The following is a 56,391-nucleotide window of genomic DNA, read 5'->3' on the forward strand; positions in this document are numbered from 1 at the left end:
CCAGCTTTCCGCGCTCTACTACGTTGATCCGCGCCGTTTTGCGACCGACGATACCGATGTCGACCTGACGGCGGGGCTTGCGGCCCGCATCGTCGAAGAAAACATGTCGGTATCCTCGCCCGAAGCGGTCACGCCGCAGACCCAGGAATTCGCCGACGACATCATTCCGGTGCGCGAGGATACGCCGATCGGGACGGCACTCGCCAATGCCGGCTACCTCAAAGTGGATGCCGACGACATTACGGCGAAGATCGAGCCGCTGTTCGGTTCGTCCGATCTTTCCGCCGGCGACGTTCTGCGCATCGGAATCCTGCAAAAGGGCGAGCACGCGAAGATCATCCGTGCCAGCATCTATCGCGGGACCAAGCATGTCCTGACTGTTGCCGAGAACGATCGTGGCGATTTCGTCGCCGGCAGCGAGCCGCAGATGCTCGACGCAATCGCCACTGCATTCGACAACGACGCGCCTGCAGTCGCCGCCGGCCGGGACCTGCCGAGCGTCTACGACGGCGTATATCGTGCGGCCCTTTCCTATGGCATGACCAGGGAGATGGTGGCGCAGATCATCAAACTGCTAGCCAGCAACGTCGATTTCCAGGCGCAGCTGAAGCCGACGGATTCGCTCGAAGCCTTTTTCTCCGTTGCCGACGAAAACGGCCAGGCAAGCGCCGATTCCGAACTGCTCTACGTCAACGCCAAATTCGGCGACACCGTCACCCGCTTCTATCGTTTCGAAGAGCCGGACGATCACTCGATCGATTACTTCGACGAAAACGGCAAGAGCATCCGCCAGTTCCTGCTGCGTAATCCCGTCCCGACCGGTATCTTCAAATCCGGCTTCGGCATGCGCCGACACCCGATCCTCGGATTTGCGCGCATGCATACCGGCGCCGATTGGGCTGCACCTCGCGGCACCCCGATCATCGCTGCCGGCAACGGCGTCGTCGAAAAGGCCGGCTGGGATTCCGGCGGCTTCGGCAACCAGACATTGATCCGCCACGCCAACGGCTATGTCTCCTCCTACAACCACCAAAGCGCCATAGCCAAAGGTATCGTACCGGGCGCGAAGGTGGTGCAGGGCCAGGTCATCGGCTTCATCGGTTCGACTGGCCTCGCAACCGGGCCGCACCTGCATTACGAGCTGATCGTCAACGGCACCAAGGTTGACCCCTTGCGCGTCCGCCTGCCCGGCGGCAAGTCCTTGGACGGCGAAGCACTCGCCAAATTCGAGGACGAGCGCAAGCGTATCGACGCGCTCTTGACCGACGAGAAATCGAAGCAGGTCGCAAGCAAGGATTGAAGTCCCGGCACGGATTTTCTAGATGACGTCGTGCCCCAGCAGAGCGATCAGCTCGGCAACGGCATGGTTTGCGGCCTTGCCAGCGGTATCGATGAGGATCTGTCGTCCGCCCCAATCGTCATAGGTCCGGTTGACCACCTCGTTCCATGATGGCTTTACGAGGCCTTCGACATCCGTCATGCGCGTTTCGACGCGCCGGCGATGCTCGGCCTTGTCGGAGCAGACGATCTCCACCTCGATTGCGCGCGAGCCGGCTCGCCTGGCGACCTGCAACCAGGCATCGCGTGTTATGCGGATGGGATTGACCGAATCCGCGATCACCGTTCTTCCCAGACAGAGATTGTCCTCAGCGACCCCATAGGCAACCATATAGCCCGCGGGACCTACGTCGGCCTTCAACATGTCCGATTGTCGCAATGACTGCTCGATCGTGTCCACCCGAACATGCACAGCCTGCAGTCGCTTCGCCAGCGAGAGCGCGATCGTGGTTTTTCCGCTGCCCGGTAAACCGCCGAAGATAACAAGCATGGTCTCCGTCTCCGAACATCCTCCAAAGTCCATGGCAACATCACAGACGAGGATTGCCGTGGCAAGGCGGCTGCCAATAGGTCAGAAAAACGAAATGGCGGCCCGAAAGCCGCCATCTCATGGATCGATGCGTTGGTACGGTCGCTTATGCCGCTGCGCTGACCGGCTGACGCGGACGGAACAGCAGCCGGTCGGAGCCGCTGGTGACCTTGACCACCGATCCATCCGGCACCTGACCGGAAAGAATCTGTTCCGCGAGCGGGTCCTGAACATATTTCTGGATCACCCGCTTCAGCGGCCTTGCGCCGTAGACCGGATCGTACCCCTTGTTGGCGAGCCAGTTGCGGGCATCCTCATCGAGCTCGAGTGTGATCTTGCGTTCGGACAACAGCTTCAACAGCCGCTCCAGCTGGATATCGACGATGGCACCCATCTCATCACGCTTCAGGCGATGGAACAGGATGATCTCATCGACACGGTTCAGGAATTCCGGCCGGAAATGCGCCCGCACCACATCCATCACCTGCTCGCGCACCAGATCGCTGTCATCCCCTTCCTTCAATTGGGTCAGGTATTCGGCGCCGAGGTTCGAGGTCATGATGATCATGGTATTGCGGAAATCGACCGTGCGGCCCTGGCCGTCCGTCAAGCGCCCGTCATCCAGAACCTGGAGCAGGACGTTGAAGACGTCGGGATGCGCCTTCTCGATCTCATCGAACAATACGACCTGGTAGGGCCGGCGGCGGACGGATTCGGTCAGCGTGCCACCTTCCTCGTAGCCGACATAGCCGGGAGGAGCGCCGATCAGCCGGGCAACGGAGTGCTTCTCCATGTATTCCGACATGTCCATGCGCACCATCGCCGTCTCGTCGTCGAAGAGGAAACGGGCAAGCGCCTTGGTGAGCTCCGTCTTGCCGACGCCGGTCGGGCCGAGGAAAATGAACGAGCCGATCGGGCGGTTCGGATCCTGCAGGCCCGCGCGCGAGCGGCGAACCGCACGCGACACCGCCTGAACGGCGTCGCCCTGACCAACCACCCACTTCGCCAGTTCGTCTTCCATCCGGAGCAGCTTGTCGCGTTCGCCTTCCAGCATCTTGTCCACGGGAATCCCGGTCCAGCGGGAAACGACATGGGCGATGTTGTCCGCGGTGACGACTTCCTGCACCATGGAATCACGACCGCCGTCCTGCCCCTCGGCAGCCTGGAGATCCTTCTCCAGGTTCGGGATCACGCCATAGGCAAGTTCGCCGGCGCGCTGGAATTCACCTTTGCGCTGAGCGATCGCCAACTCGTTGCGGGCTTCGTCGAGCTTTTTCTTCAGATCGGCAGCAAGGCCCAGCTTCTGCTTTTCGGCCTGCCAGCGTGCGGTCAGCGCATCGGCTTCCTCTTCCAGTGCGGTAAGGTCGGTTTCCAACCGCTTCAGCCGGTCGGCCGAGGACTGGTCGGTTTCCTTCTTCAGCGCCTCGCGCTCGATCTTGAGCTGGATGATGCGGCGGTCGAGTTCGTCGAGCTCTTCCGGCTTGGAGTCCACCTGCATGCGCAGCCGCGCTGCGGCTTCGTCCATCAGATCGATAGCCTTGTCCGGCAGGAAGCGGTCCGTGATGTAGCGGTTCGACAAGGTCGCTGCAGCCACCAGGGCGGCATCGGCGATGCGGACCTTATGATGCTGCTCGTATTTTTCCTTCAGGCCACGCAGAATCGAGATCGTATCCTCGACCGTCGGCTCGTCGACCATGACCGGCTGGAAACGGCGGGCAAGCGCCGGATCCTTCTCGACATGCTTACGGTACTCGTCGAGCGTGGTCGCGCCGACGCAATGCAGCTCGCCGCGGGCAAGCGCGGGCTTCAAGAGGTTCGAGGCATCCATCGCGCCATCGGCCTTGCCGGCGCCGACCAAGGTATGCATCTCGTCGATGAACAGGATGATCTCGCCATTTTCCGACTGCACTTCGTTGAGCACGGCCTTCAGCCGCTCTTCGAACTCACCGCGGAATTTCGCGCCGGCAATCAAGGCGCCCATGTCGAGTGCCATGAGCTTCTTGTCCTTCAGCGATTCCGGCACGTCGCCATTAACGATACGCAGCGCCAGACCTTCGACGATCGCCGTCTTGCCGACGCCGGGCTCGCCGATCAGAACTGGATTGTTCTTTGTACGGCGGGACAGGACCTGGATGGTGCGGCGGATTTCATCGTCGCGGCCGATCACCGGATCGAGCTTGCCTTCACGAGCCTCGGCGGTGAGGTCGCGGGCATATTTCTTCAAGGAGTCGAAGCCCTGTTCCGCATTGGCGGAGTCAGCAGTACGGCCCTTGCGAATGTCGTTGATGACTTGATTGAGCCCACCGGGCGTCACGCCGGCTTTCTTCAGCGTGGCTGAAGTTGATGCCGAAGGCTCGATCGCCAGCGCCAGCAACAGGCGCTCGACAGTGACGAAACTGTCGCCGGCCTTCTTGGCGGCCTCTTCGGCCGTCGTAAACACCTTGGCGAGCGGCTGTGCAAGATAGACCTGGCCATCGCCGCCGGACACTTTCGGCAATTTGGCAAATGCGGCGTCATTGGCAAGACGCGCGGCCTTGGCATCACCGCCGGCGCGCTCGATCAGCGACGCCGCCATGCCCTGGTCGTCGTCCAGAAGCACCTTCAGTACATGCTCGGGAGTGAATTGCTGGTTTCCCTGCGCCAGCGCATAGGTTTGCGCGGATTGCAAAAAACCACGCACCCGCTCGGAGTATTTTTCAATATTCATAATTAGACCTCCATGAATCGCCCTGCCCTTAATGGCACAGGCCGATGACTGAGATTGAGCCCCCTGAAAGGCAGACCCTGCCCGCCGCTTATTGAGATTTGCGGCGAAGCAACTGCGAAGAATATGGGAGGATCACTCAGGAGTTTAAAGGGTGGCAAAAGTGAAAAAAACAGAACGTCTTGCGGAAAAATACGCCTCATCCGAAGGCCCATGAGGATAACAATATCAACGGAGGCGACATGTCATTTGCGAATGACGGCCCGGATTCCTTTGCCCGCGTTGGGCTCATCGGCGAAACGGGCAACCACGTGCAAATGAACGTGAAACACATGCTGTCCGCCAACGGCGCCAACATTCCAGCCTAGAGTAAAGCCGTCGGGGCTGGAGGATGCCAAATAGGCTTTCGCCAATGTCGGCATTTCGCCCAGATCAATCCATTCGTCGGGGTGAATATCAAAAGGACTTTCCGCATGCCGACGCAGGATGATCATCAACGCATGCGGCATCTCCGGATCGACGCTGCCAAGCATATAGAAGGAACGGTTGCCACCCAAGGGTTCATCGCCAAGCAACGCGTTTCCGAGACAAAAACGACAATCGGCTTCATCATTTTCAAGCATCGAACGATCCCGCTCGTCATACCCCGAAGGTATGGCTTCCTCTTTGCAAACTGATGATGGCAAGCTCCTGCTATGCATCGAGACTAACTGGCAAATAAAAACGGGAACGGCAGCGCGTTCAGCGCTGCCGTTCCCGTATCATTGTCGCCTGCCCTGGGAAGGAGAAAGCGAATTATTCCGATGCGACGTCTGCCAAAGCCGGCGCTTCGCCCGATGGAGCTTCGCCCTTGCCTTCGCCATCGGCGTTGCGGCGCGGCTGACGACGCGGGCGGTTGCCGGCATTGCGGCGGCGCGGCTGGCGCTCGGTCGCAGCTGCAGGTGTCTCTTCTTCGATCGCCACCTCGGCCGGGATACCCTCGATCACCGGCTGCGGGCCGGTGCCATCGATAACTTCCGGCTCGGGAGCTGGGGCTGCGACAACGGCAGGAGCAGGCTGCTGACGCGCCTGAGGCGGAGCCATCTGCGGCTGGTCGTCCATCTCGCTCGCATCGATATCATCCATGTCGCGGTCGGCATTGTCGCGATCATTGTAGTTATGATGCTCGTCGCGCTGATAGCGTTCCTGCATCTGCGCCTGAGCGCTGGCAATGATCCGATTGTAGTGTTCAGCGTGCTGAAGATAGTTTTCCGCCATCACGCGGTCGCCGGAGCTTTGTGCATCACGGGCGAGAGCCGAATATTTCTCGGCAATATGCTGTGCGGTTCCGCGGATTTTCACATCGGGACCGGAGCTGTCGTAAGTCCTGGTCAGCGGGTTAGAGCCCTTGCGGTTGAAATTGTTATTGTTATTTCCGCCGCCGCCGCCGTTGTTGTTACCACGCCCCCGACCGCGCTTGTTCTGCTGTCCTGGCCTCATAGATCCTTCACCTGAATTCTCTTAGTTGGGATGAAATTATGCGCGGCACCTGCCGCCTTGGCCAGATAGCTCCAAGCCAGGGCTTGCGTGCCGCAAGCAAACCGCGCCTTAAGCGCCTGTCTGCCGCTCGACTACGTCAGATTAACTGATCACGCATTGGGTTATCTTCAACCTTTGACACTCTTACCAGAGCGGATCCCCGAGGCTGTCCAAGAGAGGCGAATCCTTTCGCCTATTCCCAGCCGCCCAACGCGTGAGCGCAACCTATATCGCTTCCTCAGGAAATCCAAGCCTTTTCTTTGCGATGACAACGGGTTCCATGAACCTGCAGCAAATTGTCGCGTCAATCATGATGTTTAAACACGAGAGCCCGGTCGTTATGACCGTAGTCTCGAACTGCCTCGATAAGGAAAAATCCTGCTCCTTCAAAAACCGAAGTCACCGTTTTGCGCTGATTGTAACCGATCTCCACCCCGACAATTCCATTTCGGTGTAGAAATCGCGCCGCATCCTTTGCGATTGCCCTGTATGCATCCAGCCCATCAAGGCCGCCGTCGAGAGCTGCCGGAGGATCGAAATTCTTTACTTCTGGAGCGAGAGTGGAAATGACACTGGACTCAATATAGGGCGGATTTGAGACAATCACGTGAAATAGGCCGTGGATGGCTTCAAACCAACTTCCCTGCACGATATCGAACCGTGCCGCCAAGCCATTGCGCGCCGCATTTGCCCGCGCCGTTTCCAAAGCTTCGCTGGAAATATCCGAACCGATGCCCGTCGCTTGCGGGCATTCATGGAGTAACGCGAGACATATGGCCCCGGTTCCCGTTCCGATGTCGAGTATATGGATATTCTCAAACTCTAATGCAAGACGTCGCGCATGCGGAAGTACGGTATCGACCAAGATTTCGGTATCGGGCCGCGGCTCCAGCGTAGCCGGCGAGAGCGTCAACTGTAGGCCGTAGAACTCCCGCTCGCCCAGGATACGGTGCACCGGCTCGTGATTGAGCCGTCGTGCGATCGCCGCCCGCGCCATTTCCACGCGGTCCGGCGACACGATATCGGAGCCGCGTGTCACCAGCTCCGTCGAAGAAAGATCGAGCAGACCACCGACGAGAATGCGCGCCTCGGCAGCAGGATCGTCGAGATCGGCCTCGATAAAGCGGGCACGCACCTCCCGAAAAAGTTCGGTGACGGTTGGCCCCTCCCCGCTGGTCATGCCTGTTCGCCAAGCTGTGCGAGCTGGCTCGCCTGATAATCCGCCAAAAGTGCATCGACCACTTCGTCGATGTCGCCTTCCATCATCCGGTCGAGCTTATAGAGCGTCAGGTTGATGCGATGGTCGGTGATCCGGCCCTGCGGGAAATTGTAGGTGCGGATGCGCTCCGAGCGGTCGCCGGAGCCGACCTGGCTCTTGCGGTCGGCGGACCGTTCGCTATCGGCGCGCTGGCGCTCCATGTCGAAGAGGCGCGACCGCAACACCTGCATCGCCTTGGCGCGGTTTTGATGCTGCGACTTTTCCGAGCTCGTCACCACGATCCCCGAGGGAAGATGGGTAATGCGCACCGCAGAGTCCGTTGTGTTGACGTGCTGACCGCCGGCGCCGGAAGAGCGCATGGTATCGATACGGATATCCTCGGGACGAATTTCGATATCGATTTCCTCGGCTTCCGGCAGCACGGCGACGGTCGCCGCCGAGGTGTGGATGCGCCCGCCCGCCTCGGTTTCCGGCACGCGCTGCACGCGATGCACACCAGATTCGAATTTCAGCCGCGAGAACACGCCCTTGCCGCTGATTGTCGCGATGATTTCCTTGTAGCCTCCGGCTTCACCTTCGCTGGCCGACAGGATTTCGACCTTCCAGCCGTTATTCGCCGCGAAGCGTTCATACATGCGAAAGAGATCGCCCGCGAAAAGCGCAGCTTCGGAACCGCCGGTGCCGGCGCGAATTTCCAGGATCGCGCTCTTTTCGTCGGCCGCGTCCTTCGGCAGCAGCAGGATCTGGATGTCTTTTTCCAGGACCTCGATCCGCTCCTTGACCTCCGGCAGTTCCATCTCGGCAAGATCGCGCATCTCGCGGTCGACCAACTTGTCGGTGAGCATGGTCTCAAGGTCCGAAGCCTCGGCGATCGCCTTCTCGTAGTCGCGGATCTTGGTGACGACCGGCTGCAATTCGGAATATTCGGAAGCAAGCTTCACATAGACATCCGCCGACGGGCCGGCCGACATACGCGCTTCGATCTCGCCGAAACGGCGCTCCAGTTCGCGCATTTTTTCAATGGGAAGATTCGCCACCCCACACTCCGATTCTTCTTATTCGTTCTGTTCTACAATGGAATATTGTGGCTCTCTGCGAAGCGGACAAGGATGTCACGCATCGAGGCTTTCGGATGCGTGTCATTGAGCGCCTCTTCCATGACCTCCGACAATGCCTTGAGGTCGAGACCCAACAGCATCGCCTTGACCGGGCCGATGGATGCCGGCGACATCGACACCGAGCGGAAACCGACACCCAATAGCGCCATGGCCGAAATCGTCTTGCCGGCAAGTTCGCCGCAAAGCGTCACCGGCGTCTTGTTGCGCTCACCGGCGCGCACGATGTCTCGCAGGATGCGCAGGAACGGGCGCCCGAGCGGATCGAAACGGTCCGAGACGCGGGCATTGCCGCGATCCACCGCCATCGAGAACTGGAAGAGGTCGTTGGAGCCGACCGAGACGAAGTCGACCGCCGCCATCAGCTCGTCCAATTGCCACAGCAGTGCCGGCACCTCCAGCATGGCGCCGAACTGAAACTTGCGTGGCAGGCTATGGCCGAAGCGCGACAGATGCTGCACTTCCTTCTGCACGAGTTCGCGGACCGCTTCGATCTCGGAGACCTCCGTGACCATGGGTACCATCATCTTCAATTCACCATCCGCCGCTGCCTTCAGCATGGCACGCAATTGCGTACGCAGCAGACCCGGCCGATCGAGCGACAGGCGAATGGCGCGCCAACCGAGCGCCGGGTTCTCTTCCTCATGGGCGCGGAAATAGGGCACGACCTTGTCGCCGCCGATATCGAGCGTCCTGAAAGTGACGACGCGGCCGCCCGCCTGCTTCATGACATTGCGGTAGAACGCCTCCTGCTCCTCCGCCTTCGGCATGGTCGACGCGATCATGAATTGCAGCTCGGTGCGAAACAGGCCGATGCCTTCGGCGCCGGATTCGGCCAGCTGCGGCAGATCGACCAACAGGCCGGCATTCATCAACAGAGAAATCCGCTGTCCGTCCTTGGTGACCGGTTCGACCGAACGCAGAGCCCGGAACTGCTCCTGCCGGCGGGCGCGGAAGCGCACCTTTTCTTCATAGGAACGCTGGTGATCGGCCATTGGCCGTAGGTGCACATGACCACCATCGCCGTCGATGATCACGGCATCGCCGTTTTCGGCCAGTGCCACAACCCCTACTGCCTGGCCGACAACGGGAATACCCATGGCGCGGGCGACGATGACGACGTGGCTGGTGACGGCGCCTTCTTCCAGCACCAGGCCGCGAATATTGGCGCGGGGGTAGTCGAGCAATTCGGCCGCGCCCATGGCGCGCGCAATGATGATCGCATCGTTCGGAAAACCTTCGGCGGTCGTGCGACCGGAAAAGCCGATCAACTGCCTGAGCAGCCGGTTCGCCAGATCCTCGAAATCATGCATGCGCTCGCGCAGATATGGATCGGTCAGGCGCATCATCCGCGCCTTGGTATCGCTCTGTACCTTCTCGACCGCGGCTTCCGCAGTCAGGCCGTTGCGGACAGCCTCTTCGAGCTTGCGCACCCAGCCCTGGTCGTGGGCGAACATGCGATAGGTTTCCAGGACCTCGCGATGCTCGCCTTCCATGGAGACGTCGCGGCGCGACAGCATGTCGTCGATAGAGATGCGCAGAGAACCGAGTGCATCCGCCAGCCGGCGAATTTCCTTCTCGGTATCCTCGTTCAGGAGATTGGTGACGACGATGCGCGGCTCGTGCAGCACCACATAACCGAGCCCGATGCCCTCGTTATAGCTGTCGCCGTCGATGGTGACCGAGCGGGTGAGATCGAGCTCGAGGCCCGGCTTGGTGATCTTTTTCAGCTCGCCGGTGGCGATCATCTCCGCCAGCACCATCGCCGTCGTTTCGAGGGCTTCGAGCTCCTCCTCGCGATAGTTGCGGCTCGCCTTATTCTGCACGACGAGAACGCCGAGCGAGCGGCCGGTACGCAGGATCGGCACACCGAGGAAGGAGTGGTAGACCTCTTCGCCGGTTTCCGGCAGGTAGCGGAAGGCCGGATGCGACTGCGCGTCGGAGAGATTGAGCGGTTGTGCGGAAGCGGCAATCGTGCCGACCAGACCCTGACCCATCTTCAGTTGCGACAGGTGGACGGCTTCTTTCTTCAGACCTTCGGTAGCGTAGAGCTCGAGCACGCCGTCGGCGCGCAACACGTAGACCGAGCAGACTTCGGCGACCATATTGCTGGCGATCTGGCGGACGATCCGGTCAAGACGCTCTTGCGGCTCCAGCGGCTCCGCCATGAGTTCGCGCAGCCGCTTGAGCAGAACGCGTGGACCGCCGGATAGGTCTCTCATTGCGTCTCTAGCTCCCGAAATCAAGATATTATGCCAGTGTCGCCCACTTCAGGGCTGGCCGAAACTCACCTCCGTCGCGGTTCGTCGTCACCAGTCCTGAATCAACTCTTATCCAGACCGTAGCAGGAATGCAAAGTCCTGACTGCCAGTTCTGCATAAGGACCGTCGATCAGGATGGAAATCTTGATTTCTGACGTCGTAATGGCCTTGATGTTGATGCCTTTTTCGGCAAGTGCACGGAAAGCGGTCGCAGCAACGCCAGCGTGCGAACGCATGCCGATGCCGATGACAGAGACTTTGACGAGACCTGATTCGTTTTGGATAACGTCGTAGCCGATCTTTTCCTTGTTTTCGCCGAGAACGCGCAGCGCCTTTTCGACGTCGCCCGAAGGAACCGTGAAGGTCATATCGGTCTTGGAACCGTCTTCGGAGATGTTCTGGACGATCATGTCGACGTTGATGTGGCTTTCGGCCAGCGGCCCGAAGATCGCGGCGGAGACGCCTGGCCGGTCGGCAAGACGGCGCAGCGAGATTTGGGCTTCATCCTTGGCATAGGCAATGCCGGTGACTACTTCCTGTTCCACGATTTCTTCCTCGTCACAAATCAGCGTTCCGGGCGGGTTCAACAGATCGCCCATGCCCGGAGCATCGGGATCCTCGAAAGAGGAGCGCACGAAAGTGCGGACCTTAAAGACCATGGCCAGCTCGACCGAGCGCACCTGCAGCACCTTGGCGCCGAGCGAGGCCATTTCCAGCATTTCTTCGAAAGCGATCTTCTTCAGACGCCGCGCCTTCGGCTCGATGCGCGGATCGGTCGTATAGACGCCGTCGACGTCGGTATAAATATCGCAGCGATCAGCCTTCACTGCCGCGGCGATCGCCACCGCCGAGGTATCGGAACCGCCGCGACCGAGCGTCGAGACCCGGTTGTCGGGGCCAAGGCCCTGGAAGCCGGCGATAACGGCAACCTGACCCTCTTGCATGCGACGGATCATTTCGCTGCCGTCGATTTCGAGAATGCGCGCCGCGCCGTGGGCGTTGTCGGTTCTGATCGGGATCTGCCAGCCCTGCCACGAGCGGGCGTTGATGCCCATCGCCTGAAGCGCGATCGCCAACAACCCTGAGGTCACCTGTTCGCCGGACGCGACGACGGCATCATATTCGCGGGCATCATAGATCGAGTGATCGGCGCCGGCGACCTTCGGCGTGTTCTGCACCCAGCCGACCAGTTCGTTGGTCTTGCCGGACATGGCGGAAACGACGACCGCGACCTCATGGCCCGCATCGACCTCGCGTTTGACATGGCGGGCGACATTCTTGATACGGTCCAGATCCGCGACGGAGGTCCCGCCGAATTTCATCACGATGCGTGCCATGTGCCTCTACCAGTACCAGCGCCGGGCGGCCGATACGCTATAAGCCCGGCATGCAAAATCGCCCTTCCGGTCCATTGGCCGGAAAAGCCTGATGTCAATGGGGGCGTCTCTTAGCGAGTTTGGCTGGCGGGTGCAATAGCGCTGAACCGGCTACCCGTCTGGTGCCGAAGCCCTGAGCCGGCGGGGCTGCAGGAGGACGGCCGGGACTGTCCTAATAGTCCACCTTCAGGCTCGACCAGAGCTTGTCGAGGATTGTGCCTTCCTTGGCGATGTTTTCCTTGTTGATGAAAGTGGCGACGAGAACGCCGCCATCGGGGCGGCCGATCGCAGCGATTTCATAATCCATGACATCGTTGGCAGTCGCTGTCTCCGCCTTGACGCCCTTCAACACATTGCCGGCGGCGAGCATCCGCTGCGTGTTTTCCTTCGTCATCTTGGCGCCGCCGTCGATGCTTTCCCGAACCATCTGCTGCAGCACGAAATCCGTGATGCTGGAGGGGTTGAGACCCTTATATTGCTGCACGATGACACCAGTGCCGATCGGTGTGATCAGAGCAAATTGCGTGACGCCGTCGTTCAGATCGCTTTTCGCGACTGTAAACTGGCCATCATGGTCGAAGGAAAATTTGTCGCCGGCGAAGGTGACCGTGTCGCTGCGCTGAAGTTCCACCGAAAGCTTGCGTCCGTCCTTGGTGGTCATCTCCAGCATGTCGCCGGGATTGATGCCCACTTCGACACCGTCGATCGTCAGGCGGAATCCCTTGCCATCACCAGCAAGCGCGGCGCCCGCCGCAAGGCAAGACATGACAACGACAGCCGAATGAAACAATGAACGCATGAAGGTCTCCCATGACCGGACGCGTCACAATAGCCTCGGAGTTGAAAGCATATTTGACAGTCATGATGTTTTGATCGACCGCGAGCCGCCTCGCTGTCAATCAGCTCGCCGCGGCCTCCATTTTTAAGAATACCGATGCCTTGCCATTTTAGAGCGCGCGCTCTATATCATGTTTTGGAGCAAACGCTCCACAATTGCAGCAGATTTGACTTTGAGCAGATTGAGCGAGAATTCCCATGGCAAGACCCCGGCAATTCGATGAGGACCGCGTTCTGGACGCCGCAGGCGAGATATTCTGGGCGAAGGGTTACGAAGCAACCTCGACCCGCGATCTGACCGATCGCATGGCGCTGACGCATGCGAGCCTCTACAATGCTTTTGGTGACAAACGCGGCCTTTATCTTAAGGCACTGCAGCGCTATCTCGATCGGAACCTGCGCAGCCGCATCGCGCGGATGGAAGCAACCTATTCACCAGGCCTCACGATTGTCGGCTACTTCGAGGAGATCGTCGAGCGCTCCCTGGCCGATGCCGAACATCGCGGCTGCTTATTGGTCAACACGGCCCTTGAGGCGCGTTCGGACGATCCCGAGATGCAGCGTGCTGTCGCTGACGAGACGGCTGAGATCGAAGCCTTTTTCCTTCGAACGGTCACCGCCGCGCAGGCAAGCGGTGAAATCCCTGCAAACCAGCCGCCGGAGGACATCGCCAAGTTGCTGCTCTCCGTCCAATTCGGTTTGCGCGTCCTCGTCCGCGTCCGCCCCGAGCGCGAATTGCTGAACGGCATCCTGCGGCCGGCAATGGCCATGCTGACCTTGCCCTGGCCCCTGCCCGAAAGCAGGCCGGACGGCTAAGCCTCAGCCATAAAACTCCCTTTCTTCCCGAAACACAGAACCGGAGACGGCAAGCCCGCTCCGAACAGAAAAGCTTTGCGCCATGTCCGCTCCGTTACGCCAATCGAGCCCCTCTCACTCCGTTACCGAACCCGCTCCTCTCACCGCCGCGGCCCGGTACGCCACCATCGCTGGTCTCTGCGGCAGCCTTGTTGCCATCGGTCTCGCCCGCTTCGCCTATACGCCGCTGATCCCGCCGCTCATTGGCGCGCACTGGTTTTCGGCCCGTGACACGGTAACGTTGGGTGCTGCCAATTTTGCCGGATATCTCGCCGGTGCGCTGCTTGGCCGCCCGCTCGCTGCCGGTCTCGGCAACCGTCACGCGCTGCGGTTGCTGATGGTCGCCGCCACTGCTGCCTTCTTCGCCTGCGCCTTCCCCGTCTCCGTCACCTGGTTCTTCGTCTGGCGCTTCCTTTCCGGTCTCGCCGGCGGCGCGATCATGGTGCTGGTTGCCACCAGCATCTTGCCGCATATCCCGGTCGCTCGCCGCGGCTTCGTCAGCGGCATGATTTTCCTCGGCCTCGGTCTTGGCATCGCCGCCTCCGGAACCCTCGTGCCGGCGCTGTTGCGCCTCGGTCTTCGTGAAACCTGGATCGGCCTCGGCGTCCTGTCGCTCATCCTGACCGCCGTCAGCTGGTTTGGCTGGCCGGCAACCAATCCACCGCAGCCGGCTGCGCACGCTGTGACCCACCACCATACCACCGCAAAGAGCGAATGGTCGCTGCGCATCCTCTATGGCCAATATGCCGCCAACGCCCTCGGCCTCGTGCCTACCATGGTGCTGTTGGTCGATTACGTCGCCCGTGGTCTCGGGCGTGGCGCCGACATCGGTGCAGCCTGCTGGGTGCTCTATGGCATCGCCGCCATTACCGGTCCGGTTCTTACCGGCTATGCCGCCGACCGCATCGGTTTCGCTTCCGCCTATCGCGGCGCGCTGCTGCTGCAGGCAGTCGCCGGCGCCATTCTGGCTGCATCCGGCAATCCTTGGCTGATCGGCTTCGCCACGGTGCTGCTCGGCATCTTTACACCGGGCATCGTGCCACTAGTGCTCGGCCGCATTCAGGAAATCCTGCCGCACAGCCACCTCGACCAGCGCGCCGCCTGGAGCCGGGCAACGACAGCTTTCGCTCTCTTCCAGGCACTCGGCGGCTACGGCTATTCCTATCTCTTCATCCAAACCGGCGAAAACTACAGCATCATCTTCCTCTGTGGTGCGGCAGCCCTCGTCCTCGCTTTGCTGGCGGATGTCCTGAACGGCCTGAAGCGCGGTCGGAAACATCGCGCATAGTGAAAAGCTGTGCCGGATGCCTGTTCCGGCCCGCTGAGAATAGCCGCCACAGGCCGTCGAGACAGCCGGACCCTTGACATCGGCTTCCGATCGTCCGACTTCACATCTACCAATGCGTCACCGACACAATTGCCCGGCGGATGGCGCGGCGTGGACCAAGGAGCGATACCATGACCGAAGCGGCGAAAAGCACGATCGACCAGAGCGAAGTGGACCGCTTTTCCGCAATGGCGGCGGAATGGTGGAGCCCGACCGGCAAGTTCAAGCCGCTCCACAAATTCAATCCGGTACGCCTGACCTATATCCGAGACCACGCCTGCGAGAATTTCGGGCGAGATCCGAAGAGTGCACGGCCGCTCGAGGGCCTGCGGGTGCTCGATATCGGCTGCGGCGGCGGATTGCTGTCGGAGCCGGTGGCACGCATGGGCGCCTCGGTCGTCGGCGCCGATCCTTCCGAAAAGAACATCGGCATCGCCTCGACGCATGCGAAAGCCTCCGGCGTTCCCGTCGACTATCGCGCTGTCACTGCCGAGCAACTGGCGGAGGCCGACGAAACGTTCGATATCGTGCTGAACATGGAAGTGGTCGAGCATGTTGCCGATGTCGAATTTTTCCTCTCGACCTGCGCCAAGATGGTGCGCCCCGGCGGCCTGATGTTCATCGCCACCATCAATCGGACCATGAAAGCGGCGGCGCTGGCCATCTTCGCGGCCGAAAACGTCCTGCGCTGGCTGCCGCGCGGCACGCATCAATATGAGAAGCTTGTCCGCCCGGAGGAGATCGAGAAGCCGCTCGGCGCAAACGGACTCGACATCATCGCCCGCACTGGCGTCTTCTATTCGCCGCTGCAGGACCGATGGAATCTGTCGAAGGATATGGATGTGAACTACATGCTGCTGGCGAAGCGGGCGGGGTGAGATATTCCTGTCGCGGGAGGAAGGCCGGCGATTTGTCCGCTAAGCTTTCAGCGTCAAGACATGCGTCAGCAAATCACCCTGGCCAATCGCATTTTTCGCCGCGATTTCCTTCACTCTGCTGCGATCGATCGTCGTCGGATGACCACCGGCAGCGTAGGGCTGCTTAAACGAAAAGGCGACCGAACTCGCCCCTTCGTCGTGAAGCCGCTCCAGCCGCTCGACACCGTCTTTCCATTCCGGAATGACAGCGGCATCCACCCACCACAGAACCAACGCCGGCCAACGCTGTTTCACGTTCCAGTGCCGCGCATGCTTCAACGCATCGGCGTGAACGCCGTTATAGGTGAAAGCCATCAGGGATTCGATATCGGCCCAGAGCGATAACGAAGATGGCGCCGTCGCAAAGCCGCTGCCTTCGATGAAACGCGGGAACACCTGCTTGCCCCAGCATGGCAGGTCCGGTTCGCCGTCGTAGCCGGAGCGGCCAATGAAGCCCTGAGCGCGGGCGGCCGCCTCGAAATTTGCCGCTTCCCGTAGGAGAAATCCTTCGACCGCAGGGCTATCATAGGGCGCGACATGCAGCCCGAAATTGTACATCGCGAGATGTTTGCCGCCACGCGGCATCAATTGATGTCGTCCGGCAACACCGGGATAGCGGCGATCTCAATGCCCTCCTCGACCAGCGCCTGCGCCTCGTCGGGCGTCGCCTTGCCGATGATGCCCCTCGCGTCCGCCTCGCCATAATGGATCTTGCGGGCCTCTTCCGGGAATTTCGTACCCACGTCCTCGGCATTGGCCTTGATGGCGTCGACGGCCTCCTTGAGCTTGGTCAACGCCTCCTTGCGTGCCGTATCCATTGCAAGCGTCTGCAGCTCCTCCTTCTTGCGCGCGGTGGAAACCGACGGCGCCATCAGAAGCTTGGAAATCGCACTCGAATTGCAGACGGGACAGGTCAGGAAACCGCTTGCAACCTGTCGGTCGAAATCGGCGCTCTCCGAAAACCAGCCCTCGAACTCATGGGCGTTGTCACATCTCAGCGAATAACGGATCAAGCAGCGACGCCTCCAGCCGCCGGCGTCGCGATCCTCTCCAGCGAAAACTCGCGCGCATTTTTAAGGTTAGGGATCTTGTCGTGAGCGGATTTGACGGCGGCGATATCGATCTCGGCGATGAGAACCGCTTCGCCCGTACCGCCGGCCGATGCCAGTATCACGCCCCAGGGATCTATGATCATCGAGTGGCCGAAGGTCTCGCGGCCGTCTTCATGCCTGCCGGCCTGGGCGGCGGCAATGACGAACATGCCGTTTTCGATGGCGCGCGCCCGGAGCAGGATTTCCCAGTGCGCCTCGCCCGTCTGCCTAGTGAAGGCGGCAGGCACCGTCATTACCTCCGCGCCGGCAACCGCCTGCGCGCGGAAGAGCTGCGGAAAACGCACATCGTAGCAAATGGAGAAACCGAGCTCGGCGAAGGGCAACGACACGATGCGCGCCTCGGAGCCAGGACGATAGACAGCACTCTCGCGCCAGCTCTCGCCATTGTCGAGATCGACGTCGAACATGTGGATCTTGTCGTAGCGGCTGAGCAACTTGCCGTCCGGACCGAAAAGGAAGCCGCGATTGGCGATTTTGCCGTCATCGAGTGCAATCGCCGTCGAGCCGACGTGCACATGAATGCCGAGTTCCTGAGCGAGCTCTGCGGCTGTCTTGACGATGACATCATCTGCCTCGTCGCGCAGCACGGCGCGCAGACCCGCCCGATCCTTCTGTACGGCCCCGGTCATTTCCGGCGTCTGCACATAGACGGCGCCCTTTGCTGCCGCCTCGCGGACCAGCCGCGCCATATCGGCGGCGTTCTTCACCGGATCGACACCGGAGCACATCTGAATGGCGGCGGCCTTGAAGGTCATTGTTCTCTCCCTGTTTGGTCCAACTCAGGCGGCAAGCAGCGTATCGAGCTTGCCGGCCCGGTCGAGCGCATGAATATCATCACATCCGCCGACATGCTCGCCATTGATGAAAATCTGCGGGAAGGTCGAACGACCCTTCGCCTTGGAAATCATCTCCTGGCGTAGCTCGGGCGAATAGGTGGCATTGTGTTCGACGTAGTCCACGCCCTTGGAGTCGAGCAAGGATTTCGCCCGGGCGCAATAGCCACAGAATTCACGCGTATAGATGACAACCGATGCCATGATCCACTCCGGAAAAGACAGTTTTGCTGTCATATAAGATCACCGACAGCCCTTGCAAAGGTCAAAACCGTCACATCCGTCGCACCGGCTTTTTTCAAGACCCGCGTCGCTGCGGCAACCGTCGCGCCGGTCGTGTAGACATCATCGATCAGCACCACGCGGCGGCCGAAAACATCGCCGGCTCGACCTTCCGCGATGGCGAATGCGCCACGCACATTGTCCTGGCGTGCCCTTGCGCCGAGACCGACCTGCTGGCTCGTCCGTTTCGTGCGCAACAGCGTCGCGGCAAGCATTGGCTTGCCGGAAAGCCGCGCCAGATGACGGGCAAGTTCCGCCGCCTGGTTATATTTGCGCGAGAAGAGCCGCGCCCGATGCAATGGCACCGGAATGATGGCATCGCAGGCGGCAATCGTGCCGTCGCTGGCACGTAGCATCCAGCCGGCCATCATCGGCGCCAAATCGGTGCGGTCGCGATATTTCAATCCGAGCACAAGATCACGGACGACGCCGTCATGAATTGCCGCCGAACGCAGCCGGTCGAACACAGGCGGATCGGCGATCGCCTCCGCGCTCAAAATCCCCGTGCCGAGATCATGGGAAAACGGACTGCCCAGCACCTCGCAAAAGGGCCGCTCGATGAAACGAATGCCGGACCAGCAGGCGGGGCAAAGGCTGCGATGCGCGCCCGTCGAGACGCCGCAACCGGCGCAAGCCGGCGGATAGATGAGATCGGCCAGCGCCAACCACGGCTTTATCAAGCCGGTCCGTAACATAGATGCCGTGATTTCGCGTCCCATCATCCCCATATGATTGACACTAGCTTTTTCCTGGCGCCTTTGCGAAGGGAAAAGCAGGCGCACGCAACGCAGCCGCCGAAGACAGTCTTGATTGCAGGAAATCGCCATGGAAATCGTGTTCGACCAATCGCTGCTCGCCGCCCGCAGGCGCCGTGCGCTTGCCGGGGGAGACCAGAAGGCCGCTTTCCTTCTGGAAATCGCCGGCCGCGAACTGGCCGAACGGCTTGCCGTCATCGAACGGCATTTCGACGAGGCGGTCGAGTTGCATGGCGCAACCGGGATTGCGGCGCATGAGGCATTTGCGACTGGCAAAATCGGCCATATCAGGCGTATCGAAAGCGAGGTCGGTTTTGCCGCACCCGGCGAGGATCTGACCAAAGCCGCGTTGGAGGAACTGCCGCTAGAAGCGCAGTCGGTCAATCTCATTCTGTCGCCGCTAAGCCTGCATGTTACCAACGATACGCCCGGCGTCTTCATCCAAGTGCGCCGGGCGCTGAAGGCCGACGGTCTGTTTCTGGCCGCGATCCCCGGCTCCGGCACTTTACAGGAACTGCGCGACGTGCTGCTCGCGACCGAGATCGAGCTCACCGGCGGCGCCAGTCCGCGCGTCATTCCCTTTGCCGATGTTCGCGACGTCGGCGGTCTGCTGCAGCGTGCGGGGTTCACCTTGCCAGTGATCGACGCCGAGACCTATACGGTGCGCTACGACAATCTTTTTGCGCTGATGCGTGATCTGCGCGCCATGGGCATGACAAATCCGCTGGCCGACCGCAGCCGCAAGCCGCTGACGCGCGCGTTCTTCCTGCGCGCTGCCGAACTCTACGCCGAACGCTATTCCGATCCCGATGGGAGGATAAGGGCGACCTTCTCGATCATCTACGCGTCCGGCTGGACGCCACACGAAAGCCAGCAGCAACCGCTACGGCCAGGCTCGGCCAAGGCGCGACTCGCCGATGCGCTGAAAGTCGAGGAACACAAGCTGAAACAGTAAGCAGCTGGAACCCGGTTCACTCACCTCGAAGCGACGTCATTTAGACGCAGGCGAGTTAGTGACCGTATCCGAGATGTAATTGAACATCGCCGACAGGCTGCTGCCGAAAGCGCCGACGCCACTGATGATCGCCACCGACATCAGCGCGGCAATCAGGCCATATTCGATGACCGTGGCGCCGGTCTTGTCACGAAAAAAACGCCGTACGGAACGCATACGCTTCAAGCTCCTAAAGCAATTCCAGGAAAAGTGCGAAGCGGTTTTCCGTCCGGAATTGCGTAACAACAAAGGAATAGAGCGGGAAAGCGATTCCGTGAAAACGCTGAACCGCTCTAGCATCTGAAAACGAGCGTATCCGGCGCCTTCATGCACCCGATAGGCTTTACCAGTGTAACGGTCAGCAGCCGCTGTCGGCGCCATAACCTTGGACGATACAAACCGAACCGGGCTCCTGCTGCAGCACGCTGCGGCGTATGGTGTAACGTTTGCCGTTTTCCATCTGCGGGATAGAGCCGGTGGTGATGTTGTCGAGATCAGGCGCGCTCGCAAGCACGCTCGACTTCGACTTGTCGGAAAGCATCGGCGTCAGGATAAGCGAAAGCGCAACCGCCGCCGTTCCAAACAGCAAGGCGATATTCAACGCGCCCGTCTTGCGCGACGAGGAATAGGACTGCTCTTTTTCCTGAACAGCTTTCCAGAAATCGTCGTCCATAATGCCAAGCCTTCTTAAACGCACACACCAACCGCTTGATTGAGATTATTCAATGCCAGAAGGTCATAAACGATCCCTTAATATCCACATGTAAATTAGAGATGTGTCGATTCGCGGAACAGAACTTGACGGACATTAACTGATTGATATCACGCGATTAATTTCGATTAACCATGTTTAGTTGGTGGAACGTTTGAAAGCGGTAGTTGCAATAACGATACCGTGACGCGTGAAATATTGCGCCGCTTGCCGCGTGGCCGTCCCTTCAAGCACCTGCGCAGCGCTTTAGGTGCCTTTCGCGGTAGGGACGCCCATTACTGGGCGCCCCCCGCTCAGATCCGAGCGAGCCCGATTCGAGCACTCGGCTCCTACCTTGGGTGGCTGACGGCGAAGCGCTCATTGGGCCACGGGTGAAGGATACGCGGTTTGGGGAGCCAGTCGTCGGTCAGTTTCGTCATGCGGGCCCAGGTGAAACCGTCTCGTTGGCTGCGCCGCCGAAGCGTTCGCCGCCAGAGATCGGTCACATGGTGCCGGAACGCCGAAAGCGCCCGGCCATTCGTCGGCACCGCATAATAGCCGAAATAACCTGTCACGACCTGCCTCAGCCACTTCCCCTGTTCGGGGATCGGCCGATGCATCCGACGCCGCAGCTCCGCCTTGATGTCCTTGAGCTTCGCCCGCATGCGGTCGCTTCGGGTCTTCCGCCTAAGCTGGAAGCGCCCTTTGCGCGATTTTCCGCAGATGAAGGTAAATCCCAGGAATGCGAAAGTCTCCGGTTTGCCGAGCCCGCGCTTCTTGCGATCGACCGCCGCAAAGCGACCAAACTCAATCAGGCGGGTCTTGTCCGGATGGAGCGACAGTGCGAACTCCTCAAGCCTTGCGCGCATCGCATCGAGGAAGTGACGAGCATCCTCCTCGCGCTCGAAACCAACGACCACATCATCGGCATAGCGCACGATGATCATACCGCCGGTAGCCTCACGCTGTCGCCAGCGCTGGGCCCACAGGTCGAAGACGTAGTGCAGGTAGATATTGGCCAGAAGCGGCGAAATCACCGATCCTTGACCCGTTCCCCTGTCCTCCACAGTCACGATCCCGTCTTCGAGGATGCCCGCCTTGAGCCATTTGCGGATCAGGCGGATGATGCGCTTGTCGCCGATCCTGTGTTCGACGAAGCGAACCAGCCATTCCTGACTGACCGCCCCGAAGAAATTCTGGATGTCGGCGTCGACGATCCAGTTCACCTTCCGTCGGTCGATTGCGACGTACAAGGCATCCAATGCATCGTGCGGCCCTCTTCCGGGTCGGAACCCGTAGGAGAACCCACAGAAGTCGCCTTCATAGATGGCATTGAGCACCATGACCGTTGTACCCTGAACGATCTTATCTTCCAGAGCTGCAATCGCTAGCGGCCGCTGTTTCCCGTCCGCCTTCGGTATATATGTCCGGCGAGACGGTTGTGGTCGGTACGTTCCCCGATGGACCCGTTCGTGCAGGTCCCTGAGCCGAGGCTCAAGGTCCGCCTCGTAGTCCTGCCATGTCATGCCATCCACCCCGGGAGCGGCCTTGCGCTTAAGCGTGTAGAACGCCGTCCGAAGTGTGTCGACATTGATATGGTGGAAGAGCGCGGTGAACCGTTCCTTCTTCCTCAGCCTTGCGGCTTGCCGTACGCGGTCCAGCGCCTGGGACATGCGAGCCCGGCTCTGTGTCCGGTGCATGTGTTGCTGTTCCGCATTCCCCTTGGTCCCCGGCCTTGGCTCCACCAACTCCGCCACCGGTCGCCCGGCTTTGTTCGTCGGCTTCCCAGCTACTATGCCGGAGTCAGACTTCTCTGGATCGTGCATCAACGGCTACGGCTCCTCGCCTTCCCGTTGCGGACCATCCACACCGTAGTCTTGGGGTGTTTGGCCAATCCAGAGATCTCCCGGTTCCCGTACAAGGAGCTTCCGCACATGCCAGGGTCTCAGACCACGCCAGATCGGAACAGGCGCTCGCGAAAAATCGCGCTTGTCCGTTTCGCCTTCCGCTAAATTAACGGCGTCGGCATCCGGGACGATATCCCTTTCGTGGCTCAATGGCTGGCCTATGCGCTCCCCTGCCGACGCTTCGCCGGCATCCTCGCGGATGCCTGCGCACGGCTCGGGGCCGATGTGGGTCGCTACTCCTTCGTCGTAGTGGACTTTCACCACCTACTCCTTGCCGGTCTCCCGGCGCACTAATTTGAGATAGCCTTCGCATCCGGTTTACCATCGCCGGAACGCTTGGTGTCATGGGTCAGAATGCTTAGAGAAGATCCTGCAGGAACGGAATCAGCGGCTCATCGGCCGGCGGCATCGGATAATCGCGCAGCGCCTGCGGCCGTACCCATTTCAGCGCCTGACCTTCCCGGCCATGCGGGATTCCTTCGTATCGCCGGCAGACATAAAGCGGCATTAGCAGATGGAAGGTCTCGTAGGTATGGCTGGCAAAGGTCAGTGGTGCGAGGCAAGGGATCTTCGTCTGGATGCCAAGCTCTTCCTGAAGCTCGCGCACCAAAGTCTCTTCAGGCGTCTCGCCAGGCTCGACCTTGCCGCCCGGAAATTCCCATAGCCCGGCAAGCGACTTTCCCTCCGGCCGCTGCGCCAGGAGAATGCGGCCATCGGTGTCGATCAGCGCACAGGCAGCGACTAGAATGATCTTACGACCGGCTTCGCTCATGCCTCACCCGCAGGGCGCCAGTAGCAATAACGATAGGCCTCGCGGAAACCGAAACGGGCATAGAGCGCCAGCGCCGGTTCATTGAACGCGCCGACCTGAAGCCAGGCCGTTCTTGCGCTGCGCATGCGCGCCCAGCGCAACGCCGACGTCAGGATCTCGATCGCCAATCCCTTGCGCCGGTGCTCGGCCACCACCGACACTGACATGATGCCGGCGAGGTCGTTATCCTGCACGCAAAGCGTCGTCGCCACCGGTCCGGCCTCGTCATTTTCGATGACGAAAAGACCCGACGGCGGCTTGATACCGCTGACAACCTCCGCCAGGGCAGGCTTGAGCATGGGATCGGCTTTATCCACCAAAAGGCTTGCATCGACGTAGCGGCCGATATCGTGGCTCGGCAGATGATCGAGCGTATCGGGCAGTTCGAGATCGATCAGATCGGCAGTCATGACGATAGTTTCTTCGAACCGCGTCCAGCCCTGGTGCTGCAACAGCTCGATCAGCATTGGCGAGGCCAGCGGCGTTTCGCGCACCACCATCGGCCGGCCATAGGCTTCGAACTTGCGCTGCGCCTTCGCGAGCCGGATGTCCAGATCGCGATAATCGGAGGGATCGAGCGGCACGACACTGTTAAGCCGCTTCGACGGATGGCCCGCCGTCAACCGCACCTGCCAGCTGCCGTCATACTGCACGGACGAGGCCGGCCATGCCCGGAAGCCGACCGCTTCGAGCCTGCGGACCAAAGGCAGCTTGTTCATTGTGGACTGCGCATGCATCGAAAGGATATCAGCTCCGGTAGTCGCCATTGATGGCAACATATTCCTTGGTGAGGTCGCAGGTCCAGACCGTCGCACGGCCATTGCCGAGCCCCAGGTCGACTTTCACAGGAATATCCTGCTGCTTCATCACGTTGGAGGCGGCCTCCTCGGAGTAGGAGGCGTCGCGTTCGCCATTCACGGCGACGCGGACATCGCCGAACCAGATGGCGAGCTTGTCGCGGTCGGCCATTTCGCCGGCCTTGCCGACGGCCATGACGACGCGGCCCCAATTGGCGTCCTCGCCAGCAGCGGCGGTCTTCACCAGCGGCGAATTGGCGATCGAAAGCGCAATGCGCTTGGCGGCCGCATCATTCTCTGCGCCGGTGACGGTGATTTCCAGCATCTTGGTGGCACCTTCGCCGTCACGAACGACCTGGATGGCGAGATCTTTAAGGAGCTCGTTCAGCGCCGTGCGGAAAGCAGCGAGCTTGGGATCGTCGGCACGTTCGATATGGGCCTGGCCATCGGCAGCCGCAGCACCGGTGGCAAACAGCATCAGTGTATCCGATGTCGAAGTGTCGCTGTCGACCGTCATCGAATTGAAGCTCGGGCCGACGCCTTCGGAGAGCATAGCTTGCAGAGCGGCAGAAGAAATATCGGCGTCGGTGACAACGAAGGAGAGCATGGTCGCCATATCCGGCGCGATCATGCCGGCGCCCTTGGCGATGCCGTTGATCGTGACCTTGACCCCACCGATCTCGGCGCTGCGGGTCGCGACCTTCGGATAGGTATCCGTGGTCATGATCGCCTTGGCGGCTTCGAACCAGAAATCGCTGGTCGCATCCTTTGCCATGGTGTCCAGCACGCCGGCGAACTTGGTTGCATCCAGGGGCTCACCGATGACGCCGGTCGAGGCGAGATAGACTTCGCTTTCACCGCAACCAACGGCAGCTGCGGCCGACTTGGCGGTGAGTTCCGTCGCCTGACGGCCCTTGAGGCCGGTGAAGGCATTGGCATTACCGGAATTGACGACGACGGCGCGGGCGCTGCCATGCGGCAGGTTGGACCGGCAGAAATCGACGGGAGCTGATGGGCACTTCGAGCGGGTGAAGACACCTGCGACGGCCGCCGGCTTGTCGAAGACCATGAGCAGGACGTCAGTCCGGTTCTTATATTTGATACCGGCGGATGCCGTGGTCATACGCACGCCGCGCAATGCCGGCATGGACACAAAGGATTTGGGAGCGAGCGGAGAGACGGAACCGGACATGAGGCCACCTGAACGAGCATGATGCCGAAAAGTGTAGGCGGTTTTCGGATGACATCATGCTCTGCTTCTTTGATTCTGGAGCGGATTCAGATTTTAGGTCGATACGACCTATAATCATCCGACTCCAGTGAAGGGCCCGGAAAAACCGGGCCCTGATGGTTTTGACTGCTATGGCTTACTGCTGCGGCTGGGATTCAGGCACGATTGCGTCGTCTGCCGGAGCCTGATCCTGCTGCTTCTGCGCATCCTCATAGGCCTTGCTCAGCGCCGGGTCGTTGATGACGACCTTCGACTCCTGCTTGGCCTTGTTCAGGAGATCAAGATACTTGTCGCGCATGACGAGCTGACGAACCTGATCCTTCACCTGGTCGAACGGCGGCGGCGGAGCGTCGCGCTTGTCTTCAACCTTGATAACGTGCCAGCCGAAATCCGACTTCACCGGGGTCTTGGTGTAGGTACCGACCGGCAGCGCGAAGGCTGCGTCTTCGAATTCCTTGACCATGCGGCCACGGGCGAAATAGCCGAGGTCACCGCCGTCGGCCTTGTTCGGGTCCGTCGACTTTTCCTTGGCGAGTTCGGCAAAATCCTTGCCGGCGTCGAGTTGCTTGATGATGTCCTTGGCTTCATCCTCGGTCTTCACCAGGATGTGGCGGGCATGGACTTCTTCCTGCTTCGGCAGTGCTGCGACTTCCTTGTCGTAGCGAGCCTTGACGTCAGCGTCCGTGATCGTATCTGCGACATGTGCCTTGAAATAGGCATTATGCAGCTCACGGTCGCGCAGATAGGCCATGTGCGACTGGAAGTCCGGCGTCTGGTCGAGCTTTTCGGCAGCCGCATCCTTTGCGAGAAGCTTGACGTCGATCGAAGCCGAAAGTGCTGCCACCTTCTTCTGATCGTCCGGAAGCTGGCCAAGCTGCGGGTCGAGGTTGGCGATCGCGAGATCAAGTTCGGACTGATGGATTTCGACATCGCCAACCTTGGCGACAACGGGGTCTTTGGCGTCAGCGGCAAAGACCGGCGCCTGCAAGGTGACGAATGTTGCGAACGCAACCGCAGCAAGTTTGTTGTAGCTCAACATAGAATAACCTTTCGGTGGTCTCGACCGGCTCAACAGTTGTGAATCCGGCAGGAAAAGCCTTCAGCAAGAGAATGTGGCCTTTCTGTATCGGCCAATTCCCGTTGACATCAATCGACCCCCCTCTTATCTGTCACGCAACCTCGCGTCTAGAACAGTTTCCGGGCGTTTTATGCTAAACTCCCGATTTTTTCGGAGACGGATAAAGCAGAGACGACAGGATGAAATCTCAGAAAGGACCAGTCATATGGTCAGCCTAGGTGGAATTGCCCGAAAGTTGTTTGGCTCGTCCAACGACCGCCGCGTCAAGTCATTCCAGCCGAATGTCGTTGCGATCAACGCGCTCGAAGAACAGATGCGCGCTTTGTCTGATGAAGCCTTGGCCGCCAAGACGGTCGAATTCCGCCAGCAGCTCGCCGACGGCAAGACGCTGGACGATCTCCTCGTACCCGCTTTTGCCGTGGTGCGCGAGGCGTCCCGGCGCGTTCTCGGCATGCGACCTTTTGACGTGCAGCTCATCGGCGGCATGATCCTGCATTCGAATGCCATTTCCGAGATGAAGACGGGCGAAGGCAAGACGCTGGTTGCGACCCTGCCCGTCTATTTGAACGCCCTCGCCGGCAAGGGTGTTCATGTCGTCACCGTCAACGACTACCTGGCGCAGCGCGACAGCGGCCATATGGGCCGCATCTATGGCTTCCTCGGCATGACCACCGGCGTTATCGTCCACGGCCTGTCGGATGAAGAACGCCGCGACGCCTACGCCTGCGACATCACCTATGGCACCAACAACGAACTCGGCTTCGACTACCTACGCGACAATATGAAATACGACCACGGCCAGATGGTGCAGCGCGGTCACAATTTCGCGATCGTCGACGAAGTGGACTCGATCCTCGTCGACGAAGCGCGCACGCCGCTGATCATTTCCGGTCCGCTCGACGACCGTTCCGATCTCTATACCACGATCGACGCCTTCATTCCGCGCCTGTCGAAGGACGATTACGAAATCGACGAAAAACAGCGCTCGGCCAACTTTTCCGAAGACGGGACCGAAAAGCTGGAAAACATGCTGCGCGATGCCGGTCTGCTGAAGGCCGAATCGCTCTATGACATAGAAAACGTTGCGATCGTCCATCACGTCAACAATGCCTTGAAGGCACACAAGCTTTTCCAGCGTGACAAGGACTATATCGTCCGCAATGGCGAAGTCGTCATCATCGACGAGTTTACCGGCCGCATGATGCCGGGCCGCCGCTATTCGGACGGCCAGCACCAGGCTCTCGAAGCCAAGGAACACGTTCAGATCCAGCCGGAAAACCAGACGCTGGCGCAGATCACCTTCCAGAATTATTTCCGCATGTATGGCAAGCTCGCCGGCATGACCGGTACGGCATCGACGGAAGCGGAAGAATTCGGCAACATCTACGGCCTCGACGTGGTCGAAGTGCCGACCAACCTGCCGATCCAGCGTATCGACGAGGACGACGAGGTCTACCGCACCCACGACGAGAAGTATAAGGCGATCATCACCGAGATTTTGGACGCCCATAAGCGTGGCCAGCCGGTGCTCGTCGGCACGACCTCGATCGAAAAGTCGGAGTTTCTTGCCGACCGCATGCGCAAGCAGGGTTTCAGCAACTTCCAGGTTCTGAACGCCCGCTATCACGAACAGGAAGCCTATATCGTCGCCCAGGCCGGTGTTCCCGGCGCCGTCACGATCGCCACCAATATGGCCGGCCGCGGTACCGACATCCAGCTCGGCGGCAACCTCGAAATGCGCGTCGAGCGTGACCTGAATGAGATGGAACCCGGCGCGGAGCGCGACGCAGCGATCGCGGGGATTGCCGAGGAGATCCAGAAGCTCAAGCAGCAGGCGCTCACCGCCGGCGGTCTCTACGTCATCGCCACCGAACGGCATGAAAGCCGCCGCATCGACAACCAATTGCGCGGCCGTTCCGGCCGCCAGGGCGACCCCGGCCGCTCGAAATTCTATCTGTCGCTTCAGGACGACCTGATGCGCATCTTCGGTTCCGACCGCATGGACGGCATGCTGCAGAAGCTCGGCCTCAAGGAAGGCGAAGCGATCGTCCATCCCTGGATCAACAAGGCGTTGGAACGCGCCCAGAAGAAGGTCGAAGCCCGCAACTTCGATATCCGCAAGAACGTTCTGAAGTACGACGACGTGCTGAACGATCAGCGCAAGGTCATCTTCGAGCAGCGCGTCGAACTGATGGACGCAACGGATCTTTCCGAAACCGTCGGCGACATGCGCCACGAGGTCATCGAGGATCTGGTTTCCAAGCATATCCCGGAGCGGGCCTATGCCGAGCAGTGGGATGCCGACGGCCTGAAAGCTGGCATCGCCAACTTCTTCGACATGGACATGCCCGTGCATGACTGGGTCAAAGAAGAAGGTATTGCCGAAGACGATATCCGCGCCCGCCTGACCGAAGCCGCCGATAAGGCCGCCGCAGAAAAGGCCGAGCGCTTCGGCCCCGAAATCATGACCTATGTCGAGCGCTCCATCGTGCTGCAGACGCTGGACAACCTCTGGCGCGAGCACATCGTCAACCTCGACCATCTGCGTTCTGTAATCGGTTTCCGCGGTTATGCCCAGCGCGACCCGCTGCAGGAATACAAGGCCGAAGCCTTCGAACTCTTCCAGTCGCTGTTGAACAATCTGCGCCAGGCCGTCACCGGTCAGTTGTCGCGCGTGGAGCTGGTGCAGCAGCCCGCTGAGCCGCAGGCGCTGCCGATGCAGGCACGCCATATCGACGCCACCACCGGTGAAGACGAATTCGCACCGCTCAGCCTCGTCAACGAAAACGTCGTCGCCCCGGAAAACCGCGATCCGCAGAACCCGGCAACCTGGGGCCGCGTCGGCCGCAACGAAGCCTGCCCCTGCGGTTCCGGCAAGAAATACAAGCATTGCCATGGGGCGTTCGAGAGCAGCGAAGTGGTTTGAGGCTTCGCCCTCCCCGGATCAGCCATGAGATGCCGCCTTCGGGCGGCATTTTGTTGCTGTCTTATGCACCAAATGCCACCACGACGAAGAGGACATCATGGTCGGATCAATCGAAGGCCGCTTCGCGCCAATTTTAGCCATTCGAGTGACAATGACCACTTCCTGAAAGCGGACGTTGCTGGCTGAATCGCTGGATATCGCAGTTGCGACGGACCGACGTTTGTCCAGCGGTGAGTTCGTTCTGACGGTTGGATCTGGCGCGGAGCTCTTGGTTCAGCACAGCGGCAGATCCCGTCGCAAGTGGAATGCAGTCGCGAAGGCTGCGAGGATCAGCCAGCCGTGTCCGGAGTGAGGCCTCGATCGATTGTACTCCGATCTTCAACTACTATAGTCCGCTCAGACGAGGATATGGCATTCGAGGTGATATGACGACCGCTCATTCTCGCATATGTTGTGGCGATCGGATTTTCAAAATCGAGTCGCCTAATGCAGAATAGAGATCCACTGGCCTTCTTAAGCTATGTCCGAGATGACGACGCGCATGACCTTGGCCGCATATCAGATCTGAGAACGCGCCTTGAAGGCGAAGTCCGAATACAGACCGGCCGTCCCTTTCCGATCTTCCAGGACCGCAATGACATCGTTTGGGGTGAGCGTTGGAGGGAGCGAATCAAGGAGGCGATTGACAGCATCTCATTCCTGATCCCGATCATTACGCCTAGCTATTTCCGTAGCCATATGTGCCGGGAAGAGTTTGAGGCGTTTCTCCTTCGAGAGCGCTCGCTTGGCCTTCCTCGTTTGATTCTGCCGATTTACTACGTCTCAGCCGACGAAATTGACGACGCGGTGAAGCACCCGGACGATATGGCAGCGGTCCTGCGGGAGCGAAACTGGTCGGACTGGCGTGAACTGAGATTTCCCCCGCTCGACCGTCCGATCATCCGCGAACAAATCGCGACACTCGCGAAGACGATTAAGGAGACGATGGTCGAACTGCGCGCCGAGTTGGACGCTGCAGATCAAAGCAAGCTCCAGCCTGCTCAAGCTGTGCCGTCACCGGCACCTCCGGCTGAGGTTGCCGCTCCGCAGCTTGTCATCGTTGCGAATCCGATTGCGATCCCCGTGGCGCGGGTCGAGAAAGCCTCGGCAAGCGCTCTCAAGCGCGCACAGAAACAACCTTATTACGTGTATACGACGAAATTTGACGAGGTAATCAGCCCGCGCCAATTGATGTCATCCGATGAAAGTCTTCGGCTACACCAAGCTCTCCTCAAAACGATTCGTACACAAACACTGCGATTTAAAGATGCGATTGAGAATGGAACTGCCCAGATTGCCGACGTCGCAAACGAGCAAGACATTTCGATTTCTATCTTGATTGACAATTCAGGAAGCATGCGCGGAAAGAAGATTGGAGACACTGCCGCATGGACATCGATCGCGTCCTCGATCATGTCGAGCGCTGGTGTCAGCAACGAGATCTTGGGGTTCACCACCAAGGCTTGGAAGGGTGGTCAGTCGAGGGAAATGTGGCTCTCTGACAAGAAGCCCGAACTTCCTGGTCGTCTGAACGACCTCCGCCACATTGTCTACAAGAGCTTCGACGAGACATTTCAGGAAGCAGACATCAATTTCTCGGTCATGATCAGGGAGGGTCTCCTGAAAGAAAACATCGACGGCGAAGCCCTCTTATGGGCCTATTCCCGTTTGCAGCGCCGTCATGCCGAACGCAAAATTCTCGTTGTTTTGAGCGACGGCGCTCCCGTCGACGATTCAACCCTATTTGTGAACACTGACGCCTTCCTGCACGACCACCTCAAATCAAGCGCTGTTTGGATAAGGTCCTTGGGCGAGGTTGAGCTTTATGGCGTGGGGATCGGGCACAACGTCGACATCTACTACGGGCAGAGCAGCCCTACACTCGATGACGAACAGATAGGTCCAGACCTCCTGAACCTGCTGTCTCTCATTCTGCGGCGTGATACTCCGGCAGTTCGGGCGTTCCAGAGATCAGTTGTACGGCCCATCAAGCCACCAGCATCGCATCCATCTCGTCCTGCGAAACGTCGTCGCCGCACGAAGGCATCGCCCAACGATACCATTCCTGAATAGTTGCCTTTATCTCTGCATGCCGCATTACGGACTCCGACATTGTGACAGAAGAGCAAGCAGACTTGCTGCTCTCGGCCCCAAGGACGAAGCCGCTCGCGCGGCATTGGCGCCCGTGGTGACGGTGCAGCAACGATCTGAACGCCGTGCATTTTGTGGGTTTGCCGTCCTGGCTGAGGATTGGGGTCTTCTCAATCACCAGACAGGAGGTTCCCATGACGGAGGAGAAGACGACCCCGCTGCGCGAACGGATGATCGAAGACATGCGCATCCGCGGGATGGGCGACAAAGTCCGGCAAGCCCATATTCGGGCGATCAAGGATTTCGCCGGGTTTCTGAAGCGATCTCCGGATACCGCGACACCCGACGACCTGCGCGCCTACCAATTGCACATGACCAATGCGGGCGTCACGCCGCCGACCTTCAACGCCCGCATCGTCGCGCTGAGGTTCTTTTTCGGCATCACCTGCGACCGCGAAGAGATGAAGCGGCATATGCAGTTCCGTCGGCAACCGCAGAAGTTGCCCGTTGTCTTGAGCGTTGAGGAGGTTTCCGACCTGCTTGTGGCGGCCCAGGGGCCGGGCCTGAAGTATCGAGCGGCGCTCAGCATCTCCTATGGCGCCGGACTGCGGGCCTCCGAAGTCTGCAACCTCAAGATCAGCGACATCGACAGCGATCGGATGCTGATCCATGTCGAACAGGGCAAGGGACAGAAGGACCGCAAGGTGATGCTGTCGCCCCTGCTGCTGGAACTCTTGCGCGACTATTGGCGCGAGTCACGGCCGCAGGGCTGGCTTTTTCCTGGCAAACCGAAGATCAACCCGATCTCGCCGCGGCAGCTCAACCGCGCCTTCACCGCCGCCAAAAAACTGGCCGGGATCGCCAAGCCAGCGACGCTGCACACCCTGCGGCACAGTTTTGCCACCCACCTGCTGGAAGCGAACACGGATGTGCGGGTGATCCAGGTCCTTCTGGGACACGCCAAGCTGACGACCACCGCCCGTTATATGCATGTCGCCACGAAGACGATCCGCGACACGATCAGCCCGTTCGAGACCCTGAAGAAGCTGCAGGACCAAACGCTCCGACGCGAACTGGAGTAGCGCCCGTCCGGTGATCCGGCCAAAACTGGAGATCGCCGACATCTTCCGTGCCTATGGCCCGGCGTGGCGGCGGGCCAATGCCGGGCATGTTAGCCTGACCCAGCTCAAGGTCATGGCGGCGATCGAGGCCTGCCGAACCGAGGCGCTCGGCGGGCATGTGGCAGCCTGTGCCAAATGCGGCCACCATCACATCGCCTACAATTCCTGCAAGAATCGGCACTGCCCGAAGTGCCAGGGACCCGCGGCGCGGGACTGGATGGCCGCCCGTGCCGAAGACCTGCTGCCGGTCGAGTATTTCCATGTTGTCTTCACCATCCCCGCCGAGATCGCGCAGATCGCCTATTGGAATAAGAAGACGGTCTATGATCTTCTATTCCGGGCATCGGCGGAGACGTTGACCACCATCGCCGCCGATCCCCGGCACCTTGGCGCAAACATCGGCATGACCAGCGTGCTGCACACCTGGGGGTCGGCGCTGACCCATCACCCGCATGTGCACATCGTCGTGCCCGGCGGTGGACTGTCGCCGGATGGCACGCGCTGGATTGGCTGTCGCCCGGGGTTCCTTCTGCCCATAAAGGTTCTGTCTCGTCTGTTTCGGCGGCTGTTTCTCGAAGGACTGATGGCACTCAGTCAATCCGGGGTGCTCTGCTTCTTCGGCGATCTAGCCCGGCTTGCAGAGGCGGATGCCTTCGCTGCCTGGCTTGCCCCCTTCCGCAAATCCGACTGGGTCGTCTACACCAAGCCCCCATTCGGCGGCCCCGAGGCCGTGCTGGCCTATCTCAGCCGCTACACGCACCGCGTGGCGATCTCGAACAGCCGCCTGATCAGCGCGAATGCCGAGGCGGTCACCTTCCGCTGGAAGGACTACCGCATCAAGACCGGTGACCGTCACAAGGTCATGCGGCTGGCCACCGACGAGTTCATCCGCCGCTTCCTAATCCACGTGCTGCCCGACGGATTCCACCGCATCCGCCACTACGGCCTGCTGGCCGGAGCAGGCCGCAAGGCCAATGTCGCAAAGATAAGGAAACTGCTCGGGACGGAAGCGCCATCACAGGACGACACGCCAAGCGCCGAGAGCATCCCGCTCACCCTGAGGCAGCCATGCCCAGATTGCGGCGGCCCGATGCGCATCGTCGAGATATTCCGCCGTGGCCAGCGACCCAAATCCCGTGCGCCACCCCGAAAGGACGCCGCATGACGAAACGCCTGTCACATCAGCCAAGGCCGGCCCGGATCTGCGATGCATTCCGGGGTGGCGCCGATTTGCGCCAGGCAACGCCGCACACTGCAAAACCGCCGATGCGAGGCCTACGAAAGAGGAGCACCCCAACCCCGATCGCGTCATTGCAAGCCTTCGGGGCAACCCGCTTGCACCCGACGCTCCCACCGATAGCCACCTCAGAAAACCGCAGCCGCACGCTTTCCCCATAGGCGCTCCACCCAGCCCCCGCAGGCCTCCTCCTTGGAAGGTTTTTCAACGCGGGCCGACACACGCCCAGCCGCCACCGTCACACCGCGGCCCGCATCGAAAAACCTTCACCAAGCCGGTCATCCGTCGCAGCGGAGCCGAAGTCTGCTATCAGCGCAAAGGTGTCATAAAGAAGCACCGGCGATTGGCGGCAAGTTGCTACCGAATTCCGCATTTTTGTCTGCACGACGATCAAACAGCAGAATGTGGATCGTTGCTGTAAGGATAGATGGGATAGCCAGAACCGATGGCCTCCCGTACACGATCGAACCATGCCAGGAGCGCCGGATAATCGGTCAGGGCGAAGCCGCAATCCTCTGCCCGGTGGCCGTAGGCGTAGACCGCGATATCTGCAATCGAAAACTCCTTGCCAGCAAGAAACGGCGTATCCGCGAGGCTACGCTCCAGCGCGGCGAGCGCCCGGACCGCGGCTGCGCGTTTGCCTGCAACCATGGCATGATTGAGCTCGAGCCGTCCCGTCAACGTCCAGAAACGCAGCGAACCGATTACCGGCTCGACATGGTATTGCTCGAAGAACAGCCACTGCATCACCTTGGCGCGTTGATAGCGGTCCGCTGGGAGAAACAGCGTGCCCTCCGCGAGATAGGTGAGAATTGCATTTGATTCGGCAATCGTCCGCCCATCCTCCAATTCGAGAACAGGAATGCTGCCCGCCGGATTAAGATCGAGGAAAGCATCCGTGCGGCTCTCTCCTTCGAAAATCGACACCAAACGGCTCTCGTATGGGATCTCCAGCAGTCCAAATAGGACTCTGGCCTTCCAACCGTTCTGCGATGGCAAGTAGTCATGAAGCGTCAGCATGGCAGTCCTCCCGATTGGCCAGACAACTCTGCACGCCGACCTGTCGCGCGCCACCCGATTCCTGCGCGGAGACCATCAACGCACACGCCTACATCTATGGCGTTTTCCCACGTCCGCGGGAACTGAATCTTAACCCGCCTCTGCCAAGACTAACGTAAGGTTACGATCATGTTTTAAGTATTGCGTATCGATCATGGCAGTCTTTCAAACAGCAGAGAAAATGCTGCCTTCCGGGCTGCGGACCGCGCTGTCGCCATATCTGCGCAAACTTCGCCCTGTTTTCACCGGCAATGATGAGAAAGCCGTCTCGCAGCGCATGGCGCTGGTTGCTTTTGCCATCCGCATCGCCGGCGCCGCCCTTGCTTTCGTCTCGCAGATCGTGCTCGCCCGCATGATGGGCAGGTTCGAATACGGCGTCTTCGTCTTCGTCTGGGTGCTAATGATCCTGTTCGGCAATCTCGCCTGCCTCGGGTTCCCGACCGCCATCATCCGTTTCCTGCCGCAATATGACGCAAGTGGCAATCATGACGCCATCCGCGGTGTGACCACCACCGCCCGCCGCTTCGTTCTGGCCGTTGCCGGCGGGTTGGCGCTGATCGGCATGGCGGCGCTCTATGCTCTCAGCGGCATGGTCGAAAGCTATTACGTCATGCCGATCTTTCTCGGCCTGATCGCCGTACCGATGATCGCGCTCGGCGACGTATTGGACGGCACGGCGCGCGCCAATCACTGGCCGGTCATGGCGCTGAGCCCGACCTTCCTCATCCGCCCGACGCTGATCCTGCTGTTCATGCTGGCCGCCATCCTTTTCGGCGCGGCCCACAGCGCGGTGACGGCAATGGCGGCAGCACTTGCTGCCGCCTTCGTCACGGTGCTTTGCCAATATCTCGCGGTCACCTTCCGCCTGCGCCGCCACTATCCCAACGGCCTAAAAACAATCGAGTTCAATGCCTGGTTCGCCGTCGCCTTCCCAGTCTTTCTGGCGGAGGGCGTCGGTTATCTCCTGACCAATTCCGATGTCGTCGTGGTTGGCATTTTTCTCGATCCCACCGAGGTTGCCGTCTATTTCGCCGCTGCCAAGATCATGGCGCTGGTGCATTTCGTCTATTTCGCCGTCAAGGCGGCAATCGGCCCGCGCTTTGCCGCCATCATCGCCGAGAACGATCGGGAAAAACTTGCGGCCTTCGCCACGGAGGCTGCGCGCTGGACCTTCTTCCCGGCGCTTGCCGTCGGTCTGACCGTACTCGCAGCCGGGCAATTCCTGCTTTCGCTGTTTGGCACCGCCTTTACCGAGGGCCAGGTCGTCATCGCCATCCTGCTTGCCGGCGTTCTGGCCAAGGCGCTCGTCGGTCCGGCCGAGGTGCTATTGATGATGGCGGACCGGCAGATGCTCTGCGTCTATCTCTATGCCGCCGCGCTGGTGGCCAATGTCGGTCTCAACATCGTGCTCATTCCACATTTTGGTATCGAAGGCGCGGCCATTGCCGTCGCCAGCGCCATGATGATCGAAGCCATGCTGCTGCATATCGCAGTCCGCCGTGCGTTCGGTATCATACTCTTCGCCCTTATCCGCCGACCGATGACACCAGCAACGAACGGGGCACTCTGACCATGGCGCGCCCTCCCTTTACCGAAAGCACCGACAGCCAGGTAAACGCCCTGACGCACACGCTCGCAGCGCTGCATTTCGAACGGCCCAAGGCGGAGGCCCGCGTCGAGGTCGGTCGGTCGGGGCGCGAACTATGTCTCTATCCCGGTAAGTTCGGCTACGAGCTGCAGGACGAATTGGACTTCCTTTCCAATCGCGCAATGGAGCCGAATGTCTTCTTCTCCGGCCGTTTCCTGGCGCCTGCCATGCCGCGCCTGGAAGATCGGCAGATCCGCCTCGCGCTGATGCGCGACGACAACGGCGCCCGTAGCCGCATGCGCCTGCTGATGCCGTTTACCGTCGACAAGCCGGGCTTTGCGATCGGTCCCTCGATCATCCGCGTGTGGTCGAATTCCTTCGGTCCGCTCGGCACGCCGCTGTTGGACGCCGAGGAGGCTGGCGAGACGCTCGACAATCTCTTCGAAGCACTGACCATGCGTGAACTGCAGCTGCCGACGACATTGGTACTGCCCGATATCCGGTTGAACGGCCGCTTCGCCCAGATGGCAAAAGCTGTCGCCATCGGCCGCAACCTGCCCCTCACGGTTGCCAATCCCTATCAACGGCCGATGCTCGACAGCAGCGAGGACGCGCTTGCCTATCTCAAGCGGACGATCTCGAACGCGCATCTGCGCGAAATGCGCCGCCAATGGCGTCTCCTGGAAAGTCATGGCGACGTCGTCTATTCCGTCGCCCGCCAGCCGCGCGACATTCATCTACGCATGGAAGAATTCCTGGCCCTGGAGGCGAGCGGCTGGAAGGGCAAGAAACGCAGCGCTTTGGTCATCGACCGCCACCATGCGGCCTTCGCCCGCGAAGCCGTCTCCAACCTGGCCGCCATCGACGCCGTGCGCATTCACACCATCGACCTGAACGGCAAGGCAATCGCCTCGATGATCGTGCTGATGATGGGCGGCGAGGCCTATACCTGGAAGACTGCCTATAACGAGGACTACGCCCGCTATTCGCCGGGCAAGCTGCTGATGGGCGAGCTGACGGAATGGCATCTCGACGATGCCAACATCGTCCGCTCCGATTCCTGCGCCGTGCCGGACCATCCGATCATGAGCCGCTTCTGGCAGGAACGCGAAGACATGGGCACACTGGTCGTCGGCCTGACACAAAACGGCGACCGCGACGCCCGACAGGTGGCAACGCAACTCCATATGTACCGCAGCACCCGCAACATAGCGAAACTGCTGCGCCAGAAGATACTGTCGCTTACGAAGCGTTAAAGCGCAGTGTGGTCGCCACCCGCCGCACCAACAGTCAAGCTGGCAAACGCGATCTCACCATCGGTAATGTAATGGTTGACCTTTCCCGTCATCAAACGTGAACCAGATGGGTGCCGCGCGACCTCCCCGATAACGGACTTTGCTCTCAGTTCATTGACTATGTAGTCGCGCTCGGCATTCGTATCCGAATCGGTCGCATGCGTAATTTGGAACGTTAGCCAAGTTAGAGAAAGCCCGGTATCTCTCGTGCCCGCCCCAACCCAAAGTACGCGCTCGTCGGGCGATGGCCTGTCGGTGTTCAGCCAGAAGCTTGCTGCGCTCATGTCGTCCTCGGAATGGGCGAGGCCAAGGGCCCAGAAACGGATGTGATGGCGCTTGCGGGGGCTATCGTCGATGGGTTCTTGGAATCCCATGTCTTGCCGTCGCCCGAACAGATAGAAAGTGCTGAAAGGTGCGGTGGGATAGGCAGAGTTCATCAGAAATGCTCGTATCATTCGCAACGAGCTTGCGATCCCCAAACGGTCGGACGTAGACCAGCCTGCCGTTGCAAAGGCCTCGCGGAGTTGTTGAAGAGTGCCGACGAGGACGAAATTTACAGGATCGCCGGGCAAACCATCAGCCGCGATCGTGTATCTGGGGATGAGCCCCCGATGAAGAACCTTCAGGGACAATCGGACCACGTTCGGCAGAATGACGTAAGCAGCCAAGCCATAGGTAAGGCACGCCGCAAGTATCCATGGAAGTCTGTGATCCGCAGTATCGAAAACGACGAAGACTATCAGCCAAACGCTAAGTACGCCCAGACAAAAAACTAGGAACCTCTGGAAAAGGCGCGTCAGCAATCTCACAACACTGCCCCCTTCTAGTGTCTGATGAACTTGCCCTCACTCTTCGTCACGGAGAATTTTACACCGAAAATATCCAAATGGCAGCGCAGCCGTCCTAGTTGGGAGGAGTTTTTTGCAGCGCTATCGAATACGCGCCCGCCACATATGTGGAATCGAGTGGCATGCTTTGAGCTGCGCGTTCAAATGCCCATGCGAGGCACATCCTAGTCTTTCGAAGACTGAGCCTCGGCAACCGCACGTTCGCGCAATAGGCGGCGGATCACCTTGCCGGAGGTCGTCAGCGGCAGCTCGTCGACGAACTCGATCTCGCGCGGATATTCATGCATGGAAAGCCGCGTCTTCACCCAGTCGCGGATCTCGGCGGCCAGCACATCGCTCGGCTCACGGCCGGGAACGAGGACCACATAGGCCTTGACGATTTCGGTGCGCACCGCATCCGGCTTGCCGACGGCGGCCGCGAGCCGCACGGCCGGATGGCCGCCGAGGCAGTCCTCGATCTCGCTCGGGCCGATACGATAGCCCGACGAGGTAATGACATCGTCGTCACGGCCGATGAAGGCAATATAACCGTCGGCATCCTGCCGCCCGAGATCGCCAGTCAGCAGCCAGTCGGCGGCGAATTTCGCCTCCGTCGCCTTCTCGTCGCGCCAATAGCCAAGGAACATCACCGGATCGGGCCGCTGGATGGCGATCTGCCCGCTCTCGCCCACCGGCATCTCCCTGCCGTCCGCATCGACGATCGCAACGCGATGGCCGGGCACCGGCTTGCCGGTCGCACCACCGCGGCTGACACCAAAGGCGGCGCTGGAGGACAGAACGAAATTGCACTCGGTCTGGCCGAAGAATTCGTTGACGGTGATCCCAAGGGCGGAACGCGCCCATTCATAGGTTTCGCGCCCGAGCGCCTCGCCCGCCGAACCGATGGTGCGCAGTTTGAGATCGTAGAGCGCCTGGGGATTGTCGACCGATTTCAACAGCCGCAGCGCCGTCGGCGGAATGAAGGCATTGCGCACGCCCATCTCGGCTATGATGCGGAAGGCCATATGTGCATCGAATTTCTGCGCCGGCGAGGAGACGACGGGCACGCCGAGCATCAGGCTCGGCAGCAGCGCGTTCAGCAGCCCGCCCGCCCAGGCCCAGTCCGACGGCGTCCAGAGCTTGTCTCCCACCTGCGGAAAGCCTTCATGGGCGAATTGCATGCCGGGGATATGCCCTGGCAAAACACGATGGCCATGCAGCGCGCCTTTCGGCGGCCCGGTCGTGCCCGAGGTGAAAATCATTAGCGCCGGATCGTCCGGTCCGGTATCGAGCGCTTCGAAAAGCGGTGGATGGGCCGCTACAAGCTCGGCAAAACTGGCCACGCCCTCGTCGCCGCCATCGATGCTGATCACATGCGCCAGTTCCGGCAAGCGATCGCGGATCGGCCGCAGCCGTGTGAGACCGAATTGATTGGTGACGATCGCAGAGGTTCCCGAATTCGCCAGCCGATATTCCAGCGCTTCCGCACCGAAAAGCAGCGCCAGCGGCAGGGCAATCGCCCCCAGCTTATAGATGGCCACATGCGCGATGACGGTCTCGAAACTCTGCGGCAGAAGCAACGCAACCCGATCGCCCGGCCGCACGCCAAGTGCCGTCAACGCATTGGCGAAGGCTGCGGAGCGATCGCGAAGTTCGCCATAGGTCATCTTCAGATGATTGCCGTCCGGACTGAAATGCTCGAGGCAGATCCGGTCCGGCTCTCGTTCGGCCCAATCGTCGCAAACAGCGCGCCCGATGTTGAATTTCGCTGGAATCTCCCAGCGAAAATCGCGGTAGAGGGCCTCATAGGTGTCGCGCGGGGGCAGTTTCATACCAAATTCCAGGAAAAATGCTGCGGCGCAGCTAACACCGGTGGCACCAGGGGTTCAAGAAAACAATTGCAGTAGTCGCCTCCCCGCTCCCCGGAATCGCCATCTTTGTTTAGCGCCGCTTCAAAGCCTATTGCGAATTATTGAGCTAATCGGCAAAGCTACGCTCCGCTAGTCTGTTTTTGATGTCATATCCACTCTGCCTCCGATCCGGCGGCGGAGCGTTTCTGTATCGGACCCCTAGAGTATCTCGCTTTCAGGTGGCATCACCTGCAAGCGGGATACTCTAGATTCAAATACTCTAGATTCAAAAGAGTAGAGCGACCTTTGTGCGTTCAAATGAACGCACGGCGCTCGAGAACAGGATGGAGACTATCGATGGAATACACAAAGCTTGGAAAAACCGGCCTTGAAGTGTCCCGCATCTGCTTGGGCTGCATGACCTATGGCGATCCCAACAAGGGCACTCATGCCTGGTCGCTGAAGGAGGAAGACAGCCACCCGCTGCTCAAGCAGGCGATCGAAGCCGGCATCAACTTCCTCGATACGGCCAATACCTATTCCAACGGCTCGTCCGAGGAAATCGTCGGCCGCGCCATCAAGGATTTCGCCCGCCGTGAGGACATCGTGCTCGCCACGAAGGTGTTCAACCGCATGCGTCCCGGCCCGAATGGCGCCGGCCTGTCGCGCAAGGCGATCTTCGATGAGATCGACAACAGCCTGCGCCGTCTCGGCACCGACTACGTCGATCTCTACCAGATCCACCGCTGGGACTATACGACGCCGATCGAGGAAACGCTGGAAGCGCTGCATGACATCGTCAAGGCCGGCAAGGCCCGCTACATCGGCGCCTCCTCGATGTATTCCTGGCAATTCGCCAAGGCGATCTATACCTCACGCCTCAACGGCTGGACCGAATTCGTCAGCATGCAGAACCACGTGAACCTGCTCTATCGCGAGGAAGAACGCGAAATGCTGCCCTTCTGCGAAGACCAGAAGATCGCCGTCATTCCCTGGAGCCCGCTTGCCCGCGGCCGCCTCACCCGCGACTGGGACGAGGCCACGGCCCGTTCGGAAACCGACGAATTCGGCAAGACGCTTTACACCCAGGCAATCGACGCCGACCGCAAGGTCGTCGAAGCCGTCGGCACCATCGCCAAGGCCCGCGGCGTGGCCCGCGCCCAGGTCGCCACCGCCTGGATCCTGCAGAAGAGTGCCATCACCGCCCCGATCATCGGTGCCTCCAAATCCGGCCACATCACCGACGCCGTCGCCGCCCTGTCGGTCAAGCTGACGCCGGAAGAGATCGAGGCGCTGGAATCGCCGTATATCCCGCATGGGGTTGCCGGGTTTAAATAGGATATCGCGCGGGGGACCTCCGCCGAAGCTCGGGCGATGGAAGCCGGTAAAGCAAGCGTGAACGCTGTTTCACGAACCGGTCACAGTTCGATCTTAACGGGATGAGGTTCCCCCTATCCCCGAGGACCGGCCATGATCACAGTTCCTTTCGAAGCGCGGCGCTTTCAGTCGACCGCCGCCTATTACCTGCGTTATCGCATTCCCTATCCGGATACGCTCATAACCCGCGTCGCCGAGCGAAGCGGCCTGAAGGCAGGCGGTCATGTGCTTGACCTCGGTTGCGGTCCCGGCCAGCTCGGCATCGCTTTTGCGCGACTGCAAGGCGCCGTCGTCACCGCGATGGACCCGGAGCCGGAAATGCTTGCGGCCGTTGAGGCCGGCGCCAAGGAAGCTGGCGTCGAGATCACTGTCCGTCAGGGTTCGTCCTATGATCTCGGGCCGGATATCGGCAAACTTCATCTCTGCATCATGGGCCGCTCCTTCCACTGGATGGATCGCCCGGCCACACTCGCAGCCCTCGACAAGCTGATCGAGCCGGGTGGAGCGGTCGTGCTGTTCCATGACAAACAGGTGCTGGCGAACCCGGATTGGCGCAGCATCGTCGAAAAGCTGGCGGAGACTTTTTCACCGGAGCGCCATGAGGAGCGCCTGCTGCGCAAGAGCAAGGCCTGGGCGCCGCATGAGGCTATGCTGCTCGCCTCGCCCTTCTGCAATCTCGAGCGCATCGGCATCGTCAGCGAATATCAAAGGGATATCGAGGACATCGTCGGCCGAGTCTTCTCGATGTCCTCCACCTCGCCGCAGGCGCTCGGCGACAAACTTGCGGATTTCGAGGCGGCGCTGCGCGCCGAGTTGCTGGAGGTCGCTCCTGACGGCAAGTTCACCGAGATCGTCGAATCAACCGGCCTGCTTGCCTTCCGCGGCTGATCGAACCAGCCGCCCCGCCTCTCAACGCGAGGCGAGCTCCTGCCGGGTTGCTGCCAGGAGCTCCTCCGAAAGAGCAGGCGTATCCAGGGCGCGGGCGAGAATGACCGCGCCGACCATGGTGGAAAGATCGGCAAGCGCCTTGCGCCGCCGCTCTTCCCGCGTTTCTCCGGGCGTGATCTCTTCGAGGATTGCCGCCATTCCCATCAGGCCGTTGGTGAAGGTGGACTGCATTTCAGGACCATAGCGGCTGACCTCCTGCGTCAGCGCCGCGAAGACGCAACCGGTGCCGTGCTCAACGACGTTGCGGTGCGAGAGATAATGTTCGAGCAGTGCGTCGCGCGATGCCTCAGGCGCTGCCCCTTCGACCACTTCCTGCCAGCGTTCCTGCGCGCGTGCCACCAGCGCCTTGCTGGCTTCGCAAGCTAAATCATCCTTCGATTCGAAATGGCCGTAGAAGCCGCCATGCGTCAGCCCCGCGGCCTTCATGATGTCGGCCACACCAACGCCGTCAAAACCTTTTTCGCGAAAAAGCTCGCCCGCGACCGCAAGGATCTTCTCGCGATTCTCGGCGAATTTTTCCCGGCTCACTCTCATCAAGAAACTCCATCAGAGCATCAATAAATCTGTATTGACAATTTATATGATAGCCATCATCAATAAGCAAGAAATATGATGATGATCATCTAAATTTCTATACAGCTACTTTGCACAATCGTTCAAGCCGGGGGAGAGACATTGCGATACAGGTATTCTGACAGCAGTCCCGCCCCAATCCGGCCCCAGCGCTGAAACTCGAACCCTCATCGGAACGCACCTCATGGTTTCCACAGTCCTTGCTTCGACGCTCGCCCGGCGCAACATCCACTATGGATGGGTCGTCGTCGGCGCCACCTTCCTCACCATGCTGGTCACCGCTGGCGCCATGGGCGCGCCCGGCGTGCTCATCAAGCCGCTGGAAGATGAATTCGGCTGGAGCACATCGTCGATCTCCTCCGCACTTGCCGTTCGCCTGCTGCTGTTCGGCCTGATGGGTCCCTTCGCCGCCGCTTTCATGAATCATTTCGGGGTCCGCAAGGTCATCGTTTTCGCGCTGATCACCATCAGCGCCGGCTTCATCGGCTCGCTGTTCATGACGCAAGTCTGGCAGCTGCTGCTCTGCTGGGGCATCATCATCGGCTTCGGCACCGGCCTCACCGCTATGGTGCTTGCCGCCACCGTGTCGACGCGCTGGTTCACCAAGCATCGCGGCCTCGTCGTCGGCATGCTCTCGGCAAGCTCGGCCACTGGCCAGCTCGTTTTCCTGCCGCTGATGGCGGAGCTGACGGAACGCTACGGCTGGCGCACCACCGTGCTCTTCGTCTGCGGCATGATCGTCGTTGCCGCCCTCGTCGTCTTGCTGCTGATGCGAGACCGCCCAGCCGACGTCAATCTGCCGCTCGTCGGAGAAATCCACGTCTCACCGACGCCGCCCGCCACCAAGAACCTCAACGCAGCCCTGGCCTCGCCCCTCGTCATCCTGAAGGAAGCGTCCGCAAGTTCCACCTTCTGGATCCTGGCCGCCACCTTCTTCATCTGCGGCCTTTCGACCAACGGCCTGATCCAGACGCATTTCGTCACACTCTGCGGCGATTTCGGCATCGTGCCAGTGGCCGCCGCCAGCGTGCTTGCCGTCATGGGCATATTCGATTTCTTCGGCACGATCGGCTCCGGTTGGCTGTCCGACCGCTTCGACAATCGCTGGCTGCTCTTCTGGTATTACGGCCTGCGCGGCCTGTCGCTCGTCTACCTGCCCTTCAGCAACTTCACTTTCTACGGCCTGTCGATTTTCGCGGTCTTCTACGGCCTCGACTGGATCGCCACCGTGCCGCCGACCGTCAAGATTGCCGCCGACCGCTTCGGCCGCGAAAAAGCCGGCCTCGTCTTCGGCTGGGTCTTCGCCGCCCATCAGCTAGGTGCTGCCACCGCCGCTTATGGCGCCGGTCTCTCGCGTACCGAACTCAGCACCTACCTGCCCGCCTTCTTCGTCGCCGGCGCCTTCTGCGTGCTCGCCGCCGTTCTGGCGCTGACGATCAGCCGGTCCAACTCGACGGACAAGGCCCCCGCAATGGCGCACTGAGGCCAGCCAAACGGCCCATGGCGTCAATCTGTCGCCGTGGGCTCAACCGCAACCCTGCGGAAACACTCGCAATAACTTATCCACCGACTTGCGCGCGCGGGCGATCACATGCTAGACACCCGCCTCGTCAGGATCCGTTGCCCCATTGGCGGAATTGGTAGACGCGCTCGACTCAAAATCGAGTTTCGAAAGAAGTGCTGGTTCGACTCCGGCATGGGGCACCAAAAATATCACTTAAGCGCCTGTAACTATTTCCGTTTTAGCAAAGACTAAAAATTAATCCCCCTTTATGTCCACCTTTCCGACCGCGGTAGCGGCGCCCATGTGACAAACTGGCCAAGTCCCTCCGGATCCGCTGCCCATGGCTTGGCGGGTTAGGACAACAGATTTTCATTTTATGCATGGGAATTCGACTCCCCTAAACCTCTCTTGTTTGAGGGGAACACCTCCACCGCTCCAAAATGAACACTTTTGGTTCAGCCGACGTTCAGCCGGCGCGGGACCTAATGCGACTTGGGCGGCTGGATGGAGTGCGAAATGAATCGGATCCTGATCACATCAACGCTGCTCGCCGGGTGCTTTCTCGGCGGTACGGCGAATGCAATGCCGACGTTGAAAGCCCGCATGGCGGCAACCGAGCAGAGGCCTGTCCTCGTCGACTATGCCTGCGGTCCCGGCTGGCACCTGACGCAATGGGGCGATTGTCGCCCAAACTATTGGCAACCGACACCCAGGTATGACTATCGCCGCAGCGACTATGGCTGGTACGGCCCTCCCGGCCGGCGCGACCGCGACCCCCCGCCAGGCTGGCGCCACCGTCATCATGAAGACAACGACGACCAGGGCGACGACGACTGACGGAAGCTTTCGACGGCGGCTTGTCTTTTGACATTCGTTCTTCTCAATACCGCCGAGTGGAGGCCGAACTGAAAGGAACGAGTCGTCAAGTCTGTTGGGGAGAGCCCCCGATCACGGTCATGCCGCGTCAAAAGCAGCCTGCAGTTCCACCTGGACCGCGTGCATGAATAAGTGAGCCTGACCAGCTATTTCCTCTTCGGTGGCTCCCTGCCCGCGAAGCGCTGCCGCGAAGCTAGCCATCTTTGACCGCCAAAAAAAGTTCGCCTCCTCACCATGGAGCTTCTGTAAAGCTTCTGCGCAGTGTTTGACATCCCGAATACGCCGATCGGCCGGGAACTGCAGAACAGTCATGATTTCTCCGAGGAATCACCTAAAGGAATGCCTGACACCATCGACGACAATCGTTCGCGTATGGTTAAGGCGCAGATGTTCGCGGTCTGTCAAAACGTGGAATCACGCCGCCCGTTGCCTACGCGTTTTCATCGGAAGTGATCACGGCTTCCTATGAACGAGACCAAACCGGTGCACGTCCTCGCCCCAAAAGCCCCCACCCATCACGAAAAATTTTGATTTTGTGCCACTTCCGTCACCCAGCGACCATTTACAGCCATAATCCTCCCCCCTAAAGGTGTGCAACGCAGCAAAAGGGGGCAGAATGCTTCGTAGACTTTACGACTGGACCATGTCGCTGGCTCGCCGCAAATCGGCGGAAGTTTGGTTGGCCATTATCGCCTTCGTTGAAAGCTCGATCTTCCTCGTGCCCGCCGACGTCTTGTTCCTGCCGATGTCGCTCGCAAAGCCCGAGCGCGCCTGGCGCTATGCGCTGACGGCGACGGTGGCCTCCGTGCTCGGCGGCATTGCGGGCTGGGCGCTCGGCTATTACGCCTTCGAGGCCATCGCCAAGCCGATCCTGATCTTCTACGGCAAGCTCGACGCCTTCAACCAGATGAGCGCCGGCGTCACCTACGGATGGGTCGTTCTGCTGCTCGTCACGTCGGGCCTGGCGCATCTGCCGCCGATCAAGGTGGTCACCATCCTTTCCGGCGTCGCCCACATCAACCTTGGCCTATTCATCATCTCGGCGATCGTCGCCCGCGGCGCCCGCTTCTTCTTCCTGGCCTTCCTGCTGCGCCGTTATGGCGAATCCATCCGGCATTTCATCGAGAAGCGCCTCGGCCAGATCACGATGGCGGTCGCCGCCGTCCTCATTCTTCTTTACATCGTCTTCCACTATGTACTGGCGCACTGACGACGGAGCCCTTGCATGTCCCAGACTTCGACTTCTCGCGCCGGCCTAACCTATTCAGTGCTGCTTACGCTCGGCATGATTATCGTCATCGGCTCGGCGCTCGGCTTCCAATATATCGGCGGCTATATTCCCTGCGCGCTCTGCCTTGAGCAGCGCCAGCCTTATTACTACGGCATTCCGGTCGCGATCGTCGCGGCGCTCACGGCAGCCATGGGCATGCCCTCCTGGATCACCCGCACGCTGCTGGCCATCGCCGGCATAATGATGGTGGTCGGCGGCGGCATCGGCGTCTATCATGCCGGCGTCGAATGGCACTTCTGGGCAGGCCCGACGACCTGCTCGACCACCGCCAGCAGCATGACGCAGAACGCCGGCGACCTGCTGAACGAACTCAGCACGATCAAGGGCCCGTCCTGCACGGAAGCCGCACTTCGCGTCCTGGGCTTGTCGATGGCCGGCTGGAATGTGATCGCCAGCGTCATTCTGGCGGCGATCGCGTTTATGGGTGTGAAGAAGGCTGGTTGATTGAACTGAGGCCTGTCAGGCGAGCGAGCGGCTGTTGCAACTGCGTGCCTGACCCCTCACCCCAACCCTCTCCCCGCAAGCGGGGCGAGGGAGCTTAGCGAGCCGCTAGGATCGCGCTCCACATGATGAGCTTGGTTTCCTGCCCTGTCGTCCCCTCGCCCCGCTTGCGGGGAGAGGGCTAGGGTGAGGGGCCGTGCGCATAAGCGCAACAAAGCGGAACTCGCAAGCACTCCCCCTCATCCGACCCTTCGGGCCACCTTCTCCCCGAGGGGAGAAGGAAATCTTACGGCTGCAGTTCCGTATCCCAGTAGAGATAGTCGAGCCAGCTATCATGCAGATAGTTCGGCGGGAACAGGCGGCCGTTGTTGTGCAGGTCCTGCACGGTCGGCTGATAGGGCTTTTGCGCCGGGAACATTCCTGCCTGCTTCGGCAGCTTGCTGCCCTTGCGCAGATTGCATGGCGAGCAGGCCGCGACCACGTTTTCCCAGGTCGTCTCGCCGCCATGGGCGCGCGGGATGACGTGATCGAAGGTCAGATCGTCATGATTACCGCAATACTGACATTCGAACCGGTCGCGCAGAAAGACGTTGAAGCGGGTGAAGGCCGGGTTGCGGGAGGGCTGAACGTAGGTCTTGAGACAGACGACGCTCGGCAGCCGCATCGAGAAGCTGGGAGACGAAACGGACTGCTCATATTCGGCGATGATATTCACACGGTCAAGGAAAACCGCCTTGATCGCGTCCTGCCAGGACCAGAGCGACAAGGGGTAATAACTCAGCGGTCGATAGTCAGCGTTCAGCACGAGCGCTGGCAGGGACTGCGGCGAGACTGCAATCGTCAAGGAACCCTCCTGATCGATTCGGCATCTGTACCTGTATATTAGGCCGGTTGTTACAGGATTGTGAAGTCCAATAAATTCAGTGCATAGCGGCGATTCTATGAGGCCCGCTGATCAATCGATGGGCAGCGCGTCACGCCGGGTTTTGACGGCGTAATAGGCCCAGAAGAGCCGGGCGGCGACCGAGCGCCAGGGCATCCAAACCGCCGCTTCCCTGGCCAAAACCTTGGGCAAGGGCCTGACATCATGCCCAAACGCCATGCCGACGGCAGCCTGCAAGGCGACATCGCCCACCGGAAACACATCTGCGTGACCGCCGCAGAACATCAGATAGACCTCCGCCGTCCAGGGACCGATTCCCTTGATGGCGGTAAGCTCGGAAAGCGCCTTTTCCGGGCTTTCGGCACTCAGAGAGTGGAGATCGAGGCCGCCATCGACGACGACATCGGCGACGCGCGCCAGCGTGTCGTGCTTGATTAGCGACAGGCCAAAGGCCCGCCACGCATCCGGTTCAAGCTCCGCATAGGCCTTGGCGCTCACTCGGCCCATCCTCGCCATCATCCGCCCCCAGATCGCGTCGGCGCTCGCTCGCGACACGACCTGCGACACGATGATATGGGCAAGCCCCTCGAAGCCCGGTTCGCGCAGGCGCAGCGGCACCGGTCCGGCCTCGGAGACAATCTGCCGCAGGCGCGGATCGAGCTCGACCAGCGCCGCAAGCCCTTCCTGGATATCGTCTTCACCGCGAATGATGTGCATGGCTTCTCGTGGTCCGGGATTAAAATTCGTGGCAGAAGAAAGCATGAACGTGATTCCTCGTCAAAAGCCGATATTCCGTTTCGCGCCGAGCCCGAATGGCCCGCTGCATCTCGGTCATGCGCTGTCGGCGATCCTCAATTATGACATGGCAAGAGAGGCAGGCGGCCGTTTCCTCCTGCGTATCGAAGACATAGATCAAGCCCGCTGCACACCCGATTTCGAAGCGGGCATTTTTGCCGATCTCGCCTGGCTGGGCCTCACCTGGGAGGAACCGGTGCGCCGGCAATCCCTGAATTTCCCGGCCTACCAGACCGCCCTGCAGTCGCTCATCGAGCGCGACCTCGTCTATCCCGCCTTTCTGACGCGCGGCGAGGTGAAGGCACGGGTCGCAGCCGGCGAAGCCGGCGGAAATCCGTGGCCGCGCGATCCGGACGGCACGCCGCTCTATCCGCCCGACGACCGGGCGCGCAGCAACGAGGAAAGGAAGCAATTGCTGGGCTCTGGCCTCAAGCATGCGTGGCGGCTCGACATGGATAAAGCCCTCTCCGAAGTCGGAGGACCGCTCCAGTGGCATGAAAACGGCGATGGCGAGACGGGCGACATCCTCGCCGATCCCTCAGCCTGGGGGGATGTGGTGCTGTCGCGCTCCGATGCGCCGTCAAGCTATCACCTATCCGTGGTCGTCGACGATGCGGCACAGGGCATCACCCATGTCGTTCGCGGTCTCGACCTCTTTCACGCCACCTCGATCCACCGCCTGCTGCAGGCCCTGCTCGGCCTGCCGCAGCCGCTCTATCACCACCACCGGCTGATCCTGGGTGAAGACGGCAAGAAGCTGTCGAAGAGCCAAGGCGACACCGGCATTGCCGAATGGCGCCGGCAGGGCTCATCACCGATGGAGCTTCGCCGCCGCATCGGCCTCTGATTGTTTGTCTGCTTTTTGTTTATCCGCTCCCGGAACGCTTGCTGCCTTGCCGAAAAGTATCCGCCGCACCTTGAACTTCATCAGTGCCGCGTTGATCTCCGCGCCCAGGATGAAGATCACTGCGAGCATGTAGAGGAAGATCAGCACGATCATGACCGAGGCAAGACCGGCATAGGTCGCCGTGTAATTGGCGAAGGTCGCGAGGTAATAGGCGAAGATGAGTGCACCGAGCGACCAGAAGAGCAATGTCAGGAACACGCCTGGGATGACGTCGAGCAGCCGTCGCCGGCCGGCCGCCAGCCACAGATGCAAGATCAGCAATCCGGCGAGCAGCAGGAAGACGGTGCCGTATATGCGCCAGCTGAAGACGACCTCCAGAATATCGGCAAGCCGCGGCACCCACTTCCGCGTATAATCCAATACCAGCGGCACGGCGACCAGCATGATGCTGAGAAGGGCAAAGATCAAAACCGCGATCAGCACATAGCCGAGGCTTGCAAGACGATTGAAATACCAGGGCCGGGTTTCCGGCACGCGGTACGCACGGTTGAGCGAAATGCGCAGCGCCTCGACGCCGTTGGAAGCGAAATAAGCGGCGGCCAGCACGGAGATGGTCAGCAGCCCGCCGCGCGGAATGGTCAGAACCTGCACCACCTGATCCGCCAGCGGCTTGGCGATCGCTTCCGGCCATGTATCGAAAATCAGGTGCACCGCCGTCGAGGAGAATTGGCTGGCGCCGAGGAAGCTTGCAAGCGCCGTGCCGAAGATCAGAAACGGGAAAACAGCCAGCAGCGTCGACAGCGCCACATGGCTTGCCATCGCGAAACCATCGTCCTCGACGAAATGGAAAACTGCGTCGTAGACGACCCTATAGAGCGTACGAACGAATAAAGGCATTCCATCTCCGCTTGGGCCCGGTTCTCGTCCGCCGGTTGTCGATTGTGTCGGGCCTATGAATATGGGAAACGACTCCCGGATTGTACAGGAATCATTCCATGGCACATAAACGCACAATCATCGTGACGGGTTGCTCTTCCGGCATCGGCGCATTCTGCGCCCGTGCGCTGAAGGCCGATGGTTGGCGCGTTTTCGCAACCGTGCGCAAGGAGGCGGACCGTGCCTCCCTCGAAGCCGACGGAATCGAAACGCTGCTGATGGACTACACCCAACCGGAAACGATCTCCGCCTTGGCCGCGACCGTGCGCGAACGGACCGGCGGCCGCATCGATGCCCTGTTCAACAATGGCGCCTACGGCCAGCCCGGCGCGGTCGAAGACCTCTCCACGGATGTGCTTCGCGAACAGTTCGAGACGAATTTCTTCGGCTGGCACGAGCTGACGCGGCAGGTGATCCCGCTGATGCGCAGGCAAGGCCAAGGCCGCATCGTAAACGTATCCTCTATTCTCGGCCTGATTCCCTATCGCTTTCGCGGCGCTTACACGGCTTCGAAATTCGCGCTGGAGGGCCTGACGATCACGCTCAGGATGGAGCTGCAGGACAGCGGCATCCATGTGAGCCTGATCGAACCCGGCCCGATCGACACCCGTTTCACCGCCAATGCGCTCGCCAAGATCGGGGAACATGTCGATCTCGAGCATTCGGCTCATGCGGCCGAATATCGGCGACAATTGGCGCGGCTGAATGGCACAGGCCCGGTCAACAGGCATAAAATGGGACCCGAAGCGGTCTATGACGTGTTAAAATCCGCATTGAATGCCAAAAATCCGCGCCCGCATTATGTTGTGACCCTACCCGCAAAACAGGGCGTTCTTCTGAAAAGGCTGTTGCCGGCTAACCTTTTCTATCGTCTGATGCGCCGGTTGGATTGAAAGACGAAAGCCCGAAGCAATGTCTACCGTTACCTATATCGCCGCCGTCATCGTCATGGGCCTGGTCGTGATCGTCCTCGTCCGCGGCCTGTTCAACATGATGAAGGGTGACAATCCAAATCTCTCGAACCGGCTGATGCAGCTTCGCGTGCTGCTGCAGGCAATCGCTGTTATCCTGATCATGCTGACGCTGTGGCTGACCGGCGGCGGCCGTCCGAGCTGATTGCGGGATCAAGATGGTCAAGCTCAACAAGATCTACACCAAGACCGGTGACGACGGTACGACGGGCCTCGTTTCCGGCCCGCGTCGGCTGAAGAACGATCTGCGCGTGGAAGCCTACGGCACGATCGACGAAACCAACTCCGCCATCGGCGTCGCGAGGCTGCACACCACCGGCGTGTCTGAACTCGATGCCATGCTGATGCGCATCCAGAACGACCTTTTCGATCTCGGCGCTGATCTCTCGACGCCGCAAACGGACGAGCCACTCTCTTACGAGCCGCTACGCATTGTCGACAGCCAGGTCGAGCGCATCGAACAGGATATCGACAGGCTCAATGCCGATCTCGAGCCGTTGAGATCCTTCATTCTGCCCGCCGGCAGTCACGCCTCAGCGCATCTCCATTTCGCCCGCACGATCGCGCGGCGCGCAGAGCGGCTGATGGTGGCCCTGGCTCGCAGCGAGGGCGAGCAGGTGAGCCCGACAGCAATGAAATACATCAACCGCCTCTCGGATTTCCTGTTTGTCGCCGCGCGCCATGCGAATGATCACGGGCGCGCCGATGTGCTGTGGGTTCCAGGGAAGAATCGATAGGTAGGGCAAACCAGTTCTAACAACAGCCGATCACATTGACGTTGACGTCAACGTTATTTATGTCCTTAAAGCAATTTGCCGCTCTGCGACATGGAAGCGTTGTAATTGGGGAAAAAACGCGTATCCATGTCGCCATTCGACAAACGGAGCGGCGCTGAACAGGCCATGTTCTTTGGGCGCAGTGTTGAAGGAAGGATTCCATGAAGATTCTCGTCCCCGTGAAGCGGGTTGTTGATTACAACGTCAAGATACGCGTGAAGCCGGATGGCTCGGGCGTCGAGCTTGCGAATGTGAAGATGTCGATGAACCCGTTCGACGAGATTTCGGTTGAGGAAGCGCTGCGGCTGAAGGAAGCCGGCAAGGCCGAGGAAGTGGTTGTCGTCTCGATCGGCCCGGCCAAGGCGGAAGAAACGCTGCGCACCGCGCTTGCCATGGGCGCCGACCGCGCGATCCTGGTCGAGACCGACGATGCCGTCGAACCGCTGGCCGTGGCCAAGATCCTCAAGGGCGTTGCGGATGCCGAACAGCCGGGCCTGATCATCGTCGGCAAACAGGCGATCGACGACGATTCGAACCAGACCGGCCAAATGCTGGCAGCCCTGCTCGGCTCGGCGCAGGCAACCTTTGCCTCGAAGATCGAGATCGGTGATGGCAAAGCGACCGTGACCCGCGAAGTCGACGGCGGCCTGCAGACGATCGAGATCAAGCTTCCGGCCGTGGTCACCACCGATCTGCGCCTCAACGAGCCGCGCTACGCCTCGCTGCCGAACATCATGAAGGCGAAGAAGAAGCCGCTCGACAAGAAGGCGCCTGCCGACTTCGGCGTCTCGACGACACCGCGCTTGAAAGTATTGAAGACGGAAGAGCCGGGCGGCCGCAAGGCGGGCGTCAAGGTCAAGTCGGTCGCCGAGCTTGTCGAAAAGCTTAAAGTCGAAGCCGGCGTGCTCTGAGAATCCAGAAAGGGAGATATTACCATGACCATTCTTCTTCTGGCTGACCACGACAATTCAAGCCTTTCCGACCAGACCGCCAAGGCGCTGACGGCAGCTTCCAAGATCGGCAGCGATATCCATGTGCTCGTCGCCGGCAAGGACGCCAAGGCCGCCGCCGATGCCGCCGCGAAACTTTCCGGCGTTTCCAAGGTGCTGCTGGCCGAAAGCGACGAGCTTGCCAACAATCTCGCCGAGCCGCTCGCCGATCTCATCGTGTCGCTGGCGGCAGGCTACGACACCATCATCACGGCGGCCACCTCGGTCGGCAAAAACGTCATGCCGCGCGTGGCAGCCCTGCTCGATGTCGCCCAGGTTTCGGAAATCATCGAGGTGATCTCTGCCGATACCTTCAAGCGTCCGATCTATGCCGGCAACGCCATCCAGACGGTGCAGGCGACCGACGCCAAGAAGGTCATCACCGTGCGCACGGCCTCTTTCGCCTCGGCCCCAGACGGCGGCTCGGCCGCTGTCGAGGCGATCCCGGCGGTGGCCAATCCCGGCCTTTCGACCTTCGTCAAGGACGCGCTGTCGACGTCCGATCGTCCGGAACTGACCTCGGCGAAGATCATCATCTCCGGCGGCCGCGCCCTCGGTTCGGCGGAAAAGTTCCGCGAGGTTATCCTGCCGGTGGCCGACAAGCTCGGTGCCGCCGTCGGTGCATCGCGCGCCGCCGTCGATGCCGGCTACGCGCCGAACGACTGGCAGGTGGGCCAAACCGGCAAGGTCGTCGCACCGCAGCTCTATATCGCCTGCGGCATTTCCGGCGCCATCCAGCATCTGGCCGGCATGAAGGATTCGAAGGTCATCGTCGCCATCAACAAGGATGAAGAGGCCCCGATCTTCCAGATCGCCGACTACGGCCTGGTCGCCGATCTCTTCGAGGCCCTGCCGGAACTCGAAAAGGCGCTGTGATCGCGCTGTTTGGTCTCTTTCGCAGTTGCGAAAGACTGGAAAATTGTCCTTTATGGAGCTATCAATCTTGCCGGGCTGGAAAGAGTCCGGCAAATTTATGACGAAAAGCATGGCGCGCCATCAAGAACGTGCCGCCGGGGAGTTGGCAATGAGTTCGCTGAAGACGATCGGTATTATCGGCGCAGGCCAAATGGGCTGCGGTATTGCCCACGTGTCCGCCATGGCCGGTTACAAGGTTCACATCTACGATCTGTCGCAGGATCGTATCGAGAGCGGCCTTGCCACCATCAACGGCAACCTTGCCCGCCAGGTCGCTTCCGGCAAGACCAGCGACGAAGACCGCAAGGCGGCGCTGTCGCGCATCACCGGTTCCGCCGATCTCAACGATCTCGCCCAAGTCGACCTCGCCATCGAGGCCGCGACCGAAGACGAAACCGTCAAGCGGAAGATCTACGCTCAGGTCTGTCCGGTCCTGAAGCCCGAGGCGATCCTCGCCACCAACACCTCATCGCTGTCGATCACGCGGCTTGCATCCGCGACCGACCGGCCGGAGCGCTTCATGGGCATTCACTTCATGAACCCGGTGCCGGTGATGAAGCTGGTGGAGCTGGTGCGCGGCATCGCCACCGAGGAATCGACCTTCTCCTCCGCGAAGGAATTCGTCACCTCGCTGGAAAAGACGATCACGGTGGCCGAAGACTTCCCGGCCTTCATCGTCAACCGCATCCTGCTGCCAATGATCAACGAGGCGATCTACACGCTCTATGAAGGCGTCGGCACCGTCGATGCCATCGACACCGCCATGCGGCTCGGCGCCAACCACCCGATGGGTCCGCTGCAGCTCGCCGATTTCATCGGCCTGGACACCTGCCTGTCGATCATGCAGGTGCTGCATGATGGCCTGGCGGATTCGAAATACCGCCCCTGCCCGCTGCTGGTGAAGTACGTGGAAGCAGGCTGGCTCGGCCGCAAGTCCGGCCGCGGCTTCTATGACTATCGCGGTGAAACTCCGATTCCGACGCGATAAATACCCTCGCCCCACCGGGGAGAGGGTCGCGCGATAGCGCGGGGTGAGGGGGCGTTACCGGTAAGATCGCGCTTCTTTGCCTGATCGACCTGTCCGAATATGACGTGCCACCCCCTCATCCGCCCTCTCAGGCACCTTCTCCCCGAGGGGAGAAGGGGAAGATGCCTCACCGTCGATCAGCAGCGTCACCGGCTGCCGAAACCGATGCGCGGTACTCGGTCGCGCGCCGCTCCAGAAGCTGCTCAAACGACTGTTTGATTCTCTTCACATGCGGCGTCTTGTATTCAAAGCGCTCATTGTGAAGGTGAATCAGCATCGAGGCGTTGACCTCGAAAATCACCACCCTGCCCTCAGAATCGAGTGAACAGTCGATACCAAAATAATCGAGACCGATCTGGCGGCGGATGGCATCGAGGGCAGCCATGCCTTGTGGCCCGAAAACGCTGCCGGGGTCGTTGAGAAAGGCCTCTTCCTCCTTGCGCATCCACTCGACGTCGGACATGCGCGTCGTGACATGATGCACCTTCCAGCCATCACCGATGGCCAGATGATAAGGAAGTGTCTCATCTCCAATGAAGAGGAAGCGGTACTTGCGGAAAAGCCCGTCGGGTGAACTGTAGTCGACGAAATCCGTCAGATAGAGGGCCTGCTCTCCGGCCTCCTCGGCAAAGCTTAGCAGGGCGTCGGCATCCGCCACCAGTTCCATCATATCGCCGCCATGCTTACCAGTATGACGCACGATCAACGGAAAGGTACCGGTA

General features: G+C 60.3%; 55 protein-coding genes and 1 tRNA gene (2 of these 56 only partly in view). 25 read left to right on the forward strand and 31 right to left on the reverse strand.

What is annotated here, in order from left to right; all coding sequences use genetic code 11:
• Positions 1–1,300, forward strand: partial view of a M23 family metallopeptidase gene (locus CCGE525_RS19010; protein WP_120705638.1) — the 3' portion only. The gene continues 650 nt to the left of window position 1, outside the view; only the last 1,300 of its 1,950 coding nucleotides appear in the window; the start codon falls outside the window, past its left edge; its stop codon occupies positions 1,298–1,300.
• Positions 1,301–1,318: 18 nt separating this feature from the next.
• Here the strand turns inward: CCGE525_RS19010 and CCGE525_RS19015 are convergent, their stop codons facing one another.
• The 9 genes from CCGE525_RS19015 to CCGE525_RS19055 form a co-directional block, all read right to left on the reverse strand.
• Positions 1,319–1,828: a P-loop nucleotide/nucleoside kinase family protein gene (locus CCGE525_RS19015; protein ID WP_120705639.1), complete on the reverse strand. Its 510-nt coding sequence runs from the start codon at positions 1,826–1,828 to the stop codon at positions 1,319–1,321.
• A 145-nt stretch (positions 1,829–1,973) separates the two neighbouring features.
• Complete coding sequence (gene clpB / locus CCGE525_RS19020) at positions 1,974–4,574, reverse strand: ATP-dependent chaperone ClpB (protein ID WP_120705640.1); 2,601 nt, start codon at positions 4,572–4,574, stop codon at positions 1,974–1,976.
• A 242-nt stretch (positions 4,575–4,816) separates the two neighbouring features.
• Entirely contained in the window at positions 4,817–5,194 is a 378-nt protein-coding gene (locus tag CCGE525_RS19025; RefSeq protein WP_162950221.1) for an HIT family protein, read from the reverse strand.
• Between the two features lie 172 nt (positions 5,195–5,366).
• Positions 5,367–6,050, reverse strand: a complete 684-nt coding sequence (locus CCGE525_RS19030) for a DUF4167 domain-containing protein (RefSeq protein ID WP_120705642.1) — start codon at positions 6,048–6,050, stop codon at positions 5,367–5,369.
• A gap of 343 nt (positions 6,051–6,393) precedes the next feature.
• The gene (gene prmC, locus CCGE525_RS19035; RefSeq protein ID WP_120705643.1) at positions 6,394–7,269 is read right to left on the reverse strand and encodes a peptide chain release factor N(5)-glutamine methyltransferase; all 876 of its coding nucleotides are present in this window, start codon (positions 7,267–7,269) and stop codon (positions 6,394–6,396) included.
• On the reverse strand, positions 7,266–8,345 hold the full coding sequence (gene prfA / locus CCGE525_RS19040) for a peptide chain release factor 1 (RefSeq protein ID WP_120705644.1): 1,080 nt from the start codon (positions 8,343–8,345) through the stop codon (positions 7,266–7,268). Before prfA ends, prmC begins: the two co-directional genes overlap by 4 nt.
• A 32-nt stretch (positions 8,346–8,377) precedes the next feature.
• Positions 8,378–10,645, reverse strand: coding sequence for a phosphoenolpyruvate--protein phosphotransferase (ptsP, locus tag CCGE525_RS19045; RefSeq protein WP_120705645.1), 2,268 nt, complete (start codon positions 10,643–10,645; stop codon positions 8,378–8,380).
• A gap of 101 nt (positions 10,646–10,746) precedes the next feature.
• Positions 10,747–12,021: an aspartate kinase gene (locus tag CCGE525_RS19050; protein WP_120705646.1), complete on the reverse strand. Its 1,275-nt coding sequence runs from the start codon at positions 12,019–12,021 to the stop codon at positions 10,747–10,749.
• A 211-nt stretch (positions 12,022–12,232) separates the two neighbouring features.
• The gene (locus CCGE525_RS19055; protein WP_120705647.1) at positions 12,233–12,859 is read right to left on the reverse strand and encodes a hypothetical protein; all 627 of its coding nucleotides are present in this window, start codon (positions 12,857–12,859) and stop codon (positions 12,233–12,235) included.
• A 236-nt stretch (positions 12,860–13,095) separates the two neighbouring features.
• Between CCGE525_RS19055 and CCGE525_RS19060 the strand changes: the two genes are divergently transcribed.
• From CCGE525_RS19060 to ubiG, 3 genes are all read left to right on the forward strand, one after another.
• Positions 13,096–13,713: a TetR/AcrR family transcriptional regulator gene (locus tag CCGE525_RS19060; RefSeq protein WP_120705648.1), complete on the forward strand. Its 618-nt coding sequence runs from the start codon at positions 13,096–13,098 to the stop codon at positions 13,711–13,713.
• An 82-nt stretch (positions 13,714–13,795) separates the two neighbouring features.
• Complete coding sequence (locus tag CCGE525_RS19065; protein ID WP_120705649.1) at positions 13,796–15,040, forward strand: YbfB/YjiJ family MFS transporter; 1,245 nt, start codon at positions 13,796–13,798, stop codon at positions 15,038–15,040.
• A gap of 170 nt (positions 15,041–15,210) precedes the next feature.
• Complete coding sequence (ubiG, locus tag CCGE525_RS19070; protein ID WP_120705650.1) at positions 15,211–15,957, forward strand: bifunctional 2-polyprenyl-6-hydroxyphenol methylase/3-demethylubiquinol 3-O-methyltransferase UbiG; 747 nt, start codon at positions 15,211–15,213, stop codon at positions 15,955–15,957.
• Positions 15,958–15,996: 39 nt separating this feature from the next.
• On the opposite strand, the gene CCGE525_RS19075 is transcribed toward ubiG, so the two are convergent.
• From CCGE525_RS19075 to CCGE525_RS19095, 5 genes are read right to left on the reverse strand one after another with little or no spacing between them, the layout of a single operon-like run.
• Entirely contained in the window at positions 15,997–16,581 is a 585-nt protein-coding gene (locus tag CCGE525_RS19075) for a DUF3291 domain-containing protein (RefSeq protein WP_120705651.1), read from the reverse strand.
• Positions 16,581–17,009 (reverse strand): DUF1178 family protein, encoded by a 429-nt coding sequence (locus CCGE525_RS19080; RefSeq protein ID WP_120705652.1) that lies wholly within the window; start codon positions 17,007–17,009, stop codon positions 16,581–16,583. The genes CCGE525_RS19075 and CCGE525_RS19080 overlap by 1 nt, the downstream gene beginning before the upstream one ends.
• Positions 17,006–17,863, reverse strand: a complete 858-nt coding sequence (locus CCGE525_RS19085) for a carbon-nitrogen hydrolase family protein (RefSeq protein WP_120705653.1) — start codon at positions 17,861–17,863, stop codon at positions 17,006–17,008. The genes CCGE525_RS19080 and CCGE525_RS19085 overlap by 4 nt, the downstream gene beginning before the upstream one ends.
• Positions 17,864–17,887: 24 nt before the next feature.
• Positions 17,888–18,145: a glutaredoxin 3 gene (gene grxC / locus CCGE525_RS19090; protein WP_120705654.1), complete on the reverse strand. Its 258-nt coding sequence runs from the start codon at positions 18,143–18,145 to the stop codon at positions 17,888–17,890.
• A gap of 29 nt (positions 18,146–18,174) precedes the next feature.
• Positions 18,175–18,951, reverse strand: coding sequence for a ComF family protein (locus CCGE525_RS19095; RefSeq protein WP_120705655.1), 777 nt, complete (start codon positions 18,949–18,951; stop codon positions 18,175–18,177).
• Between the two features lie 97 nt (positions 18,952–19,048).
• On the opposite strand from CCGE525_RS19095, the gene CCGE525_RS19100 reads away from it, so the two are divergent.
• Positions 19,049–19,933, forward strand: coding sequence for a methyltransferase domain-containing protein (locus CCGE525_RS19100; protein ID WP_120705656.1), 885 nt, complete (start codon positions 19,049–19,051; stop codon positions 19,931–19,933).
• A gap of 36 nt (positions 19,934–19,969) precedes the next feature.
• Here the strand turns inward: CCGE525_RS19100 and CCGE525_RS39860 are convergent, their stop codons facing one another.
• The 8 genes from CCGE525_RS39860 to CCGE525_RS19135 all read right to left on the reverse strand — a co-directional run bounded on the left by CCGE525_RS39860 (position 19,970) and on the right by CCGE525_RS19135 (position 26,448).
• Positions 19,970–20,353, reverse strand: coding sequence for a Flp family type IVb pilin (locus tag CCGE525_RS39860; protein WP_425375876.1), 384 nt, complete (start codon positions 20,351–20,353; stop codon positions 19,970–19,972).
• The gene (locus tag CCGE525_RS19110) at positions 20,331–20,645 is read right to left on the reverse strand and encodes a hypothetical protein (protein ID WP_120705658.1); all 315 of its coding nucleotides are present in this window, start codon (positions 20,643–20,645) and stop codon (positions 20,331–20,333) included. The genes CCGE525_RS39860 and CCGE525_RS19110 overlap by 23 nt, the downstream gene beginning before the upstream one ends.
• A gap of 368 nt (positions 20,646–21,013) precedes the next feature.
• Positions 21,014–22,336 (reverse strand): group II intron reverse transcriptase/maturase, encoded by a 1,323-nt coding sequence (gene ltrA, locus CCGE525_RS19115; RefSeq protein ID WP_425375877.1) that lies wholly within the window; start codon positions 22,334–22,336, stop codon positions 21,014–21,016.
• Positions 22,337–22,495: 159 nt separating this feature from the next.
• Positions 22,496–22,831, reverse strand: coding sequence for a hypothetical protein (locus tag CCGE525_RS38365; RefSeq protein ID WP_245472043.1), 336 nt, complete (start codon positions 22,829–22,831; stop codon positions 22,496–22,498).
• A gap of 97 nt (positions 22,832–22,928) precedes the next feature.
• Positions 22,929–23,342 (reverse strand): 8-oxo-dGTP diphosphatase MutT, encoded by a 414-nt coding sequence (mutT, locus tag CCGE525_RS19120; RefSeq protein WP_120705660.1) that lies wholly within the window; start codon positions 23,340–23,342, stop codon positions 22,929–22,931.
• Positions 23,339–24,148 (reverse strand): GNAT family N-acetyltransferase, encoded by an 810-nt coding sequence (locus tag CCGE525_RS19125; RefSeq protein ID WP_120705661.1) that lies wholly within the window; start codon positions 24,146–24,148, stop codon positions 23,339–23,341. Before CCGE525_RS19125 ends, mutT begins: the two co-directional genes overlap by 4 nt.
• Positions 24,129–25,370 (reverse strand): bifunctional glutamate N-acetyltransferase/amino-acid acetyltransferase ArgJ, encoded by a 1,242-nt coding sequence (gene argJ, locus CCGE525_RS19130; RefSeq protein ID WP_120705662.1) that lies wholly within the window; start codon positions 25,368–25,370, stop codon positions 24,129–24,131. The genes CCGE525_RS19125 and argJ overlap by 20 nt, the downstream gene beginning before the upstream one ends.
• A gap of 175 nt (positions 25,371–25,545) precedes the next feature.
• Positions 25,546–26,448 carry a peptidylprolyl isomerase gene (locus CCGE525_RS19135; protein ID WP_120705663.1) on the reverse strand — a complete coding sequence of 301 codons (903 nt, stop codon included), beginning with the start codon at positions 26,446–26,448 and terminating at the stop codon, positions 25,546–25,548.
• 244 nt (positions 26,449–26,692) lie between these two features.
• Here CCGE525_RS19135 and secA point away from each other — a divergent pair, with 244 nt between their 5' ends.
• The 4 genes from secA (at position 26,693) to CCGE525_RS19155 (ending at position 33,829) form a co-directional block, all read left to right on the forward strand.
• A complete protein-coding gene (secA, locus tag CCGE525_RS19140) occupies positions 26,693–29,413 on the forward strand; it encodes a preprotein translocase subunit SecA (RefSeq protein WP_120705664.1) in 2,721 nt (906 codons plus the stop codon).
• Positions 29,414–29,899: 486 nt separating this feature from the next.
• The gene (locus CCGE525_RS19145) at positions 29,900–31,525 is read left to right on the forward strand and encodes a cobaltochelatase CobT-related protein (protein WP_120705665.1); all 1,626 of its coding nucleotides are present in this window, start codon (positions 29,900–29,902) and stop codon (positions 31,523–31,525) included.
• A gap of 212 nt (positions 31,526–31,737) precedes the next feature.
• Positions 31,738–32,625: a tyrosine-type recombinase/integrase gene (locus CCGE525_RS19150; protein ID WP_120703950.1), complete on the forward strand. Its 888-nt coding sequence runs from the start codon at positions 31,738–31,740 to the stop codon at positions 32,623–32,625.
• A 10-nt stretch (positions 32,626–32,635) separates the two neighbouring features.
• Positions 32,636–33,829, forward strand: a complete 1,194-nt coding sequence (locus CCGE525_RS19155; protein ID WP_120703951.1) for an IS91 family transposase — start codon at positions 32,636–32,638, stop codon at positions 33,827–33,829.
• Between the two features lie 462 nt (positions 33,830–34,291).
• On the opposite strand, the gene CCGE525_RS19165 is transcribed toward CCGE525_RS19155, so the two are convergent.
• A complete protein-coding gene (locus CCGE525_RS19165) occupies positions 34,292–34,921 on the reverse strand; it encodes a glutathione S-transferase family protein (RefSeq protein WP_120705666.1) in 630 nt (209 codons plus the stop codon).
• 193 nt (positions 34,922–35,114) lie between these two features.
• Here CCGE525_RS19165 and CCGE525_RS19170 point away from each other — a divergent pair, with 193 nt between their 5' ends.
• Positions 35,115–36,530, forward strand: a complete 1,416-nt coding sequence (locus CCGE525_RS19170) for an oligosaccharide flippase family protein (protein WP_120705667.1) — start codon at positions 35,115–35,117, stop codon at positions 36,528–36,530.
• Between the two features lie 2 nt (positions 36,531–36,532).
• Entirely contained in the window at positions 36,533–37,804 is a 1,272-nt protein-coding gene (locus CCGE525_RS19175; protein ID WP_120705668.1) for a GNAT family N-acetyltransferase, read from the forward strand.
• Here the strand turns inward: CCGE525_RS19175 and CCGE525_RS19180 are convergent.
• Together CCGE525_RS19180 and CCGE525_RS19185 are read right to left on the reverse strand one after the other, a co-directional pair.
• Positions 37,801–38,652 (reverse strand): LssY C-terminal domain-containing protein, encoded by an 852-nt coding sequence (locus tag CCGE525_RS19180; protein WP_120705669.1) that lies wholly within the window; start codon positions 38,650–38,652, stop codon positions 37,801–37,803. The genes CCGE525_RS19175 and CCGE525_RS19180 overlap by 4 nt on opposite strands.
• A gap of 203 nt (positions 38,653–38,855) precedes the next feature.
• Complete coding sequence (locus CCGE525_RS19185; RefSeq protein ID WP_120705670.1) at positions 38,856–40,502, reverse strand: AMP-binding protein; 1,647 nt, start codon at positions 40,500–40,502, stop codon at positions 38,856–38,858.
• Between the two features lie 375 nt (positions 40,503–40,877).
• Between CCGE525_RS19185 and CCGE525_RS19190 the strand changes: the two genes are divergently transcribed.
• Positions 40,878–41,858: an aldo/keto reductase gene (locus CCGE525_RS19190; protein ID WP_120705671.1), complete on the forward strand. Its 981-nt coding sequence runs from the start codon at positions 40,878–40,880 to the stop codon at positions 41,856–41,858.
• A gap of 132 nt (positions 41,859–41,990) precedes the next feature.
• The gene (locus tag CCGE525_RS19195) at positions 41,991–42,785 is read left to right on the forward strand and encodes a class I SAM-dependent methyltransferase (RefSeq protein WP_120705672.1); all 795 of its coding nucleotides are present in this window, start codon (positions 41,991–41,993) and stop codon (positions 42,783–42,785) included.
• Between the two features lie 21 nt (positions 42,786–42,806).
• Here CCGE525_RS19195 and CCGE525_RS19200 read toward each other — a convergent pair whose 3' ends face one another.
• A complete protein-coding gene (locus CCGE525_RS19200; RefSeq protein WP_120705673.1) occupies positions 42,807–43,379 on the reverse strand; it encodes a TetR/AcrR family transcriptional regulator in 573 nt (190 codons plus the stop codon).
• A gap of 223 nt (positions 43,380–43,602) precedes the next feature.
• On the opposite strand from CCGE525_RS19200, the gene CCGE525_RS19205 reads away from it, so the two are divergent.
• The 3 genes from CCGE525_RS19205 (at position 43,603) to CCGE525_RS19215 (ending at position 45,759) form a co-directional block, all read left to right on the forward strand.
• Complete coding sequence (locus tag CCGE525_RS19205; RefSeq protein ID WP_120705674.1) at positions 43,603–44,901, forward strand: MFS transporter; 1,299 nt, start codon at positions 43,603–43,605, stop codon at positions 44,899–44,901.
• A 139-nt stretch (positions 44,902–45,040) separates the two neighbouring features.
• A tRNA-Leu gene (locus CCGE525_RS19210) sits at positions 45,041–45,125 on the forward strand.
• 313 nt (positions 45,126–45,438) lie between these two features.
• A complete protein-coding gene (locus tag CCGE525_RS19215; RefSeq protein WP_120705675.1) occupies positions 45,439–45,759 on the forward strand; it encodes a GCG_CRPN prefix-to-repeats domain-containing protein in 321 nt (106 codons plus the stop codon).
• Between the two features lie 117 nt (positions 45,760–45,876).
• Here the strand turns inward: CCGE525_RS19215 and CCGE525_RS19220 are convergent, their stop codons facing one another.
• Positions 45,877–46,110, reverse strand: a complete 234-nt coding sequence (locus CCGE525_RS19220) for a DUF6074 family protein (protein WP_120705676.1) — start codon at positions 46,108–46,110, stop codon at positions 45,877–45,879.
• 304 nt (positions 46,111–46,414) lie between these two features.
• Between CCGE525_RS19220 and CCGE525_RS19225 the strand changes: the two genes are divergently transcribed.
• Positions 46,415–47,008 (forward strand): YqaA family protein, encoded by a 594-nt coding sequence (locus CCGE525_RS19225; protein ID WP_120705677.1) that lies wholly within the window; start codon positions 46,415–46,417, stop codon positions 47,006–47,008.
• Positions 47,009–47,023: 15 nt separating this feature from the next.
• Entirely contained in the window at positions 47,024–47,533 is a 510-nt protein-coding gene (locus CCGE525_RS19230) for a disulfide bond formation protein B (RefSeq protein WP_120705678.1), read from the forward strand.
• Between the two features lie 283 nt (positions 47,534–47,816).
• On the opposite strand, the gene CCGE525_RS19240 is transcribed toward CCGE525_RS19230, so the two are convergent.
• A complete protein-coding gene (locus CCGE525_RS19240; RefSeq protein WP_120705679.1) occupies positions 47,817–48,374 on the reverse strand; it encodes an HNH endonuclease in 558 nt (185 codons plus the stop codon).
• Between the two features lie 111 nt (positions 48,375–48,485).
• Positions 48,486–49,175 carry a DNA-3-methyladenine glycosylase family protein gene (locus CCGE525_RS19245; RefSeq protein WP_205587405.1) on the reverse strand — a complete coding sequence of 230 codons (690 nt, stop codon included), beginning with the start codon at positions 49,173–49,175 and terminating at the stop codon, positions 48,486–48,488.
• Between CCGE525_RS19245 and gluQRS the strand changes: the two genes are divergently transcribed.
• Entirely contained in the window at positions 49,174–50,055 is an 882-nt protein-coding gene (gene gluQRS / locus CCGE525_RS19250) for a tRNA glutamyl-Q(34) synthetase GluQRS (protein ID WP_120705681.1), read from the forward strand. The genes CCGE525_RS19245 and gluQRS overlap by 2 nt on opposite strands.
• Here gluQRS and CCGE525_RS19255 read toward each other — a convergent pair.
• Positions 50,020–50,952, reverse strand: a complete 933-nt coding sequence (locus CCGE525_RS19255) for a YihY/virulence factor BrkB family protein (RefSeq protein WP_120705682.1) — start codon at positions 50,950–50,952, stop codon at positions 50,020–50,022. The two genes, gluQRS and CCGE525_RS19255, sit on opposite strands and share 36 nt — an antisense overlap.
• Positions 50,953–51,050: 98 nt before the next feature.
• Here CCGE525_RS19255 and CCGE525_RS19260 point away from each other — a divergent pair, with 98 nt between their 5' ends.
• From CCGE525_RS19260 to CCGE525_RS19285, 6 genes are all read left to right on the forward strand, one after another.
• The gene (locus CCGE525_RS19260) at positions 51,051–51,884 is read left to right on the forward strand and encodes an SDR family oxidoreductase (protein WP_120705683.1); all 834 of its coding nucleotides are present in this window, start codon (positions 51,051–51,053) and stop codon (positions 51,882–51,884) included.
• 19 nt (positions 51,885–51,903) lie between these two features.
• Positions 51,904–52,107 carry a twin transmembrane helix small protein gene (locus CCGE525_RS19265; protein WP_120705684.1) on the forward strand — a complete coding sequence of 68 codons (204 nt, stop codon included), beginning with the start codon at positions 51,904–51,906 and terminating at the stop codon, positions 52,105–52,107.
• A 13-nt stretch (positions 52,108–52,120) separates the two neighbouring features.
• Positions 52,121–52,699, forward strand: coding sequence for a cob(I)yrinic acid a,c-diamide adenosyltransferase (locus CCGE525_RS19270; RefSeq protein WP_120705685.1), 579 nt, complete (start codon positions 52,121–52,123; stop codon positions 52,697–52,699).
• A gap of 200 nt (positions 52,700–52,899) precedes the next feature.
• Positions 52,900–53,649 carry an electron transfer flavoprotein subunit beta/FixA family protein gene (locus CCGE525_RS19275; RefSeq protein ID WP_120705686.1) on the forward strand — a complete coding sequence of 250 codons (750 nt, stop codon included), beginning with the start codon at positions 52,900–52,902 and terminating at the stop codon, positions 53,647–53,649.
• Between the two features lie 24 nt (positions 53,650–53,673).
• Positions 53,674–54,603, forward strand: coding sequence for an electron transfer flavoprotein subunit alpha/FixB family protein (locus CCGE525_RS19280; protein ID WP_120705687.1), 930 nt, complete (start codon positions 53,674–53,676; stop codon positions 54,601–54,603).
• Positions 54,604–54,751: 148 nt separating this feature from the next.
• Entirely contained in the window at positions 54,752–55,630 is an 879-nt protein-coding gene (locus tag CCGE525_RS19285) for a 3-hydroxybutyryl-CoA dehydrogenase (protein ID WP_120706499.1), read from the forward strand.
• Between the two features lie 166 nt (positions 55,631–55,796).
• On the opposite strand, the gene CCGE525_RS19290 is transcribed toward CCGE525_RS19285, so the two are convergent.
• On the reverse strand, positions 55,797–56,391 hold the 3' end of the coding sequence (locus CCGE525_RS19290; protein ID WP_120705688.1) for a tetratricopeptide repeat protein. It continues 1,259 nt past the right edge of the window; 595 of the gene's 1,854 nt are visible here — the last part of the coding sequence; the start codon falls outside the window, past its right edge — the gene reads right to left on this strand; the stop codon is at positions 55,797–55,799.

Origin of the sequence: Rhizobium jaguaris, assembly GCF_003627755.1 — a bacterium.
Taxonomy (GTDB): domain Bacteria; phylum Pseudomonadota; class Alphaproteobacteria; order Rhizobiales; family Rhizobiaceae; genus Rhizobium; species Rhizobium jaguaris.

Excerpts from the sequence above, each read along its gene's own strand:
- mutT (WP_120705660.1), bottom strand. The coding sequence starts at position 23,342 with ATGAGCGAAGCCGGTCGTAAGATCATTCTAGTCGCTGCCTGTGCGCTG.
- CCGE525_RS19230 (WP_120705678.1), top strand. The coding sequence starts at position 47,024 with ATGTCCCAGACTTCGACTTCTCGCGCCGGCCTAACCTATTCAGTGCTG.
- CCGE525_RS19225 (WP_120705677.1), top strand. The coding sequence starts at position 46,415 with ATGCTTCGTAGACTTTACGACTGGACCATGTCGCTGGCTCGCCGCAAA.
- ptsP (WP_120705645.1), bottom strand. The coding sequence starts at position 10,645 with ATGAGAGACCTATCCGGCGGTCCACGCGTTCTGCTCAAGCGGCTGCGC.
- CCGE525_RS19285 (WP_120706499.1), top strand. The coding sequence starts at position 54,752 with ATGAGTTCGCTGAAGACGATCGGTATTATCGGCGCAGGCCAAATGGGC.
- CCGE525_RS19100 (WP_120705656.1), top strand. The coding sequence starts at position 19,049 with ATGGAAATCGTGTTCGACCAATCGCTGCTCGCCGCCCGCAGGCGCCGT.
- CCGE525_RS19060 (WP_120705648.1), top strand. The coding sequence starts at position 13,096 with ATGGCAAGACCCCGGCAATTCGATGAGGACCGCGTTCTGGACGCCGCA.
- CCGE525_RS19220 (WP_120705676.1), bottom strand. The coding sequence starts at position 46,110 with ATGACTGTTCTGCAGTTCCCGGCCGATCGGCGTATTCGGGATGTCAAA.
- clpB (WP_120705640.1), bottom strand. The coding sequence starts at position 4,574 with ATGAATATTGAAAAATACTCCGAGCGGGTGCGTGGTTTTTTGCAATCC.
- CCGE525_RS19175 (WP_120705668.1), top strand. The coding sequence starts at position 36,533 with ATGGCGCGCCCTCCCTTTACCGAAAGCACCGACAGCCAGGTAAACGCC.
- CCGE525_RS19055 (WP_120705647.1), bottom strand. The coding sequence starts at position 12,859 with ATGCGTTCATTGTTTCATTCGGCTGTCGTTGTCATGTCTTGCCTTGCG.
- CCGE525_RS19170 (WP_120705667.1), top strand. The coding sequence starts at position 35,115 with ATGGCAGTCTTTCAAACAGCAGAGAAAATGCTGCCTTCCGGGCTGCGG.
- CCGE525_RS19215 (WP_120705675.1), top strand. The coding sequence starts at position 45,439 with ATGAATCGGATCCTGATCACATCAACGCTGCTCGCCGGGTGCTTTCTC.
- CCGE525_RS19190 (WP_120705671.1), top strand. The coding sequence starts at position 40,878 with ATGGAATACACAAAGCTTGGAAAAACCGGCCTTGAAGTGTCCCGCATC.
- CCGE525_RS19195 (WP_120705672.1), top strand. The coding sequence starts at position 41,991 with ATGATCACAGTTCCTTTCGAAGCGCGGCGCTTTCAGTCGACCGCCGCC.
- secA (WP_120705664.1), top strand. The coding sequence starts at position 26,693 with ATGGTCAGCCTAGGTGGAATTGCCCGAAAGTTGTTTGGCTCGTCCAAC.
- ubiG (WP_120705650.1), top strand. The coding sequence starts at position 15,211 with ATGACCGAAGCGGCGAAAAGCACGATCGACCAGAGCGAAGTGGACCGC.
- CCGE525_RS19125 (WP_120705661.1), bottom strand. The coding sequence starts at position 24,148 with ATGGCGACTACCGGAGCTGATATCCTTTCGATGCATGCGCAGTCCACA.
- CCGE525_RS19275 (WP_120705686.1), top strand. The coding sequence starts at position 52,900 with ATGAAGATTCTCGTCCCCGTGAAGCGGGTTGTTGATTACAACGTCAAG.
- argJ (WP_120705662.1), bottom strand. The coding sequence starts at position 25,370 with ATGTCCGGTTCCGTCTCTCCGCTCGCTCCCAAATCCTTTGTGTCCATG.
- CCGE525_RS19270 (WP_120705685.1), top strand. The coding sequence starts at position 52,121 with ATGGTCAAGCTCAACAAGATCTACACCAAGACCGGTGACGACGGTACG.
- CCGE525_RS19050 (WP_120705646.1), bottom strand. The coding sequence starts at position 12,021 with ATGGCACGCATCGTGATGAAATTCGGCGGGACCTCCGTCGCGGATCTG.
- CCGE525_RS19075 (WP_120705651.1), bottom strand. The coding sequence starts at position 16,581 with ATGCCGCGTGGCGGCAAACATCTCGCGATGTACAATTTCGGGCTGCAT.
- CCGE525_RS19025 (WP_162950221.1), bottom strand. The coding sequence starts at position 5,194 with ATGCTTGAAAATGATGAAGCCGATTGTCGTTTTTGTCTCGGAAACGCG.
- CCGE525_RS19280 (WP_120705687.1), top strand. The coding sequence starts at position 53,674 with ATGACCATTCTTCTTCTGGCTGACCACGACAATTCAAGCCTTTCCGAC.
- CCGE525_RS19095 (WP_120705655.1), bottom strand. The coding sequence starts at position 18,951 with ATGGGGATGATGGGACGCGAAATCACGGCATCTATGTTACGGACCGGC.
- CCGE525_RS19110 (WP_120705658.1), bottom strand. The coding sequence starts at position 20,645 with ATGGACGACGATTTCTGGAAAGCTGTTCAGGAAAAAGAGCAGTCCTAT.
- CCGE525_RS19065 (WP_120705649.1), top strand. The coding sequence starts at position 13,796 with ATGTCCGCTCCGTTACGCCAATCGAGCCCCTCTCACTCCGTTACCGAA.
- CCGE525_RS19150 (WP_120703950.1), top strand. The coding sequence starts at position 31,738 with ATGACGGAGGAGAAGACGACCCCGCTGCGCGAACGGATGATCGAAGAC.
- CCGE525_RS39860 (WP_425375876.1), bottom strand. The coding sequence starts at position 20,353 with ATGGCGCCGACAGCGGCTGCTGACCGTTACACTGGTAAAGCCTATCGG.
- CCGE525_RS19085 (WP_120705653.1), bottom strand. The coding sequence starts at position 17,863 with ATGACCTTCAAGGCCGCCGCCATTCAGATGTGCTCCGGTGTCGATCCG.
- CCGE525_RS19255 (WP_120705682.1), bottom strand. The coding sequence starts at position 50,952 with ATGCCTTTATTCGTTCGTACGCTCTATAGGGTCGTCTACGACGCAGTT.
- CCGE525_RS19260 (WP_120705683.1), top strand. The coding sequence starts at position 51,051 with ATGGCACATAAACGCACAATCATCGTGACGGGTTGCTCTTCCGGCATC.
- CCGE525_RS19015 (WP_120705639.1), bottom strand. The coding sequence starts at position 1,828 with ATGCTTGTTATCTTCGGCGGTTTACCGGGCAGCGGAAAAACCACGATC.
- CCGE525_RS19145 (WP_120705665.1), top strand. The coding sequence starts at position 29,900 with ATGCAGAATAGAGATCCACTGGCCTTCTTAAGCTATGTCCGAGATGAC.
- gluQRS (WP_120705681.1), top strand. The coding sequence starts at position 49,174 with ATGAACGTGATTCCTCGTCAAAAGCCGATATTCCGTTTCGCGCCGAGC.
- CCGE525_RS19245 (WP_205587405.1), bottom strand. The coding sequence starts at position 49,175 with ATGCTTTCTTCTGCCACGAATTTTAATCCCGGACCACGAGAAGCCATG.
- CCGE525_RS19185 (WP_120705670.1), bottom strand. The coding sequence starts at position 40,502 with ATGAAACTGCCCCCGCGCGACACCTATGAGGCCCTCTACCGCGATTTT.
- CCGE525_RS19135 (WP_120705663.1), bottom strand. The coding sequence starts at position 26,448 with ATGTTGAGCTACAACAAACTTGCTGCGGTTGCGTTCGCAACATTCGTC.
- CCGE525_RS19205 (WP_120705674.1), top strand. The coding sequence starts at position 43,603 with ATGGTTTCCACAGTCCTTGCTTCGACGCTCGCCCGGCGCAACATCCAC.
- prmC (WP_120705643.1), bottom strand. The coding sequence starts at position 7,269 with ATGACCAGCGGGGAGGGGCCAACCGTCACCGAACTTTTTCGGGAGGTG.
- CCGE525_RS19165 (WP_120705666.1), bottom strand. The coding sequence starts at position 34,921 with ATGCTGACGCTTCATGACTACTTGCCATCGCAGAACGGTTGGAAGGCC.
- CCGE525_RS19200 (WP_120705673.1), bottom strand. The coding sequence starts at position 43,379 with ATGAGAGTGAGCCGGGAAAAATTCGCCGAGAATCGCGAGAAGATCCTT.
- CCGE525_RS19030 (WP_120705642.1), bottom strand. The coding sequence starts at position 6,050 with ATGAGGCCAGGACAGCAGAACAAGCGCGGTCGGGGGCGTGGTAACAAC.
- grxC (WP_120705654.1), bottom strand. The coding sequence starts at position 18,145 with ATGGCATCGGTTGTCATCTATACGCGTGAATTCTGTGGCTATTGCGCC.
- ltrA (WP_425375877.1), bottom strand. The coding sequence starts at position 22,336 with ATGTCCCAGGCGCTGGACCGCGTACGGCAAGCCGCAAGGCTGAGGAAG.
- CCGE525_RS19265 (WP_120705684.1), top strand. The coding sequence starts at position 51,904 with ATGTCTACCGTTACCTATATCGCCGCCGTCATCGTCATGGGCCTGGTC.